Below are 55,352 nucleotides of genomic sequence, written 5' to 3' on the forward strand. Positions count from 1 at the left end.
GGTCCTCGGACCAGTCCACGATGTCGATCTTCTCGCCGTGCAGTTCGGCCATCACGTTGCGGACCCGGCTGCCGAGCGGGCCGATGCAGGCGCCCTTGGCGTTCACCCCGGCCTTGCGCGAGCGCACCGCGATCTTGGTGCGGTGGCCGGCCTCGCGGGCGATCGCCGCGATCTCCACCGTCCCGTCGGCGATCTCCGGGACCTCCAGCGCGAACAGCTTGCGGACGAGGTTCGGATGCGTCCGCGACAGCTGGATCGACGGCCCGCGGTGGCCCTTGCGGACCTGCACCACGTAGGCGCGCAGCCGCTCACCGTGGTCGTAGCGCTCCCCGGGCACCTGCTCCTGCGGCGGCAGGACGGCCTCGATCTTGCCGAGGTCGACGAGCACGTTCCGCGGGTCCTTGCCCTGCTGGATGATGCCGCTGACGATGTCGCCCTCACGTCCGGCGTACTCGCCGAACGTCAGCTCGTCCTCGGCGTCCCGCAGACGCTGCAGGATGACCTGCTTGGCGGTGGTCGCCGCGATGCGCCCGAAACCGGTCGGCGTGTCGTCGTACTCCCTGAGTGCGTTGCCCTCCTCGTCGGTCTCGGTCGCCCAGACCGTGACGTGCCCGCTCTGCCGGTCCAGCTCGACGCGCGCCTTCGGCGCAGCGCCCTCCGTCCGGTGGTAGGCGATCAGCAGGGCGTCCTCGATGGCCTTGACGGCCACCTCCAGCGAGATGTCCTTCTCGCTCTCCAGGCCCCGAAGGGCGGTCATGTCGATGTCCACGAGGTTCCCCCCTCTAGTCCGGCTCAGCCGGAGAACGCGTTCCCTCGGCCGGCGCGGCGGGCTTGAACTCCACCTGCACACGGCCGCGCCCCAGCTCGCCGAGGCCGAACCGGCGCCGCACCGTCTCCGGCCCGGACGCCTTCGACCCGGCGGTCCCTTCTCTCTGGGCAGACGATCCCCCAGACCCCCCGGAGGGGGTTTCGGACCCAGCGGACTTGCCGCCGCCCTTGGCCCCGGCTCCCTTGCTCCGGCGCTTCTGGACGACGTCGATCTCAACGGCCTCGTCGTCGGCCGCGACCACGCGGCCCTCGATCTGGCCTCCCTCCGTCAACGGGGCGACGACCAGCCGGCCGACGGCGCGGCGCCAGTGCCGCGGCTCGGTGAGGGGACGGTCGACGCCGGGTGAGGTCACCTCCAGCACGTACGGCGAGGCCCCCATGACGTCGGACCCGTCGAGCAGCCCGGAGGCCGCCTCGCTCAGCCGGGCGATGTCGTCGAGGCCGACGCCGTCGTCACCGTCCACCACGATCCTGACGAGCCGGCGGCGCCCGGCGGGTCGCACGTCGATCTCCTCCAGGTCGAAGCCCGCCTCGTTCACCGCGGGCGCCAGCAGCCGGTTCAGCTCGGCGATGGCGGCGTCACGCGCCGGGCGCGCCGAGGCGTGGTCGCGCCCGCCCTGGTCGCTCCGGCCCCGGGGACGCCTGCTCTGATCGCGCCTCCCTTGAGCGCGGCCGCCGTGGGACTCGACGCTCATGGGCCCCTCCCTCTGTTGTTTCCGCCTGCGGTCGCGGCGTCGCCGCTCGTCCGTTGACACCTCAAGACTATCGACAGCCGGGGACCGCAGCGGTCTTTCGGACGGCTCACCGGCGCGGCGGATATGGAATGCTTGAGCTGGCCTGATGGACATGTCCGGGGATCGGGACCACAGCGGGCCACCGCCACCACACCATCGGGTGAGGAGACTCCCTTGCCAGAGGCCGTGCCGCGCCTGCCGGAAGCGGTGTCCCGCCGCGCGCTGCTGGGCCGCGGCGCCGTGCTGGCCGGCTCCGCACTCGCCCTGCCGTGGGCGGCGGGCTGCGCCGCCGAGACCGTCCCGCACAAGGACGTGCCGACGCTGGTCGGCGCGATCGCGTCCGAGCAGAACCTGATCGCCGCCTACGAGGCCGCCCGGTCCGCTAACGCCGCGCTGGCGGGACGCCTGGGGCCGGCCCTGGCCCATCATCGCGAGCATCTCGCCGTCCTGAAGCGCCACTACGTCCCCGGTTCGGGTGACCGGGCCGGCGAGGGCGGCACCATCCCGCCCCCCAGCGCCGCCCCGGTTCCGGACGGGAACGCGGCCCTCGCGGCCCTGCGCAAGGCGGAGGACCGGGCGGCGAAGGCGCGCAGGGCCGACGCGGCCAAGGCGGATCCGGGGCTGGCGCAGCTGCTGGCCAGCATCGGCGCCTGCGAGGCCGGTCACGCCATGTGGGCCTCGGGCGAGACTCCGCCCGTCCGGTCGAAGTCCGGCGCCGAGGCGCTTCGGACGGCGCTGTCGGCTGAGCACGCCGCCGTGTACGGGTACGGGGTGCTCGGCTCCCACCTGCGCGGGTCGCTCCGGCAGACCGCGAAGGCCGTGTGGGACGCCCACCGCGCCCAGCGCGACGAGCTGATCTCGATCCTGGCCGGGGAGCCGGTGGCCGCCGCGGCCGCCTACGCGCTGCCGGTCAGGGTCGCCACGGCGCGCAGCGCCGCTCAGCTCGCGGCCGCCCTGGAGGACGACCTGGTCCCGGCCTACGTCGGCCTGGCCGGCGTCTCCTCCCCCGACCTGCGCGCCTTCGCCGCCGACAGCGCGCAGCGGGCCGCGGCCCGCTCGGCGGCCTGGCGTTCCAAGGCGGGCGCCGCGCCGCCGCCGGACGCGTTCCCCGGACTGCCCCCCTCGGCGCTGTCACCCCGTGCCGCACCGGGTGAGTGATCTTCCGCACGCGGGGAACGAAGCGCCCGATTGATCGCGTTAGTCCCTATTACAGGGGATCACTCGGGGGAGGAGTCCATGACCACCGCTTCACAGGGAAGTGCTCTCGACGAGCTGCGGGCCGCCTACCACGAACAGCTGACCCGGCTCGCCGAAGAACGCGACGCGGCGCGCAGGCAGGCGCGCAGGGCTCAGGCCCAGGCCGATGTGGCGCAGGCCGATCTCGCCAGCCTGAAAAGCAGCGTCCGGGAACTGCTGACGGCCGCCGCCCGGCACCTTCCCGACCTGCCGGCACCGGACGCCCCGGCCGCTCCGGAGCTCCCCGCCGCCCAGCGGGCCCTGCCTTCCGCCTCGGCCGCCCCCGACGGCGGAACACGGCCCGCCCAGGCGGCCTGACCCCGCAGAGACGGCCGGAGGCCGCCGGGGCGACGACCGATCCCGGCGGTCTCCGCTGTCCGGGCCGCCACTGTCCGGGCCACCACTGGCTGTGCCGCACGGCGTGTGTCGCGGCTGTCGGCGCCGCGACTGTAGGGTCGCGCAAATGACCGCGTACGGCCTTCTCGTCTCGCCCTCGCACAACCGGGTCTATGCACAGGCCGCCGCCGACCTGGTGAAAGCGGAACTGACGGTGTTCAGCGAACGGGCACTCGGCGGGCGCGTGCACGACATCCGGGAGACGGCGATAGGCGGCGTCCCCTACGTCACGTTCTGCGCCGACGACCTGGCGGAACAAGACGTCCGCCTTCTGTCGAACCTTTCGTCGCTCTACGCGCTGTTCCAGATCGAGGACGACCTGCTCCGGCCGGTCATGCTCCAGCCCCTCGACCTGTTCGGCAGTGACCTGCTCACCATCCAGAAGTACTCCGGCAAGACCAACGAGTACTTCACCAAGCTCCTGCTGAACGTCACCGCGATGGCGACCGACTCCCCGATGGACCTCGTCACCGGCCGCCCCCGCGTCCTCGACCCCATGTGCGGCCGCGGCACCACCCTCAACCAGGCCATGATGTACGGGCTGGACGCGGCCGGAATCGACATCGACGGCAAGGACTTCGACGCCTACGCGGCCTTCATCAAGACGTGGCTGAAGAACAACCGGGTCAAGCACCGGGCCGAGATCACCACCGTCCGCCGCGAGAAGGCCGTCCTCGGACGCCGCCTCCACGTGACGCTGGGCGCCTCCAAGGAGCTCTACAAGGGCGGCGAGACGATGGAGATCACGGTCGTCAACGCCGATTCCCTGGGGGCCGGCCGGTTCTTCCGCCCCGCCGCCTTCGACCTGATCGTCACCGACGCCCCGTACGGCGTCCAGCACGGCAGCCGCCCCAAAGGCGGGCAGCCGGGCCGCAAGGGCAGGCCGCAACTGTCCCGCAGCCCGGTCGAACTGCTGGCGGCGGCCGTTCCCGAGTGGGCACGCCTCCTGCGTCCCGGCGGCGCGATCGGCATCTCCTGGAACACCTTCGGGGGCCGCCGGGAAGACCTGGCGGACATCCTCACGTCCAACGGCCTCCGGGTCCACGACTCCGACGCCCACCGGGGCTTCCGCCACCGTGTGGACCAGGCCATCTCAAGAGACCTGATCACAGCCCAGAAGCCGCCCGGTTAAATCCAGCGTTCCACGTGTGGGAGCAGTTCGCTCAGGTCGCGGATCAGGGCGTCGGGCGGGGTGAGCCCGGGGCGGTCGAAGGCGTGGGTGGTCTGGTGCCAGATCTGGACGGCGCGGAGCCCGGCGGATTTGGCGCCGTGGATGTCGTCGTAGGGACGGTCGCCGACGAAGACGCAGGAGGCGGGGTCGGTGGCGCCGACGGCGTCCATGGCGGCCTGGAACGCGTTGGCGTGCGGCTTGGTCCAGGGGATCTCGCTGGAGTAGACGGCGCCGTCGAGCAGGCCGAGGACGTCGTCGCGGGCGAAGACGCGTTCGTGCCATTCGCGGGTCCAGATGGTGTTGGACAGGACTCCGATCCTGATGCCGCGTTCGCGGAGGGCATGGAACAGGCCGGGGACGGCGGGGTCGGTGTGGGTGTGCGGGGTCCACGTCTCGAAATGGGTGTCGAGGAGCGCCTCGGTGGGCTCGACCCCGGCCATCTCGAACGCCTCGGCCAGCGTGGCGCTGCGGTGCTCCTCGGTGCCGCGGCGCCACAGTTCCAGTTCCGCGGCGGCGAGCGCGGCGGCGGCCCTCTCGACGTCGTCCGGGGGGAGGTGGGCGGAGCAGATCGCGCGCCACATGTCGGCCAGTTCGAGGTCGTGCCACGGGGTCAGGGTGCCGCCCCAGTCGAAGATCACAGCTTGTACGCCCATGCCCGGATCGTAACCATCCGGGCGCGGGGAACGATCACCTCTTTACGCGGTGGATCGTCCCGGACGGCGCGACCGGGCCACCTACGTCCGTCTAGGAGCCCTGCCGTCTAGGAGCCCTGTATGCGCAGACCCCTGCTCGCCGCCCTCTTCTCCGTCGCCCTGTCCGCCGGCATGGCCGGCGCCGCCGTCCCGGCGGCGGCGGACACGATTCCCGACGGCCCCGGCCGGGGCTTCGTCCCGGCCTACATCGGCGGGCCCGCCACACCGAAGCCGCTGGAAGGACGGCCCATTCCGGCCAATCCGCACCAGGGGCCGGTGGGGCTCTCGTCCATGCACGCCGACAGCTATGCCTCTGACACGTACCCGTTCATGGGTCCGCTGGGGCGAAACCCCGAGGTGCTCAACGAGGCGAAGGGCGGCGGCCTGCCCGGGCTGTGCTCGACGGTGACGTTCGCACGCAGCACCGGCCTGATCGTGGCGCAGTGCACGCGCGGGCAGAACTTCGTGCTGCGCCTCATCGACCCGAAGACGCTGAAGGACCTCGCCACGTACGACCTGCCGCCGCGACCGTCCACCGTGGAGGCGGTGTTCTCGCTGAGCCTGGACAAGGTGTTCACCGACACCTCCGGCGGCGCGTACTACTACCTGGACCCGCAGGACCGCGCCGTCCTCGCGGATTCGGCGTTCCACCTGCGGCGGTTCGCGCACGAGAAGGGTCCGGATGGCAAATGGCGCTTCAAGGTGACCGACGACTGGGATCTGAGCAAGTACCTCCCGCACGACTGCGCCACGTGGACGAACCCGTGGCCGAAGGGTGAATGCGACCCCATCACCGCTGTCGGGCCGGACTGGGACGGTCTCATCTGGTGGATCACGCGGAACGGGCGGATCGGCACCGTCGACCCCGGTTCCGGCACGGTCCGGATGACGCGGCTGCCGGGCGAGAGCGTCCAGAACTCGTTCGCGACGGCCGAAGACGGTGTGTCGATCGTGTCCGACCACGCGCTCTACCAGATGCGGGCGGACGAGAACGGCACGCCCGAGGTCATCTGGCGCCAGCCCTACGACCGGGGCAGCGGACGCAAGCCCGGTCAGATCGACCAGGGTTCTGGGACGACTCCCACGTTCTTCGGTGACGGCTACGTGGCCATCACCGACAACGCCGACGACCGCATGCACATCGTCGTCCGCCGCCGGGACGACGGGGGGCTGGTCTGCCAGATCCCCGTGTTCGGCAGCGGCGCGAGCGCGACGGACAACACGCTCGTGGGGTACGGCGACAGCCTGTTCATCGAGAACAACTACGGCTACCGCAACTTCTTCGAGCTGCCGCCGGGAGGGTCGACGGTGGGCGGGGTGAGCCGGGTGGACGTGAAGCCGGGCGGGAGCGGCTGCGAGACCGTCTGGACGAGCGAGGAGCGGTCGCCGTCCACCGTCCCCAAGGTCTCCGTCCCCGCCGGGCTGCTCTACCTCTACACGAAGGAACCGCGCAGCGACTTCATCGACGCCTGGTACTTGACGGCGGTGGACGTCCACACGGGACGCACCGTCTACAAGGTGCTGACGGGCACCGGAAAGTGGTTCGACAACAACTGGGCGCCCATCACCATCGGCCCGGACGGGACCGCGTACGTGGGCGTGATCGGCGGGCTCGTCGCGGTCCGCGACCGGGGGTAACCGCGGTCCGCGACCGGGGGCAGCAGCGGTCCGCGGCGGCCGGTGGCCGCGGTCCGCGACCGGGAGTAGGCCGCCGGTCAGCGGGGATACCGGTCCGATCAGCGAAACCGATCCGGACCGTGGAGGAGGCATGAGGGCACGCAAGCCCGGTGAGACCCGCGACTTCCGCGAGGACATCGACGACATGGGAGACAACGATCAGGACGATGAGATCGGCCTGACCGAGGAGTACGTGAACGACCCGCCCGAGGACCTGACGATCGAGGAGCCGGCCCAGAGCCGGGACGGGCTGGGCATCACCGACTACGAGCGGCAGACCGCCGAGGAGGGCGAGGACGAGCGGCCTCACCCCGACACGGCCGCCGAGTCCGACGCGGTGAACCCCACCCGCAGGCCCTGAAGTCACCGCGGCGCCCGCACCGGATGCCGGAGCGGGTGCCGCGGGGGTTTTGTGACGCGTGTGGCATGGGTCGCTTGGCGGTTCGTTTTCGTGCCGCGGGGAATGTCATAGCCGGGCCATAGGTTGCGCAAAGCGGGCGAGCTTGCGAGGTGACCGGGACATGGACGAACCAGTCACGGCACCGCACCGCCCGCGGGCCGCCGTCCCGCGCCTCCCGTTCGAGGCGGGCGGCGAAGACGCGGGAGGCGACTCGATCCCGGACGCGCCGGCGCGTCCATGGTGGCGGCGGCGGGCGGGCCCGCTCGTCCAGGCGGCGCTGCTCCTGGCGGCCCTCGCGGCGTTTCCGCTCTACCGTGACGAGCTTCCCGACCTCGGGGCCGTCTGGTCGTCGGCCGGGCACGCCGATCCCGGCTGGCTGGCCGCCGTCGTCCTCGCCGTGGCGGCTTCGATGGGCGCGTTCGCCCGCCTCCAGCGACGCCTGCTGCGCGTCGGCGGCCTGCGGATGTCGCAGCGCCGCGCGTTCGCGATCACGTATGCGGGCAACGCGCTGTCCACGACGCTGCCGGCCGGGCCCGCGGTGAGCGTCGTCTACACGTTCCGGCAGTTCCGCCGCGGCGGCGCGTCGCCGCGGCTCGCCACGGCGGTGATCCTGGCGGGCGGCGTGATCACCACGACGGCCTACACGGTGGTGGGCCTTGCCGCGCTGCTGGCCGATCCGCACACACGGGGGCCGGCGTCGATCGCGCTCGCCGTGCCGCTGGTCCTGGCGGCCCTGCTCGTCCCCGCTCTGCGCCGGCCACCGGTGCGGGCCCTGGTCGCGGCGCCGCTGCGCCGCGCGCACCGCGCCGCGCTGGCCCATCCCAAGGTCGCCCCGCATGCCCGGCGGCTCGCCGAGATCCCCGAGACCCTCCGCCCGACCCGCCGCGACTGGGCCGCGCTCATCACGCTCGCGCTGATGAACTGGGTGTTCGACATCCTGGCGCTGCTGTCGGCGGCGCACGCGGTCGGTGTCGACGTCAGCCCGAACAGCGCGGCCATCGCCTACTTCGCCGCGCAGGCGGCGGGCAGCCTGCTGCCGCTGCTGCCCGGCGGCCTCGGCGCGATCGAGAGCAGCATGGCCGCCTCGCTGGTCGCCTTCGGCGCGGCGCTGTCGCCCGCCGCCGCGGCCGTGGGCCTCTACCGGCTCGTGTCCTACTGGGCCGTGGTCGCCGCCGGCTGGATCGCGTGGGCCGCCCTGCACGAAGGACCACGCCTCCCCGCCCACGTCAGGGCTCGCCTCACCGGGGCCGGACGCCTGGTCCTGGACGGCATGACGGCGTTCGCGCTCGCCACTCCGTACACCGCCGTCCCCCTGCCCGGCCCAGCCGAGGCGCGCCGCCCGTAGCCGGCGGCGGCTAGACGGTGGTGTCCTCGGGGGCTCGCAGGCGGGTCAGGACCTGGACCGGGTCGGCGAGGACCTCGGCGAACGCGAACTCGGCGGCGCCGACGAGGGTCGTGTCGTCGCCGAGGGCGGCGGTGCGGAGCTTGACCTTCTCGCGGGGGGCCGCGAGGGCGCCGGTCGCGAGGACGCTGCGGATCTGCGCGGCGGCGCCGAGGTAGATGTCGCGGAGGGTCCCGCCGAAGATGACCAGGCCGGGGTTGAAGACGTTGACGAGGTTGGCGACGCCGAGGCCGAGCCAGGTGCCGACCCGGTGCAGCGCCTCCCGCGCGACGATGTCGCCGGCGTCGGCGGCGGCGACGACGTCGCGGACCGCGTCGCGGCCCGCCTGGTCGGGGATCTCCTCGCGGCCGGCGTGGGCGAGCAGCGTCCGCTCCCCGACCTCGGCCTCCAGGCAGCCCTTCGACCCGCAGGCGCAGCGCCGCCCGCCCGGATTGATGATCATGTGCCCGATCTCTCCGCCGAAGCCCTCGTCGCCGCCGAGCAGCCGGCCGTGCGCGATGATGCCGCCGCCGACGCCGACGTCGCCGTGCAGGTAGATGAGGTTGTCGCAGCCGACCCCGGCGCCGCGTTCGTGCTCGGCCAGGGCTCCGAGGTTGGCGTCGTTGCAGACAGAGACGGGGATGCCGAGGCCGAGGCGGCGCGACAGGGCGTCGCCGAGCCGCAGTTCGCCGATGTCGAGGTTGGGCCCGAACATGATCGTGTCGTCGGAGCGGCGGACGGTGCCGGGGAAGCCGAGCGTGGCGCCGACGCACACGGCGCCGCGTTCGGCCTTGCGGACCAGGGAGCGCGCCCCCGCGACCAGCACGCTGAGCAGTTCCCCGGAGTCGGAGTCGCGGGCCCGGACGCCTTCGCGGCGGTCGAGGATGACGCCGCCGAGCCCGACGCGCGCGACGACGAGCCGGTCGACGCCGACCTCGAACGCCAGCACGTACACCCGGGTGGACTCGGGCCGGACGACGAGGGACGGGCGTCCCGCGCGGCGGCCGGGACCGCGCGGCAGCTCCTCGCGGACGAGGCCGGCGCCGGTGAGGTCGGCGGTCAGCGCCATGATGGTGCTGCGGTTGAGGCCGAGGGACTCGGCGAGCGTGGCACGGGACGCCGGCCCGCGCAGGTGCACGAAGCGCAGGAGTGTCCCGAGGTTGTGGCGCCGGATGTCCTCTTGTGATGGGCCGCCCTTCATCATCGGCGCAGCCCCAGGTCTCCGCTGACGCCGGAGGTGATCAGCTCGACGACCTGCCGGTGGGTGATGTCGGCGGTCCTGACCTGGGCGACCGTCCGGCCGAGGTACAGCGCGGCGATCCGGTCGGAGACCGCGAAGACGTCGTTCATGTTGTGCGAGATCAGGACGACGGCCAGGCCCTTGTCGGCGAGCCGGCGGACGACCTCCAGCACCTGCTGGGTCTGCGCGATGCCGAGCGCGGCGGCGGGCTCGTCCAGGATCACGACCTTGCTGTCCCACAGGACGGCGCGGGCGATCGCGACGGTCTGCCGCTGCCCGCCCGACAGCGTCGCGACCCGCCGCCGGACCGAGCCCATCGTGCGGACGGCGAGGCCGGACAGCGTCGTGCGCGCCAGCTCCTCCATCGCGGACTCGTCGAGGGTGAGGCCGCGGCGCTGCTCCCGGCCGAGGAAGAGGTTCTGGACGATGTCGAGGTTCTCGCAGAGCGCGAGGTCCTGGTGGACGATCTCGATCCCCAGGCGGGTGGCCTCGCGGGGGCTGCCGACCCGCACCGGGCGGCCCTCGAAGCGGTACTCCCCCGCGTCGAACTGGTGGATGCCGCCGATGCATTTGATCAGGGTCGTCTTGCCGGCGCCGTTGTCGCCGACGAGCGCGGTGACCTCGCCGGGGTAGGCGGAGAACGCGACGTCGTGCAGGACCTTCACGGAGCCGAAGCTCTTTTCGATACCGCGCAGATCCAGGGCTGGCGTCACTGACATGCCGAGGGGCTCCCACCGTGCCGCACCGCCGCCGCGCGGCAGGCGGGCCTGGTCAGCGAGAGTATCAGCAGCGTTCTTCGCCCCGAAACCGCCCGACGGCCCGCGCGGGCCGTCGGACAGGGCCGGGGAGCCGATGGCGCGGGCCACCGGCTCCCAGGCGTCCCCGGCCGTGTTCACGGGATCACCGCTCCCACGCGGGTCACCGCCCTGCGCTGGATCGCCGGCGTCTGGCCAGCGCGTCCATGCTGGCGGCGAGCAGCAGCACCACCCCGGTGATGAGGAACTGGAGGTAGGCCTTGGTGCCGAGCAGGCCGAGCCCGTTCTCGATGGTGGCGATCACGAGTCCGCCGAACACCGCGTCGCGGGCCTTGCCCCGTCCGCCGAACAGGCTCGTCCCGCCGATGACGGCGGCGCCGACCGCGTACAGCAGCGTGTTCCCGGCGCCCGCGTCGGTGGCGACCGAGTTGAGCCGGGACGCCGCCACGATGCCGCTGATCGCGGCCAGCCCGGAGCCGATCATGAAGACGGAGATCCGGATGCGGACGACGTTGATGCCGGCCCGGCGGGCGGCCTCGGCGTTGCCGCCGACCGCGTAGATGTGCCGGCCGAAGGAGGTGCGGCCGAGGATGAACGTGCACGCGATCAGCAGGGTGCCGACCAGCGGCACACCCCACGGGATGCCGGCCAGCTTGATCAGCGGGCTGGGCGCGCGGTCCAGGCTGAGCACGTAGGTGGCGCCCAGCAGCACCACCGCGACGATGGCGGACTGCCCGAGCACGAACTCGATCGGCTTGGAGTGCAGGTTGCGGGCGTGCTGGCGGCGCCAGCGCAGCAGCTGCGTGGCGGCGTAGCCGGCCGAGCAGGCCGCGGCGAGCGCCCAGCCGAGCCAGATCGGCATGTTCCTGGTGGCCAGCGCCACGATGACCTCGTCGCGGACGGGCACGGTGCCGCCCTCGCCGATCAGCCACAGCGTGATGCCCTGCAGCCCGAGGAAGAACGCCAGCGAGACGACGAACGAGGGGATCCGCAGAATCGCGACCAGCCAGCCGATCGCGGCGCCGATGATGATGCCGGCCGCCACTGCGCTGATCACCGCGACGTACCAGGGCTGCCCGGCGTCGACGAGGAGCTTGGCCATCACGGCCGCGCTGAGGCCGCTCGCCACACCCGCCGACAGGTCGATCTCGCCCACCAGCAGGACGAACACCAGGCCCATCGCGAGGATGGTGATGGGCAGCGCCTGCGTGGACAGGTTCGCGATGTTGCCCGTGCTGAGGAACGTGTCGGGCTTCAGGATGGTGAACAGCGCGAACAGCGAGGCCAGGCCGAGGATGGCGGGCAGCGCCCCGAGCTCACCGGCCTTGAGCTTGTGCCAGTAGTCCAGCATCGCGGACTTCATGTCGTGCTCGCGCCGGTCGGTCGCGAAGTCCGAGTCCGCCAGCTTCACGGCGGCCTCCTTGCCTTTGGGGATGTCGGTGGACACCTGGTCCCCCTTCAGATGCTCTCGGCGGCGGTCTGCGGCGCGAGGCCGAGATCACCGGAACGGCCGGCGGTGATGAGTTCCACGACCTGGCCGTGGGTGACCTCGGTGCGGGCGACGTCCGCCGCGACCCGGCCGAGGTAGAGCGCGGTGATGCGGTCGGCCACCTCGAACACGTCGTTCATGTTGTGCGAGATGAGCACGACGGCGTGCCCGGTGTCGGCGAGCCGCCGGACGAGGTCGAGCACCTGGCGGGTCTGCGCGACGCCCAGCGCGGCGGTGGGCTCGTCCAGGATCACGACCTTGGACTCCCACAGCGCCGCCTTGGCGATGGCGACGGTCTGCCGCTGCCCGCCCGACAGGCTCGAGACCTGCTGGCGGACGGACTTGACGGTGCGGACCGACAGCCGGGCGAGGGTCTCCCGTGCCGCCTCCTCCATCGACGGCTCGTCCAGGACGATGCCCTTGCGCCGCTCGCGGCCGAGGAACATGTTCTGCACGATGTCGAGGTTGTCGGCGAGGGCGAGGTCCTGGTAGACGACCTCGATGCCGAGTTCGGCGGCGTCCCGCGGCCCGTCGATGGTGACCGGGCGGCCGTCGAACTCGATCTGCCCCGAGTCGATGGGGTGGATGCCGGCGATGCACTTGATCAGGGTGGACTTCCCCGCCCCGTTGTCGCCGACGAGAGCCATCACTTCGCCCAGCCGCACCGTGAAGTCCACGTTGTGCAGCACATGGACGGCACCGAAGCTCTTGTTGAGCCCGGTCAGGCGGAGGACGGGGTCTCCGTTGTCTGCCACGTGTTTCCTTCCAGGGTTCAGGTCATGCCCGTGGCGGGCCCCAGGCGTCCCGGGTTTCCGGGTACCCGGGGCGCCTTCAGCGGTACGGGGCCCGCCACGAGGTCAGCGGGGGGCGACTACTGGATGCCCGCTTCCTTGCACTTGGCGGCGTAGGCCCCCTTGCAGAGGTCCGCGACCTTGACGAACCCGTCGTCCACGACCTGCTTCATGTTCTCTTCGTTGACGCCGATCGGGGTCAGCAGCACCGACGGCACGTCGCGCTTGCCCTCGGGGTCGTTCGTGGTGCCGTTGGTCTCGCCCTTCTCGCCCTTGATCAGGGAGACGGCGAGCTTGGCGGCGGCCTCGGCCTCCTTCTTGACCGGCTTGTAGACCGTCATGCACTGGGTGCCGTCGAGGATGTTCTGCAGGCCCTGCACGGTCGCGTCCTGACCGGTGACCGGGACCTTGCCGGCCTGCTTGTTCTTCTTGAGGATCGAGACGACCGCGTTGCCGAGGTTGTCATTGGCGGCGAGCACGCCGTCGATCTTGCCCTGCTGCTCGGTCCACATCTGCTCGAAGATCGTGGCGCCCTTCTCGGCGCTCCACTCCGGCACCGCCTGCTCGGCGACCTTCGTGTAGTTGGCGTTCTTGTCGAGGATGTTGTGCGAGCCCTGGGAGAACAGGGTCGCGTTGTTGTCGGTCGGCGCGCCGTTCAGGTAGACGATGTTGGCCTTCTCGTCACCGAGGCACTTCTGCAGCCCCTTGCCCATCTCCTCGCCGACCTTCACGTTGTCGAACGACACGTAGTAGTCGGCGACGCCGCCGAGCGTGAGCCGGTCGTAGTCGATGGTCTTGACGCCCTGCGCCTGCGCCTTGCGCTGGACGGCGGCCGCGGAGCTGGAGTCGAGGCCGGTCACGAGCAGGACCGTGACGCCGCTGGTGAGCATCTGGTCGGCGATGGTCTGGAACCGCTGGGCCGAGCCCTCCGCGTTCTGGATGTCGCTCTCGACGCCGGCGGCCTTGAACGCCTGCTGGAGGTAGGGCCGGTCGAAGCTCTCCCAGCGGTCCGACGAGGCGGTGTCGGGCAGGATCACGCCGACCTTGCCCTTGACGTCGCCGGAGGCACCGGATTTCTCGGAACCGTCGTCCCCGCATGCGGTGAGACTGAGCGCCCCGGCCGTCATGACGGCCATCAGGCTGAGGATCCCCTTGCGCATTGCCCGGGTCCTTTCTGGGGTGGGCCGCCGTTGGCGCGGCCGGGGGGTCGCCAAGCCGGTGAGCGAGATCACACGTCCACCGGCGTGAATGTTGTGCCCCGCAACTTATGTCGTGCCCGCCCGTCACGCCAGACCTCTCGGGAGGTGATTTGTTGTGGGGCGTAACAATCACGTAACGCGAGATCAACATGGGGAAGAGCACGATAGGCGGGGCACGGGCGATGAGGCGCGGCGGGCGGCGCCGTCCCGGCCGGGACGGCGCAGTATGTTCGGCGGCTCAACATTCACGCCGGCGCACGCCGGGGCGGCATGAGGTGACCACCCCGGCCTCTTCAGCAGGCGGCGAGGACCATTGCGACCCGGTCGGCCGCGGTGGTGACGTCGTCGGCGGCGGCGATCCGCTCCGCCCACGACCACCAGTACCACCAGCCGTCCGCGCCCTGCTCCGCCAGGATGTTCTCCGTGAGGGCGGACGCGTCCGGATTCAGCACGTGCAGGCTCGGAGACTGGCCGCGGGGCAGGGTGAGACGCACCCGGAAGCCACGCTTGACCAGCTCGTCGCCGAGTTCTTCCAGATATTCGATCCGCGACTTCGAAGGCGCGGCGGTTCCCGTATCGTCAGGCGTCATCCTCAGTTCCTCACGGACTCCGCGCGGCCCGACGAGAACCCAGCCTCCCGCTTCACCCGCCCGGGTGCAAGCACATGCACTTCGAGCCGGTCAACCGGGTTGCGGCGATGCGCGGCCGAGGGGCCGCGCGGTACGGCCGTGGCAGGCGGCCCGCGTTTCGGAGGTCCACGGCACCCTATCCGGGATATCTTGCGCATAGCACACGTGCCGGAGCATGGGGGGCGACGATGACGGTTGGTGCGGGCGGAGACCCGGGACCCACTCCGGTCTTCGGTGTGGAACCGCCCGGCGGACCGGGAATCGGCCAGGGAACCGGCCAGGGCGGCGCGCCGGGGAATGCGCCGGGCACCCGGCCGGCGCCGGGCGTGGCCACCTGGCACCGGATCCACTACGCGGTCGGCGTGTTCCTCATCGCGTACGGCATGACGGGCCTGGTCAGCGCGGTGCTGCTGTGGGGCGACCGGCAGGACGAGATCGAGGGCTACTTCGGGTCCGTCCCCGCCGCGGCCGTCCTGACCGCGGTCAAGGTGATCGAGCTGGCGCTCGTCGCCTCCGCCGTCGTGGGGGTGGCGCTGCGCCGGGACATGCTCTTCGTGCCGCCGATGGCCGGCTGGATGGCGGGATTCGCCATGTTCGCCGTCCTGGACGTCTTCACGGCCAGGTGGGGCGGGCTGATCGAGCACCTGCTCTATCTGGCGGCGTTCGTCGTCCTGCTGTTCCTGTCCTACGGGCTGAGCGCGAAGGCCCAGCTCGCCAACGCGCCGAAGGACGACGGGGACGCCGTGTCCGACAGCGGGAGGCGGCTCACCCGGACGCAGGAGTTCGCCCTCCAGGCGATCAACCGGGCCGCCGCCCTCACCGGGCCGCGGCCCCGCCCCGAACGATCCGACTGATCTTGGCAGATCTTGCCCTTGGTGGGCCCCCCGTCCGGTGTCACGTTGTGGCTCATGAGAGCCCGAAAACTGGCGTGGCCACTGGCGTTGGCCGTGTCCCTCGTGCTACCCGCGTCGCTCGCGGCGCCGGCCGCCGCGCAGTCCCCCGCCGCGCCCGCGGACGGCTGCGATCCAACGCGGACCGAACCGGTCTACCGGGGCAAGGTCCCCTCCCCTGAGCAGGTCCTCGGCTTCGAGCTGGGCGAGCGGCAGGTCACCGCCGCCGAGTCCGACGAGTACCTGGAGACGGTCGCCGCGAAGAGCGAGCGCGTCGTGTCCGGGACGCTCGCCGCCTCCGCGCAGGGGCGCCCGCTGAAGTACGCGATCGCGGGACGTCCGGAGCTGATGTCCAAGGCGGGCCTCGCGAAGGTGCGGTGGCAGGCCGGCCTGCTGCGCGACCCGCGCACGCCCGCCGCGCTGGCCGAGCGGATCACCGAGCGCGGCGTCCCGATCCTGTGGGTCAGCGGCAACGTCCACGGCAACGAGCCGAGCGGCACGGACGCGGCGCTCAAGGTGCTGCGCGGCCTCGGCGACCGCGAGGACTGCGCGGCCGAGGCGATCCTCGACAACGCGCTCGTGATCATCCTGCCGATGCAGAACCCCGACGGCCGCGAGGCCGGGACGCGCCAGAACGCCTACGGCTTCGACATGAACCGCGACTGGTTCGCGCGCACCCAGCCGGAGACCGACGGCAAGCTGGCGATGCTGAACGAGTACCCGCCGGCGCTCTACATCGACGCGCACGAGATGGGCGGGACGTCGTACTTCTTCCCGCCGAACGCCGACCCGATCTACCACGAGACGCCCGAGCAGGCGATCGGCTGGATCAACGGCCTGTACGGCGCGTCGATGGCCGCCGAGTTCACGCGGCGGGGCATCGACTTCTTCAACCGCGACGTCTACGACCTCTTCTACCAGGGGTACGGGGACTCGGTCCCCACGAGCGGGTTCCACGCCGCCGGGATGACGTTCGAGAAGGGCAACGACAGCCCGTCCCCGGAGAAGGTGGAGGAGCAGTACCTCACCCAGTGGGTGACGCTGTCGGCGGCGGCCCGGAACCGGCACCGCGTGCTCACCGAGTGGCGCCAGATGACCGTGGACGCCTACGAGCAGGGCAAGGCGGGCAAGCTGGAGCCCAACCAGATCTACAACCCGCCGAACGAGGTCGTCCGGCAGGTGCCGGACCGCAAGGTGCGGCACTACTTCCTGCGGGCCGGCGACCCGGCCGAGCGCGAGGAGGTCCGCACCGTCGTGCGGAAGCTCCAGCGGATGGGCGTGCGCGTCGAGAAGCTCGTCCGGCCGCTGACCGTCCCGGACTTCAAGCCGTACGGACGTCCCGAGGCCGAGACGACCCTCCCCGCCGGCACGTACTGGATCTCGATGGCTCAAGGCCAGAAGCACTGGATCCAGGCCATGCTGAACGAGGACTCCTACACGCCGTTCCCGTACTTCTACGACGTGACGGCGTGGAGCCTGCCGCTGCTGGCGAACGTGTCCGGCGGATCGTCGGGCGCCGTCCTGCGGCCGCGGGCCGTCCCGGTGCGGACGCTTCCCGCGCCGCGTCCCGGACATGAGGGCGAGGCGCCGAAGATCGGCATCCTCCAGCTCTCGGCGACGTCGTCGTCGGCGCGCGAGTCGGCCGGCTGGCTGCGGCACCGCTTCGACCGCGACTGGAAGCTGCCGTTCACGCTGCTGACCCCGGCGGACGTGGCGGCGGGCGAGCTGGCGGGCATCGAGGTCCTGGTGACGCCGGACGGCCCGGTGTCGTCCGCCTACGACGCGCTCGGCGATGCCGGGCGGACCGCGCTCCAGGAGTGGACGCGCGACGGCGGCCGCTACATCGGCTGGCAGGGCGGCACGCAGCTCGCGGCGCGGCTCGGCCTGACGACCGCGACGCTGTCCGAACCGACGTCCGACATCCCCGGCTCGCTGTTCCGCGTGAAGGTCGACGAGGACAGCCCGCTGTCCGAGGACGTCGGCGGGACGGTCTGGAACTTCACAGCCTACGACCTGGTCATGAAGGCGTCCAGCGGCGTCGCCGTGTCGTACCCGGAGGCGGATTCGCCCGACTGGTTCGTCTCCGGCTTCGAGCGCGGCGCGGCCGAGCTGGGCGGCACCGCGGCGGTCGTGGACCAGGCCGTCGGCGAGGGACGTTCCGTGCTGTTCGCGGCGGAGCCCAACTTCCGCGCGCTGACGGACGGGACGTCCGAGCTGCTCTACAACGCGATCCTCGGCCCGGACCCGGAGAAGGAGGCGGCGCCGCGGGCGAGCGCCACCGCGGAGGCGGCGAAGCGGGCGGCGGCGCTGCCGTCGTACGAGTCGCCCATCCGCGTCTCGGTGAAGGCGGGCGACGCCGCCGGGGCGGCGGCGGTCCTGCGGTCGGCCGGCGCGACGTGGGCCGAGAGCCGCAGCGGCGACGTCGTCCACTACGTGGTCGACAACCCGCGCGGACTGCCCACGGACCACCACCCGTTCGCGAGGCGGCTGCCGTCCCTCATCGAGAAGGCCGGCATCACCCCGGTCGCCGTCACCCTCCCCTGACGATGCAGGCGGCGTGCCGGACAACGGCGTCCGGCACGCCGCGTCCTCGCCGGGGCCGGATGCGGTTACTCGCGGACGATCCAGGCGACGGCCGTCATCGTGCCGGGAGGGATCTCGGTGAACCCGCCGTCGCGGACCGCGACCGCCGCCCGCTTCACGCAGCTGCGCCACGGCAGGTCCCTGACCAGGTGGGCGCGGGCGCCGCCCTCGACCCACGCCGCCACGTCCTTGCGGCGGCCCTGCCGCAGCAGGAGCTGCGCCGCATGCCCGAACTGGGCGGCGGCCTTCCCGGTCGTGATCGTCACGTCGGGGTTGAGGGCGATCGCGGCGTACGGGGGTTGGGGCGGCGGCCCCGGTTCCTCCTCGTCGGCCAGGTCGAGCCCGGCGACCTGAAGCTTGGCCAGCTCAGGCGGGACGTCCGACATCGGGCCCGGCGGGAACGCCCGCACCTGCGCACCCGCGTGCTCGACGGTGACGCCGGGAAGCGCCTCCGCCTCCGGCCAGCGGACGCCCCGCGCCCGCCGCGTCACCTTCCGGATGCGGCGCGCCTCCCATTCGCGGACGGCCTCCCGCCACTCGCCGTCGGGCCCGCTCGCCCGCGGGTCGGTGAGCAGCATGACGACCGCGGTCGCCGCCGCCTCGCAGACCGCGCCGTGTTTGGGCGGATCGGCCTTCTCGGCGCGTACCACCAACTGCATCGCCCATGGCGGATCGTCGAGGGGGTCATGGTCAGGTCGCACGTGTGGAGTATTCCAAACCCGATCCGGCTTTCCGGACACGGATGTGGGTACTGCAACTCTTGTCGTCCCCCGGACGTCATTCCTGTTACGGGCTGGACGGTCCTCGCCGGAGGGGGCGAGGGGGCACGGCGGAGCAGTCGGGTCGGAGGTCACCGGTGACCAGTGGCGCGTGGAGCGATTCCATACCGGGAATCGGAACGTTTTTCGTCGGCATCGACGTAGCCCCGGGCCGTTACCGATGCGACGACGGCAAGGGCGGCTGGTGGGTGCGCTTCACCGGGCCCGGCGGCGGCGATCCCGTGGGCTCGTGGCCGCTGCCCCCCGGTCCCACCGAGATCGAGATCGCGCAGACCGACTTCGCGTTCGAGACGCACGTGTCCACCTCCTGGCGGCGGATCGCGCCGCCCCGCGCCCCCGAGGACGGCTCGCCCGCCGAGCCGCGGCCGGTCGCCGACCCCTCGCTGCGCGCCGAGCTCGACACGATCGTCGCGCGCCGCCGGCCGCTGCTGTGGCTGGCGCCGCTGACGGTCCTCGGCCTCGGCCTGCTCGGCTCCCCGCTGCTCGGCTCGCTGTGGCTGGTCGGCCTCGGCATGCTCGCGGTGCTGGTCGCGCTCGGCACCCCGTCGGTCTCGCTGGACCTGCGGCGCGCCCGCGAGCTGGAACGCCGCCGCGACCGCTACCTCACCCCCCAGGACCTCGACGACGACGGCCGCGCGATGCTGGCGCGCGTCCAGGCGGCGATCGACGCCGTCCGCGACTCCGAGGTCAACCGGGAGGGCCTGCTGGACGCGGTCGACAACGCGGTCACGCTGCCGCGGCAGGAGTGGGAGATCGCGCAGGTCCTGGCGAAGCAGTCGAGGCTGCGCACCGAGCACGCGGAGCTGACGGGCGTCACCACGCTTCCCGAGGTCGAGGCGGCGCTGCGTCCGCTGCGCGACAAGCTCGACATCTCCGTCGAGGCCGTGACGCGCCGCGTGGAGGCGCTCGAACGCTACGCGGAGCGGGCCCGGTCGGCGGACGAGGTGCTGCGCGCCCAGCGCCACCTGGAGGCCATCGCGGAGAAGGCGCACGAGTACGACGAGCTGATCGCCGACAGCGTCCGCGACGATCTGGCGCTGCCCGCGATCGAGCGGCTGACCGAGCAGGGCGACGAGCTGCTGCGGACCCTGCGCGAGCGGCTGGCGCAGGCGGCGGAGGCGGGCGGCGAACTCCCTCCGCCGTCCTAGAGGACGCCGGTGTACATGAGGGCGAACACCAGATACGGGACGAGGAACACCCAGCTCACGACGATGATGCCGTGCAGCACCTCCCCCGGCTCGCGCGCCCGTCCCAGGAACCGGTGGTAGACCCAGATGAGCACCGGCGCGAAGGCCGCCTCCACCCACAGGATCCGGTGCGGGAAGACGTGCCCGAACGCGGCCAGCACCACCGCGATGCCGCAGGAGGCCGTCCAGGCGGCGAGGCCGATCCGGTACGCCCGGCGCGGCCCGAGCCGGACGGCGATGGTCGTGTATCCGCTCGCGAGGTCGGCCCGGTAGTCGGTGACGGTCGTCGGGATGTAGAGGGCCGCCGCGACCAGCACGCCCTCCACCGCCATGATCCAGGGGAAGCCGTCGAGCGGCCGCACGACCGTCCAGCCGGCCAGGAGCGCGAAGCCGCCGACGCCGGCCGCGTTGGTCGCGACGTCGAACCCGGGCCGGTCCTTCAGCCTGGCCGGCGGCACGCTGTAGAGCCACCCGAGCACGAGGAAGCCGAGGGTGACCAGCGCGAACGCGGGCCGCACCGTCCATGCCACGACGAGCGCGGCCACGGCGGTCACATGCGCGGCGACGACCGCGGCACGGGCGCTCAGCCGCCCCTCGACGAGCGGCGCGTCGTCCTTGCGCGGGTTGCGCAGGTCGCCGTCCAGGTCGAACGCGTCGTTGATGGCCAGTACGGCCAGCCACACCAGCGGCCCCCACACGACCAGCCCGGTCAGCACCGGCGTCACCGCCGCCGGGCACGCGCCGCCCGGCGGGACGCACGCGTCCTGCCCCGCGATGAGCCACCGCGTCGCCAGCAGGTGACCGACGTAGAACGGGACGAGCGACACCAGCCAGATCGCCGGCCTCGCGATGAGCCACAGGTCGAGCAGCAGCCGCGGCGCGGCGCGGGCGCCATGACGTTCGGACTGATGAGCACGCAAGGCCGCCACCCCCGGGGGTTCACCTGGATCTATTGGACACCAAATCCAGTTACTTCGACCAGAGTGCCCCTTCCCAAAGAACACACCCCCATGCGAGATCCCTCACATGCCCCCGAGGCAGCCCTGCGGCCGCGTAGGACGACTGGGCAGTACGGCTAGGCGATGAGGGTGCGGACCTGGGTGGGGGTGGTGAAGAGTTCGGCGCGCATTCCCGTTTCGCGGGCGGCGAGGACGTTGTGCTCGTTGTCGTCGAAGAAGATGACGTCGGCGGGCTTGGCGCCGAGGCGCTCGGCGCAGATCTCGTAGGCGCGCGGGTCGGGCTTGGCGACGCCGATGCGGCAGGAGTAGGTGAGCGCGTCGAACCGGGCGAGCCAGGTGCCGTGGCGGGCCTCGAAGCGGGGAACGAGGTCGCTGACGATGTTGGACAGCAGCCCCAGCGTGCGCCCCTCGTCGGCGAGTTCGTGGACGAGGGCGACCATGGTGTCGTCCACCTCCGTCCAGCTGTCCAGGTCGGCGTCGATCAGTGCGGGGACGTCGGGGAACGCCGTGCCGAGGAGGCCGGCGACGTCCGCCCAGTAGGCGAGGCTCTCCTGACCGGCGTCGTAGGCGGGCCGGCAGGACCAGTAGGCGTCCCAGAACGGGGCCCCGGCGACGCCGGCGATCTCCTCGATCCGCCGCACCGCCCCGGCCGTCTGGGTGCGGGCGATCACTCCGTACAGGTCGAAAACGATCACATCGGGCATGTGCCGAGCCTAGGCGAACACGTGAACGCCATCCGTAGCAAGCGCTTGTTGCACGACGTAGTCTGGGGCGGTCGATCGAGCAAGCGGTTGGGCGACACGGCATAATGAGAGGGTGACGACCACGAGCGCCAATTCCGGACGATCCAGAACTCGCGCCGGCGGCGAGGGCGGCGCCCGCCGCCGCGGCAAAGGCTCCGCGGCCCTGGCGTCGCAGCGGCGCGAGCACCTCGTCAAGCTGGCCGCAGAACTGTTCGCCGAGAAGGGCTTCCAGGCCACGACCGTCCGCAACATCGCCGATGAGGCCGGCATTCTTTCGGGCAGCCTTTACCACCACTTCGACTCCAAGGAGTCGATCGTCGACGAGATTCTCGCCAGCTTCTTCAACGAGATCATGTCGGCGTACCAGGCGGTGCTCGACGAGAGCGGGAATCCGCGCGACACCATCGCCGGCCTCGTCCGGGCCGCGTTCGGCTCCCTGGAGCCCCACCGCGCCGCGATCACGGTGATGCAGAACGACTGGAACTACCTCAAGGGGATGGACCGCTTCTCCTACCTGACCAAGTCCGAGGACGAGGTCGAGAAGATGTGGGTGGACACCCTGAGCGCGGGGCAGAAGGACGGGCTGTTCCGCGACGACCTCGACCCGAAGCTCACCTACCGCATGGTCCGCGACACGATCTGGGTCGCCGTGCGCTGGTTCAAGCCGGGCGGCAGGCTGGACGCCCAGGGCCTCGCCGAGCACTACCTCAAGGTGATGTTCGACGGCATCAACCTCCACTAGCCGCCGGCCCGCACGCCGGGCGCGGCTTCCCGCGACGCATGCCGTGACCGCGACGCCGTTGAGGACGGCGTGATTCGGCCCGCCGAATACATCGGTTCGAGCACATCCGGCGCGGTATCCCACTGTGCACGTCCCCTAACCCCCATAGTGTGCTTAGTCACTATTTGCCGAGTAGGGGTGACGTTTTGGCCCGTGGGGACGCTGTTACTGAGGACATCTACGGGGGGAGGGCGACATGACGGCTCAACGGGGCGCCGCCGGTCGCGACGAGCCCACGCCCGCGGCCATGCGCGCCGCCACGGCGCGCGGGCTGCAGGCTCAGTTCCCGGGTGTGCGCGTCTGGTACGGCGAGGCCACCGGGTCGTGGTGGGCCATGGTGCCGCTGCACGGCGGGCCGCGGCTGCTGGAGGCAGCGTCCCCGCAGCAGCTCCGCGACGAGATCATGAGCGTCCGCAGCCGGGGGTGATCAGCCCCTGCCCGTACGCCGGCGCCGTCGGCTGCGCCCGGTTCCGCGTCCCGGGCGTGCCCATGGCCCGGCGTCCGGCGCCGCTCGGGCACCGGTCAAGTTGCCGCCCACCGGGAACGGGGCGCGATCCGTCCCCGGAGGGCGTCTTGGGAAACTAACCCGAAAACCATTCTACGCACAAGCGCTTGCTCGGTTCCGTGTCTCCCCGTCACGTCCCGCCTACGTCTCGTACTGGATGGACGCGCGTTCCGCCATGATCGGCGCGATGTACTCCTCGACCACCGCGCGGTGGGACGGGTGGTCGCGGTAGGCCAGATAGGCGTCGCGCGAGTCGAAGTCCGCGACCACGGCGAAGTCGTGGGCGCCGGGGTTCACGCCCGCGTCCGCGCCGAGGCTGAACTCCCGGATCTCCTCGATGACGCCGGGCAGCTCGCCCAGCTTCTCCGCGACCTCGTCCTGCTGGCCGGTCGTCGTCCCCTCGACCCACCTGAACATCACCACGTGCCGGAAACCACTCATGTCGGCACGCTATCGCCGCGCCGCCGGATCGGACGCTCTCCGATCAGACGCCGGCCGGGTCAGACGCCGCCGAGTTCGGCCGCCATGATCGCGCCGAGCTCCCAGCACGCCTCCAGATCGGCCTTGCCGGGCTCGCCGAGCACGACCACCGCCGGCTGGACGGCCTTCCACTTCAACCCCGTGGTGATGGACTCCATGGCGCGCAGCGCACCCGTCGCGTCGTTGTTGCCGTGCAGGAACGCCCCGTACGGGCGGCGGACCGTCTCCTCCAGGCAGGGGTAGTAGATCTGGTCGAAGAAGTGCTTGACCGCCCCGGAGAGATAACCGAGGTTGACGGGCGAGCCCAGGAGATAACCGTCCGCCTCCAGCACGTCCACGGCGGACGCCGTCAGCGCCGGGCGGGACACCACCTCCACGCCCTCGACCTCGTCGGTGGACGCCCCGGCCCTCACCGCTTCGAACATCGCCTGGACCGACGGCGACGGAGTGTGGTGAACGATCAGCAGCCTCTTCATCACCACGAGCCTAACCGCGGCCGGGGCGGCGCGGCCGGTGTCGCCCCGGCGCTTTGAAACGCCCCCGCCGGGTATGGCCGTTCAAAGGATCTTGGTGCGCGGGCCAGGGGAGGTGTCCTCCGTGCGAGCAGGCGATTCATCCCGGGGGGACCTCCCCCGGGCGGCGGCGACCGGCGGGCCGGACCGGCCGGTGTGGCCGCTCGCGCTCGCCACGATGCTCGTCGCCGTGCTGATCGCGGCACCGGCGCTGACGGAGTCTCCGCGCTGGCTCGGCCCGCCGTCTGGTCTCGTGACGGGCGGGCCGCTCGCCCCCGTCCACGCCGTGGCCCTCGGCGCCGCCCTCGCGCTCGTCGCCCGCGGCGTCCTGCTGCGCCGCCGTGCCGCCTGGTACGGCCTCGTCGTCCTGGTCCTGCTCGGGCTGCTCGCCGTGCTCGCCGATGACGGCCCCCGCGCCGGTGACGCCGTCCTCGCCGGTGCCGGCGTGCCGTGGCGGGCGCCGCTGCTCGCCGTCGTCCTGGTGGGCCTGTGGCCGGCGCGCGACCGGTTCACCGTCCGCCCGCACCCCGAGCGCGTCCGCGCAGCGGTGAGGACTGGCGCACTTCTCGCGGTCGCCGCCGTCTCCGGCTCGCTGCTGTTCGGCGGCGTGTCGGTCCGGTCGGTCGGCCAGGTCGCCGGCGGGCTCGGGGCCACGGGCGCGCCCATCGACGGCGCGTCCTGGCTGCCGGGCGCCCTCGGCCTGGCGGGCGCGGCCGGGCTCATCGTCATGGTGGTCACGCTTCTCGCGCCCGCCCCCGCGCCCCCGCCCGGCGGCGAGGCGGACCGCCGGCGTGTCGCGGGCCTGGTCGCCCACCCCGGCTCCGACACCCTGGCCCCGTTCGCCCTGCGCCGCGACAAGTCCTACGCGTTCAGCCCGGACGGGCGGGCCGCGATCGGCTACCGGGTGCGGTTCGGCATCGCGGTGGCGGGCGGCGACCCGGTCGGCGACCCCGCCTCGCACGCCGGCGCGGTCGGGGCGTTCCTCGGGCGGTGCCGGACGGCCGGCTGGCGGCCCGCCGTCCTCGGCGCGAGCGACGGCCTCCTCCCCGTCTGGGGGCGCCTCCGCTCGATCGGCTACGGCGACGAGGTGATCGTCCGGCCCGGCGAGTTCACCCTGTCCGGGCGCCGGATGCGCAACGTCCGCCAGGCGGTCCAGCGCACCGTCAACGCGGGCGTCACGTCGCGGATCGTCCCGGAACGGGAGCTCGCCCCCGGCCTCCGCGAGCGACTGCTGGACGTCGCGTCCCGCTCGCTGGGCGGCGCGGCCGAGCGCGGCTTCGCGATGAACCTGGACGAGCTGCTCACCGGCTACCACCCAGGGGCGATCGTCGCGGTCGCCTACGACGAGGACAAGGAACCCATCGCGTTCCAGCGGTACGTCACCGCCGGCGAGGGCGTCAGCCTGGACGCGATGCGCCGCGTCCCCGGCGGCCCGAACGGCGTCCACGAGCGGCTCATCGTCGAGATGATCGAGTACGCGGAACGCCGCGGCCACGGCGTCGTCTCCCTGAACTTCGCCGCGTTCCGCCGGCTGCTGGACGCCGACGAGCGCACCCCCTTGGAGAGGGCCGGCCACCGCGCCGTGCACCTGCTCGACCGGTGGATCGCGGCCGAGTCCCTCTATCTCTTCGACCGGAAGTTCAGGCCGTCCTACAAGCCGCGCAACGTCGCCTTCCGCTCCTGGTTCGACGTCGTGTGGCTCGCCGCCGCACTCGTGGCCCTGGAGTTCGGCCGGACGACGCTCGCCGCGGCGCCCTCGGCGCCGCGCTCGGAACGCTCTCCTTCGCGGGGCACAGCGGGGATTCCTAGAACGTGATTCTATGGAGGCCTCCCGTTGAGAGGTTGGCGCATGAGCACTGTGCAGGGTCATTGCGATCCGGCGTTCGCCGGCGTCCGCGAGGTGTTCGAGGAGAACTTCGCCGAGGGCCGCGAACTCGGCGCCGCCGTCGCCGTCTACGCGGGCGACCGCAAGGTCGTGGACCTGTGGGGCGGCGTCGCCGACCGCCGCACCGGCCGGGAGTGGCTGGCGGACACGCCCTGCTTCGGGTTCTCCTGCACCAAGGCGGTGACGGCCGCCGCGGCGCTGCTGCTCGCCGAACGCGGCGCCTACGAACTGGACGGCCCGGTGACGGACTGGTGGCCGGAGTTCGGCGCCGAGGGCAAGGAGGGCGCGACGGCCGCGCACCTGCTGACGCACCAGGCCGGGCTGCCCGCGTTCGCCCGTCCCGTGTCGGCGGAGGAAGCGGCGGACCCGGCGGCCCTCGCGGGCGAACTGGCCGCGCAGAAGCCGGAGTGGACGCCCGGCGAAGGGCACGGCTACCACGCGCTGACCTACGGCTGGCTGGCCGGCGAGATCGTCCGACGCCTCTCGGGCAGGACGGTCGGCGCGTTCGCCGCGGACGAGTTCGCCCGCGGCCTGGATCTGTGGATCGGCGCCCCCGACGACGTGATCGGGCGCGCCGCGAAGATGTCGGCCGCACGGCCGGGGCAGGGCGGCGCTCAGCAGGGCGGGGCCCGGCCGGGCGGGGCCGGCTCCCCCAAGACGGACTCCCCCAAGACGGCGGACAACGACCTCCTGACCCGCCTGGCGGCCGCGTACACCGACCCGCAGAGCACCATGAACCGGTCGCTCAACAACCCGCACCCGGGCAAGGGCGGCTACAACAACCCGGTCGTGCTGCGCGCCGGCTGGCCGTCCGCCGGGATGCTCGCCACCGCGCCCGCGTTCGCCGCGTTCTACCGCGACCTCGTCGCGGGCCGGATCCTGCGTCCGGAGACGCTGCGGGACGCGATCCGCCCGAGGGTCGCCGGCCCGGACCGGACGCTGCTCATCGACAGCGCGTTCGGCCTCGGCTTCATGCGGCCCGCCCAGTCGTTCTTCACCCCGGCGGCCGGACGGGAGTCGGCGTTCGGGCACACCGGCGCGGGCGGCTCGATCGGGCTCGGCGACGCCGAGGCCGGGGTCGCGCTCGCCTACCTGCCGAACCTGATGGGCGACATGGTGTCCGGCGACCTGCGCGCCTACCGGCTGACGGAGGCCGTGTACGCGTCGATGTCCTGAGCGGGCACCCCGATCGCGGACAATACGGTCATGGAAGTGCGCGACCTGCATGCCTGGCCGTCCGGCGCCGAAGAGGCCGAGGCGATCCAGGACCGGCTGCGTCCGATGCTGGAACTGGACGTCCCCGGCCCGGCGCGGCCGCGCACGGTCGCGGGGCTGGACGTCTCGTACGCAGGTGACGGCGGCGGCACGGGGACGCGCCTGGCCGCCGCGGTGGTCGTCCTGGACGGGACGAGCCTGGAGGTGCTCGAAGAGTCCGTCGCCGTCGGCACGGCCGCGTTCCCCTACGTCCCCGGCCTGTTCGCGTTCCGGGAACTGCCCACGCTGGTGAACGCGCTGCGCGAGCTGAAGACCGTCCCGGACCTGCTCGTCTGCGACGGTTTCGGCGTCGCGCACCCGCGCCGGTTCGGGCTGGCCTGCCATCTGGGCGTCCTGACCGGCCTGCCGACGATCGGCGTCGGCAAGACCGCGTTCGTCGGCGCCTACGAACCGCCGGGACGGCGGCGCGGCGACGCGAGCCCGCTGACCGACGGCGGCGAGATCGTGGGAAGGGTGCTGCGGACGCGCGACGGCGTGAAACCGGTGTTCGTGTCCGTCGGCCATCGCACCGACCTCGATACGGCGTGCCGGAACGTCCTCGGCCTCACACCCGAATACCGCCTGCCGGAGACCACGCGCAGGGCCGACCGGCTGTCACGCGACGCCCTCGCCAGGTAGCGTGTCCCTCGCGAAGATGGCAGTCTCGTCAGGAAGCAGACGGAGACTCCCCAGGTCATCCGCGACACCGCTGGACGGTGCCCATGGACACCCGGCCGATGCGGGCCGACGCCCGCCGCAACTACGAGCGACTGATCGCGACGGCCCGCAGCGCCTTCATGGAACACGGCACGGGCGCGTCGCTCGACGACATCGCCAAGCGGGCGGGGGTCGGCTCGGGAACGCTGTACCGCCATTTCCCCACCCGCGACGCCCTGCTGCACGCCGTCCTGCGCGACCGGATCGACGGGCTGCTCGCCCATGCCGACGAGCTGCTGGCAGGGCCGGCGCAGGACCCGGAGACCGAGGCGCTCGACGCGGAGGCGGCGCTGGGCCGCTGGCTGCGCACCTACCTGGCGGGCGCGGCGACGCCGCGCGGCACCTCCACCGTGATCATCCAGGCCATGTCCGCGGACTGGGCCGGCACCGGGCTGGGCGCCGCCGCCGCCTCGATCTGCGACGCCCTCGGGCGGCTGCTGGCCAGGGCGCAGCGGGCGGGCACGATCCGCGCCGAGATCGACCCGCGCGACCTGCTGCGGATCACCAACGCGATCGGCGTGGCGTCGGAGCGCGCCCCCGATCCCGGCGCGTACGCCGACAGGATGCTCTCGCTGCTCTTCGACGGCCTGCGCACGAGGTAGCCCCCGCCTTGTTCCGTCAACCAAGCGTTCGCTAGGTTTGCTGGCGAAGGTCACCGGCGACGAGGAGCGTTGATGGGGCAGCTTGACGGCAAGGTGGCGCTGATCACCGGCGGTGCGCGCGGCATGGGCAAGTCCCACGTCCGCCGGTTCCTGGACGAGGGCGCCAAGGTCGTGTTCGGCGACGTCCTGGAGGACGAGGGCGCGAAACTGGCCGCCGACCTCGGCGACGACGCCCGGTTCATCCGGATGGACGTGTCGCGGGAGGACGACTGGCACAACGCGGTCGAGACCGCGACGTCCACGTTCGGCGCACTGCACATCCTGGTCAACAACGCCGGCATCATCAGGCACAAGACCATCGAGGAGATGTCCGTCGACGAGTTCCGCCAGATCCTCGACGTGAACCTGATCGGGCAGTGGCTCGGCGTCAAGTCCGTGACCGCCGCGATGCGCGAGGCCGGCGGCGGCTCCATCGTCAACGTGTCGTCCACCGAGGGCTTCATCGGCGCGTCCGGGCTGGCCGCCTACAGCGCCAGCAAGTTCGGCATCCGCGGCCTCACCAAGGCCGCCGCCAGGGAACTCGGCAAATACGGCATCCGGGTGAACTCGATCCACCCCGGCGGCGTCCTGACGCCCCTCTCCCTCCAGGACGACGTCGTCTCCGCCACCGCCGACAGCGCCGACGCGTTCCTGAAGGCCCTCCCCCTCGGCCGCATGGGCAAGTCCAAGGAGGTGTCCGGACTGGTCGTCTACCTGGCCTCGGACGACTCGTCCTACTGCACGGGCAGCGAGGTCCTCGTCGACGGCGGCATGCTCACCGGTGCGGGCTACTGATTGACACGGCGGGCCGCCGGTACTGGCTCGGACCCCCGCACCGGCGGCCCGCCGCGCGTTCAGGGACGCCTCTCGACCCACCCCTCGACCGCCTCCAGCTGGGCGGCGAGTGAGATGAGCGTCGCCTCGTCGGAATCGTGCCCGAGCAGCTGCGCCCCGACGGGCAGCCCGGCCTTCGTGAACCCCGCGGGCACGTTCACACCGGGCCACCCCAGCACATTCCACGTCCACGCATAGGGGCACACGGCGGCCACACCTGACTGCGTCTTCTGATAGCCGACCCCGTCGAAGGCCCCCACCTTCAGCGGCGGCTGCGCGGTCGTCGGGGTCAGCACCACATCGGCCGCCTGGAAGATCCGCCCGACCTTCCTCCGCAGATACGGATCCATCCTCTTCGCCAGCGGAAGCAGCCGCTTCCCCGCCACCCGCCCGATCCGCGCCTCGACCTCGGTCCGGTGCTCGGGCCGCGGGTTCGGCATGGCATCGAGCATGTCGGCCACTCCCGCCGTCCCCCGCGGAATGAGCCCGAGCCCCACCAGCCCATAGTCGGGGTCGGCGGGAAAGACCTTGTGCCCCAGATCCGTCAGCCGCCTTGCGAGCCGCTCGACGGCTCCGCGGATCTCCGGATCGAGTTTCCCGCTCACCCCGAACGCCGTCCTGAAAGAAATGGCGATGCGCAGTCTCCGGGGCTCCCGCTTCGCGAACTCCGCGAACGGCGTCACCGGCGGATCGATCTGATACGCGTCCTCCGGGTGGCTCCCGGTCAGCACGTCGAGCAGCAAAGCCGCGTCACAGACACTCCGGGCGAGGGGCCCCCACACGGTGATGCCGTTGAACGGATCGGTGTGCGGATATCCGGAGACCCGCCCCCGCTGCGGCTTGATCCCGACCAGCCCCGTCCACGCCGCCGGAATGCGAATGGACCCGGCCCCATCGGACCCGACCGCCCCGGCGACCATCCCCGCCGCCACGGCCGCCGCCGAACCACCCGACGACCCGCCCGGCGTGTAGTCGGGATTCCACGGATTCCTGGCGACCCCGAACCCGGGCGACTCGCTGAAGGGCCACAGCCCCACCTCACAGGTCGTGGTCTTGCCCACGATCACGGCACCGGCGGCCCGCAGCTTGCGCACGACCTCCCCGTCCCGCGCCGCGGGCCGGTGATCGCCGGTCACGGCGAACGGCGTCGTCTCCCCCGCCAGATCCGTGTCGTCCTTGATCGCGACGGGCACCCCGAGCAGCGGCAGCCGCTCCCCGTCCCCGAGCCGCTTGTCGGCGTCCAGCGCCTCCTGCCTCGCCGCCTCGTCCCGCACCACCCGGAACGCGCCGAGCGATTCCTGCCGCCTGATGCTCTCCAAACTCTCCCCGACCAGCTCGGCCGAGGAGACCTCGCCCCTCGCCAGCGCCTCCGCCTGCCCGGCCAGCCCCAGCACCACGCCGCCTCCCAGGTATCGTTCGTTCGAACGAACGATACAGAACGACCCGATTCTAGGGAAGACTGTCCAGCGATGAGCGCCCGCGACCAGATCCTCCGAGCCACCCTCCGCCTCATCGGCGAGCAGGGCATCGGCGCCGTGACCAACCGGGCCGTCGCCCGCGCCGCCGGCGTCTCCCTCGGCTCCCTCACCTACCATTTCCCGAGCCAGGACGACCTGCTCCGCGAGGCTCTCCACACGTTCGTGGACGACGAGATAGCCCGCATCACCGCCTACGTGAACACACTCGCCGAATCAGGCATCGCCCCCGTGGACGCGGCCGACGAGGTCGAGAAGGCCGTCGTCGGCTTCGCGTACGGCCCCGAGGAGATAGCCAACCTGGAACTCCACCTGCACGCCGCACGCGACCCCGCCCTCCGCGAGGCCTCGGCACGTTCCGTGGAGGCCTATGACCGCCTGGCCACCGCCATCCTCACCGCCCTCGGCATCCCCGACGCCGAACGCCACGCCCCCTCGATCGTCGCCATGCTCTACGGCCTCGCCCTCCGCCGCCTCGCCACCGGCGACACCGCCGCCACCGGCACCGCCGAAGCGTTCCGCCTCCTGCTCCTGGGCGCCCTCCCCCGCACCTGAAAACGGCTTCTGGCCCGCACGGCCCCAGAGCGGGGTTACGGGGCCGTGCGGGCCAGAAACCTGTCTCAATCAGGAACCTCAGTCGGAACCTCAGCCGACGTTCGCTCTGCTCTCCGCCTGTGCACCTCCGCCGTCTCTTCGATCTGACACCCGTAACGCTAAGCCGCCCGACCTCCCAAAAGAACGCCTTTAAGCCTCACTTAGGGAAGGGCTCACCCACTCTTATTCAGAGCCCGTCCGAGGTCGCCGGAGGAAGTCACACAGAGGTCCGCTCACCTGCGGTAACAAGGGAAACCGCCTCGTCTCTCGCCGAGCGGGTCATCCCGCACGGCGAGGACGATCTGTGCGTGAGCGGGTGGCGTGAGGACTGGCCTGATGGCCGGCGCGCTCATCCGAGCCGGTACTGCGCTCACCGTCGTGGCGGTGGCCGCAGGAGGCGTAGTGACCTCGTTCCCGGCTTCTGGCAACGTCACCGCGTCACCAGCGAGGCCGTGACCCATTGACCCCACATGGACAGTCGAGTGGTTGCAGCGGGAGCCGCTTTACCACTCTTTGTAGTTGCCTGATTACACTAAGCCATGAGTAGTGAGGAATCACGGGCACAATGCCCTTACCTCTGGAGGAAACATGAAAATTCCGACTTCGCTGCGCTCGGTGGCACTGACCACCGCAGGCTTGGTCATGGCCTCTGGTGTGGCCGTGTTCGGTTCCGTGCCTGCGGCGAGCGCCGCCGAAACGGCCGTGGTTCAGGAAACGCAATCCCGCTGGTGCCCGCACGGAACCAAGTGGAGTTTCTACCTCTACAAGTGCGTTCGGAACCATGGCCACCACCATGGCCACCACAACCACGGTCACCACCACGGTCACCACAACCATGGTCACCACCACGGTCACCACAACCACGGTCACCACCACGGCCATCACCACCACCACGGTCGGTAGAGAAGCGCATTGCGGGCATCCACCGTCTCGTCAGGGTCGGCGGGACGGCGGATGCCACTGCCGGCTCGGGCGGCGTGAGGCACCGGGAAAGTGGCCTCATGGGGTGAGGATGAGCATTGGGTGATCGCGATGTGCTTCCCGGCATAGGGGCAGCCCAAGCTCCCGATGTGACTATCGATGGCGTGCCTGCCGATCACTCTGAGCAAAGTTCGCTTATATGTCAGATCGGCCCCGAAATTCATGCAGTCGAAATATGCCTTATTGGTGGTCTCCTCTCCGCTCTGCTGTAGGACAGGGCTCCCCGCTGACGAGAAGCCGAGCCTGCGGGATGACCAAGAAGAGTCTTCGTTACATTGTGTCAAACTCATGTGACCCTGGGTAGTCATTCGGATGTACGTCAAACTGACCTGGAGGAACAGAATGCAAGTAGGGGTAAAGCTCGGCGCCGGTCTCGCCGCCGCCGCCCTCGCGGGAGGCATGCTGAGCGGGGGTGCGGTCGCCGCCGCCGAGCAGCCGCCGCCGAACCCGGAGACCGCCCAGCCTCAGCAGGAAGAGGAGGGGCACGGGCCGGGTGCGATCGTGGTGGGACCCGAGGGCGCCGCCAAGGCACTGGAGCGGCTCGGGCAGAACCGGCTGCGCAGCCGCTGGTGTCGCGGGCAGGTTCTCCCCGCGAACGGGCTGAACGTCCGCACGGGGCCCGGGCTGGGGTACAGGAAGGTGGGCGCCCTGGCGCACGGAACCCGGGTCAGCACTGACTGGGACACCATCGAGCGCCGGGACGGATATCTATGGGTGAGGATGAAGCCTTACCGCTGGATCGCCGACTACAAGACCGGCCACGGCAACGGTAAGTGGTACGTGAAGTACTACAACTGCTGACGTCCGCGTGTGGAACCGGTGCCCGCTGCCTTACGGGCACCGGTTCCACTTTCGCGGCGTAGAAGTGTTGCGGAAGCCGATGACGCCCTCCGGGACGAGCCTGCGGGAGGGGTGACCAAGCACCTGGCGGCCCGTCGAGTACGGGTGGTTCTGCGAGATGTTCGGGCGGGAGACGGAGCCGTTGTCGTTCGACGAGGACGATCCCGACGCCGGCCTCAGGGGCGAGCCGGGCGCGGCCGGTGCCGGTTTCACGAACCCCAGACGTTGATGATGTACGAGCTGGGCGCGGTGGGGATGTTGCCGCTCGCGCGGATGGCGAGGACGGCGATGAGAGCGGCGACGACGAGGCCGACGACGCCGATGAGGCCGGCGGCCACGTACTGGGAGCGGCGAGGCTCGTACGGGGAGCGGGGGCTCTTCATGCCCGTCAGGCTATGAGCGCACCGAGACGTCTTCTTCGTTGTTAAGGCGGATTTAAGGTCCGGCTATGTCGATCCGTCGGCGGGCCGTTCGACGGTCGCTTCCATGGGAGGCCGGTACATGTTGCCCGTCAGCGCGGAGAACCGTGAGGCCGCCGGTGTGCGGGCGGGTGACGCAATCGACGTCGAGGTGGAGGCGGACACCGAGCCGCGCGAGGTGACCGTCCCGGACGATCTGGCGGAGGCGCTCGCTCAGGACGCTGAGGCAAAGCGGTTCTTCGACGGGCTCTCCTACAGCAAGAAGCGGTGGTTCGCGGAGTCGGTCACCGGCGCCAAGAAGCCCGAGACGCGGCGGCGGCGGGTCGAGCAGGCCGTGACGAAGTTGCGGGAGGGACGCGACCGCTAGGTGCGGGAGTGGCGGCGGCGGACGAGGCGGCGGGAGCGCCGCGCGGGCGGCAGCCACTTGGTCCGGAACCACATCTGCACCTGGGCTCCGCCGAGGACGCTGCGGTGGATGCGCAGGTAGCCGCCCGTGGACTCGGCGGCGCGGCGGGCGATGTCGAGGCCGAGGCCGGTGGATCCGCCGCCGCTGCTGCCCCGCTTCAGTGCGGCGTCCGGGTCGGCGATGCCGGGGCCTCCGTCGGCGACGAGGATGCCGGTGACGCCCTGGCCCTGGTGGAGCGTGACGGCGAAGCCGGTGCCCTCGGACGTGTGCCGGAAGATGTTGCCCAGCAGCGCGTCGACGGCGGCGGCGAGCTCGGTTCCCGGCAGCGGGAGCGGCGCGGGGCCGTCGGCGCCGATCAGCTCGCAGGAGCGGCCCTCGTCCTCGGCGAGGACGGACCAGAACGAGACCCGGTCGCGCAGCACCTTGGCGGCGTCGCAGCTGCCCCGGCCGGTCGGGCGCCGGACGGTGCGGATGATCTGGTCGACCTCGCGCTCGATGCGGTCGACGGCCTCGCGGGTCTGGTCGGCGACCGCGCCGTCCCCGAGGGCCTCGGCGTTGAGGCGGAGCGCGGCGAGCGGCGTGCGCAGCCGGTGCGACAGGTCGGCGGCCATCTCCCGCTCGGCGGACAGGAGCTGGACGACGTGGTCGGCCATCGCGTTGAACGCCAGCCCGGCCTCGATCAGCTCGGGCGGCCCGTCCGGCTCGATGCGCACTGACAGCTCCCCCTCGCCGAACGCGCCGGCGGCCTCGGCGAGCCGGCGGGTGGAGCGGATCATGCGGTTGCCGAGCCGGTCGGCGACGGCGACGGACCCGGCGACGAGCGCGGCGGCGACGGTCGTCATGACGAGCCACGCCTGCCACACGCCGCGCGACAGGTCCTCGTCGGGCAGGAAGACCTCGACGACGGCGGTGCGGCCCGCGTCCAGCGACACCGGCTGCAGCAGCGCGTACCCGCCGTTCACGCGGGCCGTGTAGGCGCGTCCGCGCCGCCCGGCCTCGGTGAGCTGCTCGGGGCGGGCGCTGAACTCGCCGTGCCCGTTCCTCGGGACGAGCCCGCCGTCGGGCATGTGGACGGTCATCCGGCCCGCGGCGCCCGCCTGGGTGCTGGCGACGGCGCGTTCGAGGGCGGCGGGGTCCTCGGTGACGACGAGGACGGGGCCGAGGGCACTGGCCTGCCGTTCGGCGGTGGTGAGGGCGCGGTCCCGGGCGATCTCCCGGACGGTCAGCGCGAGCGGGATCAGGAACGCCAGCGCGACCATCGAGGTGACCGCGAGGGACACCAGGACGAGCGTCTTCCTCATGACCGCGGATCGGGCTCGGCCAGTCGCACCCCGACTCCGCGCACCGTGTGCAGGTAGCGGGGGGCGGCGGCGGTCTCGCCGAGTTTCCGGCGGAGCCAGGACAGGTGGACGTCGATGGTCTGGTCGTCGCCGTAGGCCTGCCGCCACACCTCGGCGAGCAGTTCGCGCCGCGCGACGACCCGTCCGGGGCGGGCGGCCAGGTAGGCCAGCAGGTCGAACTCGCGGCGGGTCAGTTCGAGGTTCTCGCCGTCCAGCAGCGCCTCCCGCCGGTCGAGGTCGATGTGCAGTCCGCCGACGCTGAGCTCGGCGGTCGGCCCGGACCGCGCGGACCTGCGCAGCACCGCCGCGAGCCGGGCGCTGAGGTGTTCGATGGAGAACGGTTTGATGAGGTAGTCGTCGGCGCCGGCGTTCAGCAGCCGGACGATCTCGGGCTCGTCGTCGCGCGCCGTCGCGATGATGACGGGGACGTCGGAGATGCCGCGGAGCATCTTCAGCACTTCCGCGCCGTCGAGGTCGGGCAGCCCGAGGTCGAGGACGACGACGTCGGGAGGCGCCTGTGTGACCTCGCGCAGGGCGTCCATCGCGGTCCCGACGCTGCGCACCACATGTGACCGCACGCTCAGTTCCCTGATCAAGGCGGTCCGGACATTCGCGTCATCCTCGACCACCAGAACACTCGCCATGGCGGAACCGTATGCCACCATGTGCCCATGCGTCGCGCGATGTCGTATGTTGCCCCGTGGGCCGGGGTGACCGCGCTCGCGGTGGCGCTCTCCTGGCTGGGGGTACGCGGCGTCGTCCGCGGCGCGGTGTCGGAAAGGTCGGCGCCGCCGCCGATCGCGGGTCCGATCATCCATTCCAGCCCCCCGGTCCCGACGGCCATCGGCTCGCCGACCTCGCGGCCCAGCCCGCCCGCGGGCGAGGACACGGCGCCGAAGCCGTCCAAGTCCCCGAAGGCGCCGCCGGGCGGGCACGAGAGCGACAGCCCCGCCCCGAAGCCGCCCGACAACGTCCGCAGCTACGCCACGCGCGGCGGACGCGCCGCCATGTCCGTCGAGAAGGACCGCGTGCGGCTGGTGTCGGCGACGCCCAACCCGGGCTACGAGACGCGGGTGACGCAGGCCGACGGATGGCTCCGCGTCGACTTCCTCAACGACAGGCACACCTCGTCGGTCATCGCCACCTGGCACGACACCGACCCGGCGGTGAAGGTCTACGAGTACTGACGCGTGCCCCCGCCCGTGCCGGCGCAGCGCCGTGACCACCGGTTTCGAATCTCACGCCCGCCGGGTAGGAATCGCTCGCCGGCGTCAGCGATCAGCCGCGGGGCCCTCTGCCCCGGGCACACCGGGTTCGAGGGGAAGGTCAGAAATATGCCCATCATTTCTCGCGGGTTCCACGGGCGGCGGCCCGCCGGCGGCCATGACCTGCCGCCGGGCCAGTACGAGACGCACGACTTCCCGGTGCTCTCCGCCGGTCCCACCCCCCATGTGCCCGTGGAGGACTGGGAGTTCACCATCAGTACGGAGAGCGACACCCGGTACACGTGGAACTGGGACGAGCTGACGGCGTTGCCCGCCGAGACGCCCACGGTCGATCTGCACTGCGTGACCAAATGGTCGAAGTTCGAGACACAGTGGCGGGGCGTCCCGCTGGACACGTTGTTCGAGGACGTGGAGACGGCCGCCGACTACGCCCTCGTCCACTCGTACGGCGGCTACACCACGAACCTTCCGCTGGAGGACCTCCTCGACGGAAAGGCATGGATCGCCTACGGATACGACGGCGAGGAACTGGCTCCCGAACACGGCGGCCCGGCACGCCTGCTCGTACCGCACCTCTACCTGTGGAAGTCGGCGAAATGGGTGCGCGGGATCCGGCTCCTGCTCCAGGACGAGCCCGGTTTCTGGGAGAGCGCCGGATACCACGACTACGGAGACCCATGGCGCGAGCAGCGGTACCAAGGCGACTAGGCGGGCGTCTGCTCTGGCACGCCGCCGAACTGCTGGAGCGGCGTGCCGAGTCGGAGACGGCCGCCACGCTGGTGCTCCGCGTCCCGGACTGGCCCGGTCATCTGGCCGGCCAGCATGTGGACGTCCGGCTCACCGCCGAGGACGGCTACAGCACGCAGCGCAGCTACTCGCTCGCGTCCGCCCCGGACGGCGATCGCGTCGAGCTGACCGTGCAGCGCGTGGACGACGGAGAGGTGTCGCCTTACCTCACCGGCGTCCTCATGCCCGGGGATCTCGTGGAGATCCGCGGGCCCGTGGGCGGATGGTTCGTCTGGCGTCCCGAGCAGACCGAGCCGGTTCTGCTGGTGGCGGGCGGCTCCGGGATCGTGCCGCTCATGTCGATGATCCGGACCCGTCAGGCGGCCGGGAGCCGCGTACCGTTCCGGCTGCTGTACTCCGTCCGAAGCCCGGAGGACCGCCTCTACACCGCCGAGCTCCGCAAGGGGTCGCCAGGGCTGGACTCGGCCTACGTCTTCACACGCGGCACACCGGACGGATGGCCGCGCCCGCCGGGGCGGCTCGTCGCAGACGATCTCGTGCGCGACGGCTGGCCCGCCGATTTCGAACCGGCCTGCTATGTCTGCGGGCCGACCGGCTTCGTCGAGAAGGCGGCCGCCCACCTGGTTCTTCTCGGCCACGCCCCGGAGCGCGTCCGGACGGAACGTTTCGGCCCTAGCGGAGGATGACATGGCGACCTTGGAGCCCGGCCCGTCCGGCGATCCGGACCATGCCGAACAAGACCATGCCGAACAGACCCACATCGACGGCAACGCCATGGCGGGCCCGTTGTCGGAGATCTTCGCCGTCGACGTGACCGCGGCCGTCAGCCGCTGCGCCCACTGCGGCCTCACCGGCCCCGTCGCCGGGCTGCGCGTCTACGGCCGCGCACCCGGACTGGTCGCCCGCTGCCAGGGCTGCGGTCACATCGTCCTGCGTCTCGTGCGCGGCCCCGGCACCGTCTGGCTCGACATGCGGGGCACGGTCGCGCTCTCGATCCCCGTGGAGGAATGAGCTTCCGCACCGGCGGCGCACTCCGCGGCCGGACCCGGGTCAGTACTGCGACGTGATGAAACGCTCCGGCATGATGAACATCGCGGTGGCCTCCACCGTGACGCGGCCGTCCGGCCCGGTGATGCTCCCGGACGCGTGGACCTTCCGCCCCTCCACACGGCTGAACCGCGCCTCGACGACGAGCGGGACCCCGAGCGGGGTGGGGCGCCGGTAGCGCAGCTCCAGCGTCGCGGTCATGCCCGGCGTCCCGGAGACGGCCGCGGCCATGCCGAGGGCCTGGTCGAGCACCATCGCGGAGACGCCGCCATGCACGTACGACGGCGGACCCTCGAACAGGGGGCTGAGCGTGAACTCGGCGCGGACGGCGCCGTCCGGGGTGACCTCCAGGTCGACCGGCGGCGCGAAGGGGTTGAGGGTCCCGTTGACGGGGTTGGCCGTGTGCCGCTCCATGATGCCTTCGCTGGACGCGACGTACGGCGGCGCGCCCCTGCGCTCCACCGCGAGCCGGGCGGTCAGCGCCTCGATCTCGTCGGCCACCGCGGCGGCCTCGGCGGCGCCGGCTCCGGTGAGCACGGCCGCCTCGGCCAGCTCACGGACCCGGGCGGCGAGGCCGGCCCGCGCCGTCACCTCGTCGTCCCCCAGCTCCTGCCGTTCCATCGGCATCGCGCTCATGCGGCCCTCCCGTCTGCCGAACGTGATTCTAGGATGCGGGCGCGCATGCGGCGGACGCCGGGGTGGGCACCGGGATGGGCACCGGCGCCACCACCGGGTCAGCTGGGCCGGAGACTGCCGAGGATCTTCTTGATCTGCGCCTTCGGCGCGGCGTCCGGAATCCCCTGGTCGGAGAGCAGGACGAAGACCGTCGTCTTCCCGGGGCCGACGCCCGGGAGGGCGACCGTGTGCACGACCGCCGTCGGTGAATCGCATCGCCCCGTGCTCCTGACGGCGATGTCGGCGCGTACGTGCACGGCCTTCGCCCGTCCGGCCTTCACCGTCTCCGGAGCGCTCAAGGTGATCGAGGGGGCCGGCTTGCCCTCGACGGTGTAGGCGTTCGTCGCCCACTTGTTCGCGGCGTGCTCGGCGACCTCGGCGAGCCCGCCCTCGACGTACTGGTTGAAGCCGGTGTGCGCGCGGGTGTACTCGTCGTCGCCGTCCTTGCAGGAGTCCTCGCGGAACACCGCGGCGGAGCTCATCATCGACCGCTGGCCGTCCTTGACCGCGTCCCATCCGATGAGGGTCGTCGAGGGCAGGATGCGCCACGAGGACGGGACGTCATAGGTCATCCCGTACTTGGCGCTGCTGACGGCCTTCCAGCCCTTCACCTCCGGCGGGACGGTGCTGACCGGTTCCGGTTCCGGCGAGTCGGCCGGGAGGGCCGACACGCCGGTGCCGTCGTCGGCGTCCTGGCTGAGGCCGTAGAACCGGAATCCCGCCCAGGAGAAGATGACCAGCATCGCGACAACGAACGGGCCGAGGAACACCAGCCAGATCTGCCGCCGCCCGGACCGCACCGAACGGCCGCCGACCGGAAACGCGGGCGGGCCGCCCTTGGACGCCGGGACGCCGGGGACCGGGGGCGGCATCTCCGGAAGGGGCGGCGGGCTCGCGGCGGGCGGGGGCGCCGGGGGCGGAGCGGGCGGCGGGTCGTCGCCGGGTGAACCCCACCCCTGCCCTGGCAGGGGGTAAGGGTTCTGCCGTCCCAGGCCGTCGGCGTCCCCGTTTCCGGGACCTTTGTCACCCTTCATGGCCGGTGACGGTAGCGCACCTGCGGCGACGGCCGGCGCCCATATAGATTCCAGCAATACCTAGCGAAGGAAAGGCCAGTGACGGACCAGCCCCCACCACCGCCGCACGATCAGCCGCCGCCGTACTCCGGCCCCTACGGCCAGGGGCCCTACGGCCAAGACCCTTATGGTCAAGGTCCTTATGGTCAAGGTCCCCATGGTCAGCCGCCTTACGGTCAGCCGCCCTACGGTCCGCCTCCCGGAGGCCCCTACGACCCGCGCTGGGGGTACGGGCCGCCGCAGAACCACCCCGGCGAGGAGACCACCTGGGCCGTCTTCGCCTACGTCGGGAACCTCCTGATCGGATTCCTGCCCGCGCTGATCATCTATTTCGTGAAGAAGAACACCTCGCCGTTCGCCCGGTTCCATGCGGCGCAGTCGATGAACCACACGCTCACCCTGCTGATTCATCTCCTCGTGGTGGTGGCCGTCTGCGTCCCGCCGGCCATCATCTTCGAGGCGCCGGCCTTCCTCATCCTGCTCGTCCTCCCGTACCTGGAGCTTCTGATCGCCGGGTGGGTGTTCCTCATCCTCGGCGCGGTGAAGTCGGGCAAGGGGCAGTACTACCGCTTCCCGACGTTCTTCTGCTTCCGGATGATCCGCTGACTCACAGGTGGGAGCGCGCGTACTCGTCCAGCAGCGGCAGGACGGCGTCGCGGCCTCCGGCGGGCACGCGCAGCACGACCTCCTCGATGCCGAGCGAGGCGTAATAGGCGAGCTTCTCCGGGGTGGGCACCGTCCCGAACGGCACGATGGGCACCATGGGCCGTCCCGCCTCCTCGCAGGCGCGCCGGAGCCCGGGCAGCGCCTCGCGGATGCCCGCGCCGCCGATCGGCAGCCACCCGTCGCCGTACTCGGCGATGTGCGCGAACAGCGTGGGACCGGGCGCGCCGCCGAGCAGCACGGGCACCCGCCCGGACGGCTTGGGCCACGACCAGCTCGCGTCGAAGCCGACGAACTCGCCGTGGAAGGACGCCTCCTCGTCCGTCCACAGGGCCCGCATGGCCAGGACGTGCTCGCGGACCATCGCGCGCCGCCGTTTCCAGGGCACGCCGTGGGCGGCGCCCTCCTCCGCGTTCCACCCGTAGCCGATGCCGAGCGCGAACCGCCCCCGCGAGAGCCGGTCCAGCGTCGCGACGGCCTTGGCGGTGACGATCGGGTCGCGCTGCGCGGGCAGCAGGATGCCGGTCCCGAGCGTGATCCGCTCGGTCACCGCGGCGGCCGCGGCGAGGGAGACCAGCGGGTCGAGAGTGCGTGCGTACTCGTCGGGCAGCGCCGCGTCGCCCGTCGGCGGCGCCGTCTCGCGCGACACCGGTATGTGGGTGTGCTCGGGGACGTAGAGGGACGCGAACCCGCGGTCCTCGGCCTCCCCGGCCAGCTCGTGCGGTTCCATCGTCTGGTCGGTCGCGAACATCGTGATGCCCAGCCGCATGCCCGTCACCGTCCGAAGGCGCCGTCGGCCGCGGCTACGAAATCCTCGTTCCCACGCTCGGCGCTGCCCTGCGCCGTCGCCCACGACACCTTCACCGCGACCCTCCGTTCCGACACGTGATCCCCGCCAGTATGGACGCGCCGCCCTGCCGCTCAGATTCAGGTGCCGCTCTGTTCAGATGAGGACGGCGCGGTCGTCCACGCGGGCGACGGCGCGGGCGGGGGCGCCGTCCGCGCCGGAGAGCGCGATCGGGAAGAGCGACACGTCGATCGCGCAGCCCGCCCGCTGCGCCTCGATGACGCGGTCCAGCCCGGTGAGGTTCTCCGCGATCACCGCACCGGCCCCGCAGAGGACGCGGTGCGCGTCCAGGGAGAACTCCTTCGAGCCCGGAGGTGGAGTGCGGTCGACGCTGAGGGCGTCGATGGCCACCGTCCGGACGCCCGCGGCGACGACCGCCTCCGCGGTCTCGGGAGCGAGGAACGGATGGGCCGGATAGTCGCCGGTCCCCCAGTGCCGGGACCAGCCGGTGCCGACGAGCAGGACGACGCCGGGCCCGAGACCGGCCGGCAGCAGGTCCGGGCCGATGGACGTGCGGGGCGGCAGGCCGCGGGCGTCCATGACGACGGCCGGGCCGGTGAAGCGGGTCAGCGGAAGCTCGTCGAGGCGCGGCAGGGCGTCGTCGATGTGGAACGGCGCGTCCACGTGCGTTCCGGACTGCGAGCCCATGTGCAGGCGCAGGACGTTCACGCCGGCCTCGGCGACCGTCAGCGCGGGGACGGCCTCCACCTCCGGATCGCCCGGGTAGACGGGCATGCCCGTGACGATCGGCACCGACAGGTCGAGCAGCTCAACGCCCATACCGCCGATTATCCCGCGTGGACCCGCACCCGGTAGCGTTGCGACGTGTTGCCACATGTGACAGCCATCCGATACGTGACGCCGCTGCGTGAGGGCGGGTCGCTGCCGGGCATCGTCGAGGCCGACGATCTCGGCACCTATGTCATGAAGTTCCATGGCGCCGGGCAGGGACGCAAAGCCCTGATCGCCGAGGTGATCGCGGGTGAGCTCGGGCGCCGGCTCGGCTTCCGGGTCCCCGAGCAGGTGCTCATCGACCTCGACCCGGCCATCGGACGGCACGAGCCCGACCCCGACGTGCAGGACCTGCTGAAGGCCAGCCCCGGCTGGAATCTCGGCGTCGACTTCCTGCCCGGGTCGCTCGGGTTCGACCCGCTGGGATGGAGCCCCGACCCCGGGTTCGCGTCCCGCGTGCTGTGGTTCGACGCGTTCATCGGCAACGTCGACCGGAGCTGGCGCAACCCGAACATGCTCGTCTGGCACGGCGACCTGTGGCTCATCGACCACGGCGCGAGCCTCATCTTCCACCACGCGTGGTCGAACGCGGCGAGGCTGTTCTCCGGGCCGTACGACGTGGACGACCACGTCCTGACGCCGTACGCGACGATGCTGGAGGACGCCGAGGCGGAGCTCGCCCCGAAGATCACCGAGGATCTGCTGCGCGAGGTGACCGGCCTGGTGCCCGACCGCTGGCTGGAGGGAGAGCCCGGGTTCGACGGCCCGCAGGCCCTGCGGGACGCCTACATCGACATCCTGCTGCCGCGCGCCGGCAAGCCGCGTGAATGGCTGCCCGACACCGCCGTCGGCGGCCGCCGGCCCGACACGGCGTCCAAGCGCGGCGGAAACCGTCCCGACTGGCTCGGCGGCGCCCCGTGACCAACATCAGGACGGCGGCGGAGCCCGCGGTGTTCGAGTACGCGGCGCTGCGCGTCGTCCCGCGCGTCGAGCGGGGCGAGATCATGAACGTGGGTGTGGTGGTGTACTGCCGGGCGCTCGACTACCTCGGGTGCCGCATGCATCTGGACGAGCGGCGCCTCCTCGCCCTCGACCCGTCCCTCGACCTGGAGGGCGTGCGGGCGGCGCTCAACGGCGTGGAAGCCGTGTGCTCCGGCGGCGAGCGCGCCGGGCAGGCGGCGCGGGAGACCCGCGGCACGCGCTTCCGGTGGCTGACGGCGCCGCGCAGCACGATCGTCCAGCCCGGCCCGGTGCACGCCGGCCTCACCGGCGACCCCGCCGCCGAACTCGACCGGCTCCTGGACCTGCTGGTCCGCTAGTCCCACTCCCAGCGGATGCCGTGGTAGCCGGCGGCCATGCCGAACTCGATGAAGTGGACGCTGTGGTAGCTGGACATCCGCAGGTCGGCGGAGTCCTTGAGGGCGGTGTGGCCGTCGGGCCGCCACGTCCGGTAGCAGCGGGCGGGCAGCGTGGCCGGATGGAACCGGACCTCGATGAGGAACTCGTGCTGCGGAGTGCGGAAACCGCGGCCCTCCTCGGTCACCGGCGGACCCGTCTCATCGAAGCCGAAGCCGTACTCCAGCAGATACGTCTCGCCGCGGCCGAGCGCACGGTCGAACAGCAGCTCGGCGGCGATGAGGCCGCTCGCCTCGTCCATCCGGACGCGCCCGAACCGGCAGCCGCGCGCGGTGCGCGAGGACGGCAAGATGCCCTGCGGATGATGGTAGACGGCGATCCAGCGGTCGACGCCGCGCTGCTGCGCCTGGAACACCGCCCGGGACCGGACCTCCCGCAGTTCCCGGCGCCGTCCGATGGTGTGCTGGTCGTGCAGGCTGAGGCCGGTGAGCTGCCGCTCGCCGCGGTCGCCGATCTCGTCGAGCAGGTCGCGGATGCCCGGTTCGGGGCACAGCTCCTCGACCGGCAGCCACGGCCCCGCGGACCGCTCGGCGGTCGGCTTCAGCAGCGTGAGCAGCGAATGGCGCGGCAGTTCGAGGATGACTTCGAGGCCGCGGACGGCGCGCATCGAGTCGGCGCGTTCGGGACGGGTCCGGCCGCGCTGCCAATAGCTCAGCGTGGACAGGCTGACGGCGATGCCCTGCTCCTCCAGGCGGCGCCGCAGCGAGTCGAGGCTGAGGCCGCGGGCCTGGATGGCCGCGTGCAAGGCGACGTTGAAAGGACCGTACTGCAGCACCTGTAGGAGATCGTCTTCTGCGACACTCTGCACCGCTGGCCTCCGGATCTGCTCCGGCCGGCCCCCGCATGACGGCCTTGACTACTGCGCTTGCGACTTCAGCGCTCACTGTAAGGCCACGGGGGCCCGATTCCAACCGGCAATTTCCCACAACCACCGGCACCGGCGTCAAGTACCCCTTCCGCCGGCGCGCCTAGCTTCCGTTTCCGCCGGCGCACCTTCCTTCCGTCCCGTCAATGCCACTCCCACTCGATGCCGACGATGCCGCGCCGCACAGCACCGACCGCGATGTTCGCGCTGCCGGACGTGCCGATCCACAGCTCCCCGAGGCGCTGCCGCGGCGCCCGGGAGCTCTCGGCGGTGTAGCCGTAGCAGCGCGCGGGGAGCCGGTCGCCGGCGAACTGGATGATCGCGACATAGTCGTGGACGGGATGGGAGAAGCGCCGGTCGTAGCTGTCGTACGGGGGTTCCCCGACGGGTCCGAGGTCGTACTCGACGACCGCGGTGTCGCCCGCCGACAGGACGCGGTCGAAGACGAGCTCGAACGCCATCAGCCCGCCCTCGGCGCGGATCCGTCCGGGGCGGCAGTAACGCACCTGCGCGAGATCGGCCTTCCCACCGCCCGCCGGGGGCTCGCCGGCGGTCGCGGAGACGCCGCCGGCCGGCCCGGGGACGCCGTCCGGCGGGAGGGCGCCGCTGCCGCCGGACGGCTCGGCACCGCCCGTCTGGTGGACGCACACGACCCGGTCGATGTCGTCGCCCGCCGCGCGCAGAACGGTGCGGACCGACAGGGTCCAGGAACGGCGCGCCTCGTCCAGCCGGTAGACGTCGTGGATGCTGAGCCGTTCGAGCCGGTGGTCCCCGGACCGGTCGAGCTGCCCGACGAGGCCCGCGTAGCGATCCGGGTCGGGCCACAATTCCCGCACCGGGCGGCCGCGTCCGTCGGCGCCCGCAGGGCCGGGCCCCAGGGCGCCGCGGACTGCGGGCCCCGTGGGCGCGGAGTCGTCCAGGAGTTCGGTGAGGGCTCCGGACGGCACCTGGAGGATCTCCTCCAGCGCGACGACCACGTTCCGCGAGCGCGGGCGGCTGCGTCCGCGCTGCCAGTAGCTGAGGGTCGCCACGCTGACGGTCAGGCCGCGCCGGCCGAGCCGGTGCCGGATCCGTTCCAGGGTCAGCCCGCTGGCCTGGATGGCCTGCCGTAATGCCCCGGCGAACTCCACGGCCGGATGGTACCCGTCCGGGAAGATCGATTCATGTATCCGGAGGTACCAGTCACGCATTGACAAGCCGCGCGAAGCGGATGAACCGCCTCAGAACAGGATCGACATGAACGATCCGCGTTCGGTGAAACCGACACGCCGGTAGGCGGCCCGCGCCCGCGTGTTGTAGTCGTTGACGTATAGCGAGACGGTCGGTGCGATGCCGTGCATCGCCTCCCGCACCACCGCGGACATCCCGGCCACCGAGCGCCCCTGGCCCCGCAGGTCGGGCGGAACCCACACGCCCTGCACCTGGCAGACCCGCGGGGTCACGGCGCCGATCTCGGCCTTGAACATGACGCGGCCGTCCTCGATGCGGGCGAACGCGCGGCCGTCGCGGATCAGCTCGGCGACGCGGGCGCGGTAGAGCACTCCCCCGTCGCCGGTGTTGGGCGAGACGCCGACCTCCTCGGTGAACATCGCCACGCAGGCCGGGTAGACGATGTCGAATTCCTCCATCCGGACCCGCCGCACACCGGGGTCGGCGGGCACGTCCGGGATGGCGGAGGTGGCCATGACCGGCTGGTCCGGGCGGACGGCCCGGGGCGCCCCCCAGTACGGCGCGAGGATCTCCCACAGTTCGCCGACGGCCCCGACCGGCCCGACGATGGACGAGCAGCGCCGTCCCTGCGCCCGGGCCCGTTCGGCGAACGCGCGGACCGCCTCCGGCCCCGCCGCGACCGGGATGAGGTTGGCGCCGGAGTAGCACAGCGAGATGAGCCGGCCGTCGCGCAGGTAGCCCCACATCTGGGCACCGAGACGCCGCGGGTCGAGCCCCGCGGCGTGCACGCGGGAACTGACGAACACGTTGGACACCGGATCGGCGTCCAGGATCGCGAGGGCCTCCGCCCGGTGCCGGTCGTCCAGCACGCGCACCGGCATCGATCCGAGCATGCGCACGGTTACCGGCTCCGGGACGGGAACGGCCCCCGTTCGGCCCTCACCACTGACAGCACCACGTGGACAAGCCTATGTCGTCCAGGGTTCCCGCACCTCCGCGGGCTCGGCGATCGCCGGGTCCGGACGGGTTCAGCGGTGCCCGGCCGCGGGCTCCGCGCCGCCCGGCGTCCTGGCCGCGGCGGGCTGCGGCGCGGGCCCCGCCTCGCATCTCGCGTCCGGGCCGGGACGGCTCGCGGGCAGCTCGCCTCCGCCGAGGTAGGCGGCCACGGCCCCGTCGACGCACCGGTCCCCGCCCAGCGTGACGCCGTGGTCGCCGCCGCCGACCTGCACGAGCAGCCGGGACGTGGGGAACCTGCGGTGGGTCTCCAGCGCGCCCGCGTAGGGGGTGGCGGCGTCCTCGGAGGCCTGGACGAGCAGGATCGGCGGGAGCGAGAACGTGCCGTGCACCTCGGGACGCGGCCCGCCGGGCACCGCCCAGAACGCGCACGGGGCGTTGTACCAGGTGTTGCCCCAGGTCTCGAAACGATAGCCCTGCCGGTAGAGGCGCTCACTGTCGGCGTGCCAGCGGCTCCAGTCGCGGGGCCAGGCCGCGTCCCGGCACTCCACGGCGGTGTAGACGGCGTAGCTGTTCTGTTCGAGCCGCCCCGGCGGCCGCCATGCCCTGCGCAGCGGGCCGGGGTCGTGCCGGACGACGTAGGCGGACAGGGCCTTCGCGTGCGCCGCCCATCTCTGGCCGGCGTAGCCGTCGGCGAGGAAGAGGTCGTCCAGTTCGAACGGGCCGATCTTCCCGTCGATCGGCTCGGCCTCGAGCGCGGCCCGGGCCTCGGCGTAGGAGGCGGCGACCTCCCGTTCCGTCGTCCCGAGCCGGTAGGTCTCGTGGTGGCGGGCGATCCACGCGAAGTACACGCGGATGCGCTTCTCGAACGCGACGTTCTGGTCGAGGTTGTTCTCGTACCAGACGCCGCTCGGGCGGACGACGCTGTCGAGCACCATCCGGTGCACCCGCTCGGGGAACATCGTGGCGTACACCGCGCCGAGGTAGCTGCCGTACGAGTAGCCGAAGTAGCTGATCTTCTCCTGGCCGAGGGCCTTGCGGATCTCGTCCATGTCGCGGGCCCAGTCGGCCGTGCCCATGTGCGGGAGGATCGTCCGGTACTTCTCGGCGCAGTCGTCGGCGTACGCCTTGGCCTTGGCCTTCCAGGCCCGCTCTTCCCTCGCGTTCGCGGGAACGGCGTCCGGGCGTGCGCGGCCCGGGTTCTGGTAGCTCGGGTCGCAGATCAGCGCGGGTTCGCTTGCGCCGACCCCGCGCGGGTCGAACCCGATCCAGTCGTAGGACGCGGCGACCTTCTCGGGCAGGGCGCTCTTGAAGACGCCGGGGAGGTCGCGTCCGTGCGCGCCGGGGCCGCCCCGGTTCAGCAGGACCACGCCCTGGGACTCGGGTGCGGTGTGCCGGGCGCGGGTCAGTGCGAGCGTGACCTGCTCGCCGTCCGGGTGGGCGTAGTCGAGCGGCACCCGGATGGACGCGCACTGGAGGCCCCTGAGGCGGGTGCCCTCCACCGGGTCCTTGTCGGGGCAGGGCGTCCAGGCGAGACCGGCGGGCCTCGGGGCGGGCTCGGATCCGTGACGTCCCGCCGCGGCGGCGGGCGCCGCCAGTGCGGCGGCTCCGGCGGCCGCGAGGATGACCGCGGCGGCGGCCGTCCCCGCGGCCGCCCTCTTTCCAGCGTCGTTCAGCACCCAGGATTTCTATCGGAGGGACGCGGTGAATCCGCGCACCCCGGATCGCGCGATTCCGGTCCGAATGCGGACCCGTCCCGCCTAACGCCGTAATGAGCCGACCGGGCGGAACGACTCGTGGCGTGCCCGCCCGCCCCACGAGGGTGGAGCATGGCGGACACGCCGCGATTCAGCGGACTACGGGCGTCCGACCGGAAGGTCCTTGCCCGCGCCGGTCCCGGGGGCGGCCTTCAGCTGCACTGCCGTCGGGTCCGGGTCGTTGAGCGCCGGGACCGCCTTGCAGTAGGCGTCCGGGCCGCGGCGGCCCTCCGGCAGCGCGCCGGTGTCGAGGTAGGCCGCGACCTTGTCGTCCAGGCACGCGTTGCCGTTGAGCGTGTTGGAGTGGGTCTTGCCGCCGACCTCGAACACCAGGCGCGAGGACCGGAAGATCTTGTGCATCTCCAGGCCGCCCGCGACCGGGGTGGCGGCGTCCTTCGTGGACTGGACGAACAGCATGCCCGGCAGGTGCCCGCTGCCCTCCAGCTTCAGCGCCGGACCGCCGTTGAACGGCCAGAAGGCGATCGGCGCGTTGAACCAGACGTTGCCCCACGTCTCGAACGTGTAGCCCTGCCGGTGGAGCTTCGCGGCGTCGTGGTGCCACTTGGCCCAGCTGCGGGGCCACCGCGCGTCCGCGGCCTGGACGGCCAGGTAGACCGCGAAGCCGTTGTCCTCGCCGCCCGGGTTGAGCCAGCCGAGCAGGCCGGACGGGTCCTCGTCGTTGACCCAGGCGGAGAGCGCCTGCGCGAACGGGATGTAGTAGCCGGTGTTGTACCCGGCGCTCAGGATGATGTCGGTCAGCTCGGCCGGGCCGATCTCGCCGCCGATCGGCGACTTCTCCGAGGCGTCGAGCACCTCGTAGTACTTGGCTCGGACGGCCCTCTCGGACGTGCCGAGGTGGTAGATCGAGTCGTACTTGGCGACCCAGGCGAACCAGGCCCGGATGTTGCGCTCGAACGCCTTGTCCTGTTCGAGCTGGGCCTCGTACCAGACGGTCTTCGGGTTGACGATGCCGTCCAGCACCATGCGCTTCACGCGCTTGGGGAAGAGCGTGGCGTAGGTGGCGCCGAAGTAGGTGCCGTAGGAGAAGCCGTACCAGCTGATCTTCTCCTGGCCGAGGGCGGCACGGACGACGTCGACGTCACGCGCGGCGTCGGTGGTGCGCATGTGCGGCAGCATCCACCCGAACTTGTCCTGGCAGTCCTGCGCGTACTTCTTCGACTTGGCGATCCAGGCCAGCTCGTCCCGCCAGTCGTCCGGCACGTAGGCGGGGCGGACCGGATCGTTGATGTGCGGGTCACAGGTGATCGCGGGCTTGCTGGAGCCGACTCCGCGGGGGTCGAAGCCGATGATGTCGTACTTGGCGGCGACGTCGGCGTGGCCGGTGCCGCCGATCCAGCGGGCGAGGGCGGGCGCGTACGCGAGTCCGGAGCCGCCGGGGCCGCCCGGGTTCACGAACAGGACGCCCTGGTAGTTCTCCTCGTCGGTGTGCCTGAAGCGCGACACCGCGATGGAGATCTTGCGCCCGTTCGGGTCGCTGTAGTCGAGGGGCACCTCCACCTGGGCGCATTGGGCGTTGTTCATCGGGTCGTTGGGGCCGCTGACCTCGCATTCGCCCCAGTCGATGCCCTGGGCCGCGATCGCGGCGGCGCCGGCGCCGGCCGGGCCGGTGTCCGCGCTCGCGGGTACGACGGCGCCGGTGCCGCCGGCCGTCACGACCGCCGCGGCCGTGACGAGAACGATCCTTCTCACTGGACCCCCTCAGATCGGCGGCTCCGGACGCCCCGATATCGGGACCGGAGGGGGGAGCGACGCCGATGCATAGCGGATGAGGAATTGCGTGGAGATTGTTGCTGTTTGGCCGCTTATGACGGCAGATCCCGTCGTGACTGGTTGCGAAATCGTGACAAGATCAACGGAACTTCGTGATGTTGCGCGACGTTCGCGCCGGCACCGGCGCCCACGCCGGTCCCGGCGGCATGCCGGAGGCCCCGGGGATCGCTCCCCGGGGCCCCTCGTGCAGGCGGCGGCTTCCGTCAGCGGATGACGTCGGCCTTCAGCCGTGCGGCCTTCGGCGAGACCGTGCCGGTCAGCGTCCTGGCGGACGTCTGCGACGGCGGCACCGGGTCACCGAGCTGCGGGACGTGCACGGTCCGCTTCTCCGGACGCTCTCCGCGCAGGAAGTAGGCGTCGAAGTAGGCGTCCACCTCGGCGGACCCGCGGTGGACGATGCAGTGCGTGCGGTCACCGTCCTGGACGACCATGCGCGAGCCCCGGAGCCGGCTCTGCATGTCCAGCGCGCCCTTGTACGGGGTGGCCGCGTCGTGGGTCGACTGGAACAGCAGGATGTTGTCCGGCAGGTTCCGGGTGTGACCGATGTTCACCGGCTCGCCGGCCTTGGCGGGCCAGGACAGGCACGGCGCGTTGAACCAGGCGTTGCTCCACGTCATGAACGGGTGCCTGCGGTCGATCCGGGAGTTGTCGCGGTACCACTTGCGCCAGCTCTGCGGCCACTGGACGTCGGTGCACTCGGTGGCGAGGTACATCGCGTAGCCGTTGTCGTCGGAGCCGCCGGTGGTCGGCGCCCCGAACGTCCCCGCGAACGTCGCGGTGTCACCGGCCTTGTAGGCGGCGAGCCCGGCGGCGTACGTGTGCCAGACGGCCTGGCTCCGGCGGTAGCCGGCGTTCAGCAGCGTGTCGGTCAGCTCGTCCGGTCCGACGGCGAGCGTCTGCCCGCTGTCGGGGTCGGTGTAGTAGAGCGGCTTCTTCGCCAGCTTGCGGCGCAGGTCGTAGACGAAGTCGCGCACCCGGCGCTGCCCGTCGCCCAGGCCGTACACGGAGTCGTACTCGGCGATCCAGCCGAAGTAGTACTCGATGTTCTCGTCGAACGCGATGTCCTGCTTGAGGTTGAGGTCGTACCAGACGCCGGACGGGCCGACGTTGCCGTCCAGCGCCATCTTGTCGACGCGGTCCGGGTAGACGGTGGCGTAGGCCGAGCCGAGGTAGGTGCCGTACGAGGCGCCGTAGTAGTCGAGCTTGTCGTTGCCCAGCGCCTTGCGGATCGTCTCGATGTCGTGCACGGAGTCGATGGTCTTGACGTGGTCGAGCAGCCCGATCTCGTCGGCCTTCTCGCAGTCCTCCGCGTAGCCCTCGGCCAGCTTCAGCCAGGTCGAGACGGCCTGCCGTTCGCCGTGGCCGTAGTCGGGACGCGGGGCGTTGGTGTAGTTCCGGTCGCAGCTCATCGCCGGGACGCTCATCCCCACTCCGCGCGGGTCGAACCCGATGACGTTGTACGCCTCGCGCATCTCCGGGGAGTTCTGCGCGAACACGCGCGGCCCGAAGAGCGCGCCGCCGCCGCCCGGTCCGCCCGGGTTGACGACGATGTCGCCCTTCGCCTCGCCGTCGCCCGTGTGGGGCGTCTTGGTGAGCTGGAGGGTGATCTTCTTTCCGTGCGGCCTGGCGTGGTCGAGCGGCACCGACAGTTCGGCGCACTGCACGATCTCGGAGACCGGGTACAGGGCGTCGTAGAAGTCGTGCACCGTCTTGACGAAGTCCGCGGGGCAGGTGTGCCAGTTCAGCGGGGCTGGGTTGAAGCCTCCGGCCGGTCCGGCGGAAGGGCTCGCGGCCTGTGCGCTTGTGGCGCCCACACCGGTGAGACCGAGTACGGCCACCGAGGCCACGACGACAATCTTCTTCACATATCCCCCTAACGTGCCGACTCGGTCGAGTCAGACATACGGGTAAATGAGTGAAGATTGTGACGTTGCTCGGCTGAGCCCCGACAGGGCCCATCACGAGTGGATGCGGAATCGTGACAAGATCAGCGGAACTTCGTGATCACCTGGAACGTTCCGCGTCGCGGAGCGCTCACCCGCCGATGCGGTCGATGCCGGCGGTGCGGTCGAAGAGGCCCGTGCATGCGAAAGGGCCCCGGGTTCGTCACCCAGGACCCTCTTCCGTCCCGCAGGCCGCGCAGCCGCCCCTTCCTTGGGACGAGCCGCACTCGGCCTCGCTTCTCTTGCCGCCTCAGCCCACGACGACGTCCGCGCCGGGGCCGGACACCGAACCGTCCTCGCCGATCTCGATGCCCATGTCGTCGGCGATGCGCATGGCCTCCTCGATCAGCGTCTCCACGATCTGCGCCTCGGGCACGGTCTTGATGACCTGTCCCTTGACGAAGATCTGGCCCTTGCCGTTGCCGGACGCGACGCCGAGGTCGGCCTCACGGGCCTCGCCGGGCCCGTTCACCACGCAGCCCATCACCGCGACGCGCAGCGGGACGGGGAAGTCCTTCAGCCCGGCGGTGACCTGCTCGGCGAGCGTGTACACGTCCACCTGCGCCCGCCCGCACGACGGGCAGGACACGATCTCCAGGCCGCGCTGACGCAGCCCCAGCGACTCCAGGATCGCCGTGCCGACCTTGACCTCCTCGACCGGCGGCGCCGAAAGCGACACCCGGATCGTGTCGCCGATCCCGTCGGCGAGCAGCGCGCCGAACGCGACGGCCGACTTGATCGTCCCCTGGAACGCCGGGCCGGCCTCGGTGACGCCGAGGTGCAGCGGGTACTCGCAGGCGGCGGCGAGCTGCCGGTACGCCTCGATCATCACGACGGGGTCGTTGTGCTTGACCGAGATCTTGATGTCGCGGAAGTCGTACTCCTCGAACAGGGAGCACTCCCACAACGCCGACTCCACCATCGCCTCGGGCGTGGCCTTGCCGTACTTCTCCAGCAGCCGCTTGTCCAGCGAGCCGGCGTTCACCCCGATCCGGATCGGCACGCCCGCGGCCGAGGCCGCCTTGGCGATCTCGCCGATCCGGTCGTCGAACTTCTTGATGTTGCCGGGGTTGACCCGGACGGCCGCGCAGCCCGCGTCGATCGCCGCGAACACGTACTTCGGCTGGAAGTGGATGTCGGCGATGACCGGGATCGGTGACTTTCTCGCGATCGCCGGCAGCGCGTCGGCGTCGTCCTGCGACGGCACCGCCACCCGCACGATCTGGCAGCCCGACGTGGCCAGCTCCGCGATCTGCTGCAGCGTGGAGTTCACGTCGGCGGTGAGCGTCGTGGTCATGGACTGCACCGACACGGGGGCGTCGCCGCCCACCGGCACGCTCCCGACCATGATCTGCCGGGACTTGCGGCGTGCCGCGATGGGACCCCGCGCCTCCTGACCGTCACCGTCGCCGCGGACGCTCGGAATTCCCAGTGAAACGCTCATCCCTCTCCTCTTGCTTGCCGGCCCCGGTACAAAGCCTAAGCGCCCCGTGCCGCTGAGGTGACGGCGCCCGGCAATCAATAGTGTGACCTTCCGACCACGGTCCGTAAACGTTTTGGGTCATTCCGGTAGCTGGAGCGGATTGAACAGGTCGGCGAGGATCAGCAGCACCCCGAATCCCACGAGCAACAGGACGACGAGGTATGTCAAGGGCAGGAGCTTGGTCATATCGACGGTGCCCGGATCCGGACGGCCGCGGATTCGGTTGACGCCCGCGCGGGCCCGCTCGTAGCCGACCACCGCGAGATGCCCGCCGTCCAGCGGCAGCAGGGGCAGGACGTTGAGCGCTCCGAGGAAGATGTTCAGCGACACGACCAGCGAGAGGAACAGGGCGATCTTGTCCCGGGCGGAGGTGTCGGAGGCGAAGATCTGGCCGGACACGTCGGTCGCGCCGACCACGCTGCCGACCTGCCCGCCGGGCGTGCTCTCCCGCTCGGGCGAGAACAGCTTCGGGATCGCCGACGGCACGTCCACCGCGACCTCGCCGACGGCGGCGAGGATCCGTCCGGTGCCGTTGGCGGCGAACACCGCCGCGTTCAGCGGCCCGGTCCGCTCGTACCCGGCGCCGACGACCTTCGCGGACATGCCGACGAACGGTTCCCCGTCCACGTTCGCGAGCTTCACCGGCAGCGTCAGCGGCTCCTCCGCGCCGGGCCGCCGCACCACGAGCCGCACCGCCTGCCCCGGTTCCGCCCGGTCGATCGCCCGGGTGAGGCCGTCCCAGTCGGCGACCGGCGTGCCGTCGAACGCGATGACGCGGTCCCCGGCGCGCAGCCCCGCCTGCGCGGCGGGCGAAGGCGGCCTGCCCTCGCCGCAGCCCACCCGTGCCCCGGCGGGCACGCAGGGGGTGACCTCGTCGACCGTGCTGGTCACGGTGCCGGGTTCGCGGACGCCGATCGTCATGGCCATCACCATGAGGAGCAGGAACGCGAACAGGAAGTTGGCGGCGATGCCCGCCCCGATGACGACCGCGCGGCGCGAGGCCGGCTGACGGTAGAACGCCCGGGAACGGTCCGCCGCGTCGATTTCCTCCAGCGGCGTGTAGCCCACGATCTTGACGAAGCCGCCCAGCGGGATCGCCTTGACGCCGTACTCGGTCTCGCCCCGGCGCGTCGACCACAGGGTCGGACCGAAACCCACGAAGTACTGCGTCGCCTTCATCCCGAACCGCTTGGCAGTCAGCAGGTGCCCGGCCTCGTGCAGCATCACCGACGCCAGCAGCGCGACAACGAACGCCACCGCGCCGAGGAGGAAGGCCATCCCGGTCCCCTTGGGGTTCGTCCCGGGGCGGGCCCCGGGAGGGTCATTCGGTCGCGGTCAGTTCCCTGGTCCTGGTCCGGGCCCAGCCGTCCGCCGCGAGGACGCCGTCCAGCGTCAGTTCCCCGGCCGTGCCCGGACCCCGCTCGTCGTGCTCGTCGTGTTCGTCGTGTTCGCCGTGCTCGTGTTCGTCCATTACCCGCGCGATCGTGTCGACTATCCCGAGGAACGGCAGACGTCCCGCGCGGAACGCGTCCACACATTC

At 71.7% G+C, this 55,352-nt stretch carries 57 protein-coding genes and 1 pseudogene (2 of these 58 cut by a window edge); 27 read left to right on the forward strand and 31 right to left on the reverse strand.

The features are described from left to right. Together nusA and rimP are read right to left on the reverse strand one after the other, a co-directional pair. Window positions 1-757 carry the 5' portion of a transcription termination factor NusA gene (gene nusA, locus AB0C35_RS05185; RefSeq protein WP_358451115.1) on the reverse strand. The gene continues 293 nt to the left of window position 1, outside the view, so 757 of the gene's 1,050 nt are visible here — the first part of the coding sequence; its start codon is at window positions 755-757; the stop codon falls past the left edge of the window. Window positions 758-782: 25 nt separating this feature from the next. Next, window positions 783-1,523: a ribosome maturation factor RimP gene (gene rimP / locus AB0C35_RS05190; RefSeq protein WP_358450820.1), complete on the reverse strand. Its 741-nt coding sequence runs from the start codon at window positions 1,521-1,523 to the stop codon at window positions 783-785. Between the two features lie 213 nt (window positions 1,524-1,736). Between rimP and AB0C35_RS05195 the strand changes: the two genes are divergently transcribed. The 3 genes from AB0C35_RS05195 to AB0C35_RS05205 all read left to right on the forward strand — a co-directional run bounded on the left by AB0C35_RS05195 (window position 1,737) and on the right by AB0C35_RS05205 (window position 4,326). Then, window positions 1,737-2,720: a DUF4439 domain-containing protein gene (locus tag AB0C35_RS05195; RefSeq protein ID WP_358450823.1), complete on the forward strand. Its 984-nt coding sequence runs from the start codon at window positions 1,737-1,739 to the stop codon at window positions 2,718-2,720. A 78-nt stretch (window positions 2,721-2,798) separates the two neighbouring features. After that, window positions 2,799-3,116, forward strand: a complete 318-nt coding sequence (locus AB0C35_RS05200) for a hypothetical protein (protein ID WP_358450826.1) — start codon at window positions 2,799-2,801, stop codon at window positions 3,114-3,116. Between the two features lie 145 nt (window positions 3,117-3,261). Beyond that, entirely contained in the window at window positions 3,262-4,326 is a 1,065-nt protein-coding gene (locus AB0C35_RS05205; protein ID WP_358450829.1) for an SAM-dependent methyltransferase, read from the forward strand. Here AB0C35_RS05205 and AB0C35_RS05210 read toward each other — a convergent pair. Further along, complete coding sequence (locus tag AB0C35_RS05210) at window positions 4,323-5,018, reverse strand: HAD family hydrolase (protein ID WP_358450832.1); 696 nt, start codon at window positions 5,016-5,018, stop codon at window positions 4,323-4,325. The genes AB0C35_RS05205 and AB0C35_RS05210 overlap by 4 nt on opposite strands. 120 nt (window positions 5,019-5,138) lie before the next feature. On the opposite strand from AB0C35_RS05210, the gene AB0C35_RS05215 reads away from it, so the two are divergent. From AB0C35_RS05215 to AB0C35_RS05225, 3 genes are all read left to right on the forward strand, one after another. After that, complete coding sequence (locus AB0C35_RS05215) at window positions 5,139-6,695, forward strand: hypothetical protein (protein ID WP_358450835.1); 1,557 nt, start codon at window positions 5,139-5,141, stop codon at window positions 6,693-6,695. 130 nt (window positions 6,696-6,825) lie between these two features. Then, on the forward strand, window positions 6,826-7,095 hold the full coding sequence (locus AB0C35_RS05220; RefSeq protein WP_358450838.1) for a hypothetical protein: 270 nt from the start codon (window positions 6,826-6,828) through the stop codon (window positions 7,093-7,095). 160 nt (window positions 7,096-7,255) lie between these two features. After that, on the forward strand, window positions 7,256-8,479 hold the full coding sequence (locus AB0C35_RS05225; protein WP_358450841.1) for a lysylphosphatidylglycerol synthase transmembrane domain-containing protein: 1,224 nt from the start codon (window positions 7,256-7,258) through the stop codon (window positions 8,477-8,479). Between the two features lie 10 nt (window positions 8,480-8,489). Here AB0C35_RS05225 and AB0C35_RS05230 read toward each other — a convergent pair whose 3' ends face one another. The 6 genes from AB0C35_RS05230 to AB0C35_RS05255 all read right to left on the reverse strand — a co-directional run bounded on the left by AB0C35_RS05230 (window position 8,490) and on the right by AB0C35_RS05255 (window position 14,579). After that, a complete protein-coding gene (locus AB0C35_RS05230) occupies window positions 8,490-9,716 on the reverse strand; it encodes an ROK family transcriptional regulator (protein ID WP_358451117.1) in 1,227 nt (408 codons plus the stop codon). Then, window positions 9,716-10,474: an ATP-binding cassette domain-containing protein gene (locus tag AB0C35_RS05235; protein ID WP_358451119.1), complete on the reverse strand. Its 759-nt coding sequence runs from the start codon at window positions 10,472-10,474 to the stop codon at window positions 9,716-9,718. Before AB0C35_RS05235 ends, AB0C35_RS05230 begins: the two co-directional genes overlap by 1 nt. Before the next feature lie 199 nt (window positions 10,475-10,673). Further along, window positions 10,674-11,957 (reverse strand): ABC transporter permease, encoded by a 1,284-nt coding sequence (locus tag AB0C35_RS05240; protein ID WP_358450844.1) that lies wholly within the window; start codon window positions 11,955-11,957, stop codon window positions 10,674-10,676. Window positions 11,958-11,968: 11 nt separating this feature from the next. Beyond that, complete coding sequence (locus AB0C35_RS05245) at window positions 11,969-12,754, reverse strand: ATP-binding cassette domain-containing protein (RefSeq protein WP_358450847.1); 786 nt, start codon at window positions 12,752-12,754, stop codon at window positions 11,969-11,971. A 116-nt stretch (window positions 12,755-12,870) separates the two neighbouring features. Continuing rightward, on the reverse strand, window positions 12,871-13,950 hold the full coding sequence (locus AB0C35_RS05250) for a substrate-binding domain-containing protein (protein ID WP_358450850.1): 1,080 nt from the start codon (window positions 13,948-13,950) through the stop codon (window positions 12,871-12,873). Between the two features lie 332 nt (window positions 13,951-14,282). Continuing rightward, window positions 14,283-14,579, reverse strand: a complete 297-nt coding sequence (locus tag AB0C35_RS05255) for a hypothetical protein (protein WP_358450853.1) — start codon at window positions 14,577-14,579, stop codon at window positions 14,283-14,285. 227 nt (window positions 14,580-14,806) lie between these two features. Here AB0C35_RS05255 and AB0C35_RS05260 point away from each other — a divergent pair, with 227 nt between their 5' ends. Both AB0C35_RS05260 and AB0C35_RS05265 read left to right on the forward strand, forming a co-directional pair. After that, a complete protein-coding gene (locus tag AB0C35_RS05260; protein WP_358450855.1) occupies window positions 14,807-15,472 on the forward strand; it encodes a hypothetical protein in 666 nt (221 codons plus the stop codon). A 54-nt stretch (window positions 15,473-15,526) separates the two neighbouring features. Next, a complete protein-coding gene (locus tag AB0C35_RS05265) occupies window positions 15,527-18,052 on the forward strand; it encodes a M14 family zinc carboxypeptidase (protein WP_358450857.1) in 2,526 nt (841 codons plus the stop codon). Between the two features lie 65 nt (window positions 18,053-18,117). On the opposite strand, the gene AB0C35_RS05270 is transcribed toward AB0C35_RS05265, so the two are convergent. Then, window positions 18,118-18,792 (reverse strand): hypothetical protein, encoded by a 675-nt coding sequence (locus AB0C35_RS05270; RefSeq protein ID WP_358450859.1) that lies wholly within the window; start codon window positions 18,790-18,792, stop codon window positions 18,118-18,120. A gap of 155 nt (window positions 18,793-18,947) precedes the next feature. Between AB0C35_RS05270 and AB0C35_RS05275 the strand changes: the two genes are divergently transcribed. Further along, window positions 18,948-20,018 (forward strand): hypothetical protein, encoded by a 1,071-nt coding sequence (locus AB0C35_RS05275; RefSeq protein ID WP_358450861.1) that lies wholly within the window; start codon window positions 18,948-18,950, stop codon window positions 20,016-20,018. Here the strand turns inward: AB0C35_RS05275 and AB0C35_RS05280 are convergent. Then, window positions 20,015-20,977: a UbiA family prenyltransferase gene (locus tag AB0C35_RS05280; protein WP_358450863.1), complete on the reverse strand. Its 963-nt coding sequence runs from the start codon at window positions 20,975-20,977 to the stop codon at window positions 20,015-20,017. The two genes, AB0C35_RS05275 and AB0C35_RS05280, sit on opposite strands and share 4 nt — an antisense overlap. Before the next feature lie 155 nt (window positions 20,978-21,132). Beyond that, entirely contained in the window at window positions 21,133-21,720 is a 588-nt protein-coding gene (locus tag AB0C35_RS05285) for an HAD family phosphatase (protein WP_358450865.1), read from the reverse strand. A gap of 112 nt (window positions 21,721-21,832) precedes the next feature. Between AB0C35_RS05285 and AB0C35_RS05290 the strand changes: the two genes are divergently transcribed. Together AB0C35_RS05290 and AB0C35_RS05295 are read left to right on the forward strand one after the other, a co-directional pair. Continuing rightward, window positions 21,833-22,501 carry a TetR/AcrR family transcriptional regulator gene (locus AB0C35_RS05290; protein WP_358450867.1) on the forward strand — a complete coding sequence of 223 codons (669 nt, stop codon included), beginning with the start codon at window positions 21,833-21,835 and terminating at the stop codon, window positions 22,499-22,501. Between the two features lie 235 nt (window positions 22,502-22,736). Beyond that, window positions 22,737-22,967, forward strand: a complete 231-nt coding sequence (locus AB0C35_RS05295) for a hypothetical protein (RefSeq protein WP_358450869.1) — start codon at window positions 22,737-22,739, stop codon at window positions 22,965-22,967. A 219-nt stretch (window positions 22,968-23,186) separates the two neighbouring features. Here AB0C35_RS05295 and AB0C35_RS05300 read toward each other — a convergent pair whose 3' ends face one another. Then, the gene (locus tag AB0C35_RS05300; RefSeq protein ID WP_358450871.1) at window positions 23,187-23,486 is read right to left on the reverse strand and encodes a Dabb family protein; all 300 of its coding nucleotides are present in this window, start codon (window positions 23,484-23,486) and stop codon (window positions 23,187-23,189) included. A 59-nt stretch (window positions 23,487-23,545) separates the two neighbouring features. Further along, a complete protein-coding gene (locus AB0C35_RS05305; RefSeq protein ID WP_358450873.1) occupies window positions 23,546-24,001 on the reverse strand; it encodes a flavodoxin in 456 nt (151 codons plus the stop codon). Window positions 24,002-24,122: 121 nt separating this feature from the next. Between AB0C35_RS05305 and AB0C35_RS05310 the strand changes: the two genes are divergently transcribed. The 5 genes from AB0C35_RS05310 (at window position 24,123) to AB0C35_RS05330 (ending at window position 29,329) form a co-directional block, all read left to right on the forward strand. Beyond that, on the forward strand, window positions 24,123-25,853 hold the full coding sequence (locus AB0C35_RS05310) for a phosphatidylglycerol lysyltransferase domain-containing protein (RefSeq protein WP_358450875.1): 1,731 nt from the start codon (window positions 24,123-24,125) through the stop codon (window positions 25,851-25,853). Between the two features lie 33 nt (window positions 25,854-25,886). Further along, window positions 25,887-27,098, forward strand: coding sequence for a serine hydrolase domain-containing protein (locus AB0C35_RS05315; protein WP_358450877.1), 1,212 nt, complete (start codon window positions 25,887-25,889; stop codon window positions 27,096-27,098). Between the two features lie 30 nt (window positions 27,099-27,128). Further along, window positions 27,129-27,815 (forward strand): endonuclease V, encoded by a 687-nt coding sequence (locus tag AB0C35_RS05320; protein WP_358450879.1) that lies wholly within the window; start codon window positions 27,129-27,131, stop codon window positions 27,813-27,815. Between the two features lie 83 nt (window positions 27,816-27,898). Beyond that, window positions 27,899-28,495, forward strand: coding sequence for a helix-turn-helix domain-containing protein (locus tag AB0C35_RS05325; RefSeq protein ID WP_358450880.1), 597 nt, complete (start codon window positions 27,899-27,901; stop codon window positions 28,493-28,495). Window positions 28,496-28,567: 72 nt separating this feature from the next. Beyond that, entirely contained in the window at window positions 28,568-29,329 is a 762-nt protein-coding gene (locus tag AB0C35_RS05330; protein WP_358450881.1) for a glucose 1-dehydrogenase, read from the forward strand. A gap of 59 nt (window positions 29,330-29,388) precedes the next feature. Here the strand turns inward: AB0C35_RS05330 and AB0C35_RS05335 are convergent, their stop codons facing one another. After that, window positions 29,389-30,765 (reverse strand): amidase, encoded by a 1,377-nt coding sequence (locus tag AB0C35_RS05335; RefSeq protein WP_358450882.1) that lies wholly within the window; start codon window positions 30,763-30,765, stop codon window positions 29,389-29,391. A gap of 72 nt (window positions 30,766-30,837) precedes the next feature. Here AB0C35_RS05335 and AB0C35_RS05340 point away from each other — a divergent pair, with 72 nt between their 5' ends. Both AB0C35_RS05340 and AB0C35_RS05345 read left to right on the forward strand, forming a co-directional pair. Beyond that, entirely contained in the window at window positions 30,838-31,398 is a 561-nt protein-coding gene (locus tag AB0C35_RS05340) for a TetR family transcriptional regulator (protein ID WP_358450883.1), read from the forward strand. Window positions 31,399-32,760: 1,362 nt separating this feature from the next. Continuing rightward, window positions 32,761-33,219: an SH3 domain-containing protein gene (locus tag AB0C35_RS05345; RefSeq protein WP_358450885.1), complete on the forward strand. Its 459-nt coding sequence runs from the start codon at window positions 32,761-32,763 to the stop codon at window positions 33,217-33,219. 248 nt (window positions 33,220-33,467) lie between these two features. Here AB0C35_RS05345 and AB0C35_RS05350 read toward each other — a convergent pair whose 3' ends face one another. Beyond that, complete coding sequence (locus tag AB0C35_RS05350) at window positions 33,468-33,641, reverse strand: hypothetical protein (protein ID WP_358450887.1); 174 nt, start codon at window positions 33,639-33,641, stop codon at window positions 33,468-33,470. Window positions 33,642-33,720: 79 nt separating this feature from the next. Between AB0C35_RS05350 and AB0C35_RS05355 the strand changes: the two are divergent. Beyond that, window positions 33,721-33,819: pseudogene (locus AB0C35_RS05355) on the forward strand (DUF1905 domain-containing protein); the annotation flags it as partial. Then, window positions 33,799-34,044 carry a YdeI/OmpD-associated family protein gene (locus tag AB0C35_RS05360; protein ID WP_358451121.1) on the forward strand — a complete coding sequence of 82 codons (246 nt, stop codon included), beginning with the start codon at window positions 33,799-33,801 and terminating at the stop codon, window positions 34,042-34,044. The pseudogene AB0C35_RS05355 and the gene AB0C35_RS05360, both read left to right, overlap by 21 nt. Here AB0C35_RS05360 and AB0C35_RS05365 read toward each other — a convergent pair. Both AB0C35_RS05365 and AB0C35_RS05370 read right to left on the reverse strand, forming a co-directional pair. After that, window positions 34,041-35,384, reverse strand: coding sequence for a HAMP domain-containing sensor histidine kinase (locus tag AB0C35_RS05365; RefSeq protein ID WP_358450889.1), 1,344 nt, complete (start codon window positions 35,382-35,384; stop codon window positions 34,041-34,043). The two genes, AB0C35_RS05360 and AB0C35_RS05365, sit on opposite strands and share 4 nt — an antisense overlap. Continuing rightward, complete coding sequence (locus tag AB0C35_RS05370) at window positions 35,381-36,067, reverse strand: response regulator transcription factor (RefSeq protein ID WP_358450891.1); 687 nt, start codon at window positions 36,065-36,067, stop codon at window positions 35,381-35,383. Before AB0C35_RS05370 ends, AB0C35_RS05365 begins: the two co-directional genes overlap by 4 nt. Before the next feature lie 27 nt (window positions 36,068-36,094). On the opposite strand from AB0C35_RS05370, the gene AB0C35_RS05375 reads away from it, so the two are divergent. From AB0C35_RS05375 to AB0C35_RS05390, 4 genes are all read left to right on the forward strand, one after another. Further along, on the forward strand, window positions 36,095-36,610 hold the full coding sequence (locus tag AB0C35_RS05375; RefSeq protein ID WP_358450893.1) for a hypothetical protein: 516 nt from the start codon (window positions 36,095-36,097) through the stop codon (window positions 36,608-36,610). A gap of 147 nt (window positions 36,611-36,757) precedes the next feature. After that, window positions 36,758-37,357 (forward strand): sulfite oxidase-like oxidoreductase, encoded by a 600-nt coding sequence (locus AB0C35_RS05380; RefSeq protein WP_358450895.1) that lies wholly within the window; start codon window positions 36,758-36,760, stop codon window positions 37,355-37,357. Further along, window positions 37,327-38,082: a ferredoxin reductase gene (locus AB0C35_RS05385; protein ID WP_358450897.1), complete on the forward strand. Its 756-nt coding sequence runs from the start codon at window positions 37,327-37,329 to the stop codon at window positions 38,080-38,082. The genes AB0C35_RS05380 and AB0C35_RS05385 overlap by 31 nt, the downstream gene beginning before the upstream one ends. Window position 38,083: 1 nt before the next feature. Continuing rightward, window positions 38,084-38,407: a DUF6510 family protein gene (locus AB0C35_RS05390; RefSeq protein WP_358450899.1), complete on the forward strand. Its 324-nt coding sequence runs from the start codon at window positions 38,084-38,086 to the stop codon at window positions 38,405-38,407. Window positions 38,408-38,446: 39 nt separating this feature from the next. On the opposite strand, the gene AB0C35_RS05395 is transcribed toward AB0C35_RS05390, so the two are convergent. Beyond that, complete coding sequence (locus tag AB0C35_RS05395; protein ID WP_358450901.1) at window positions 38,447-39,079, reverse strand: PaaI family thioesterase; 633 nt, start codon at window positions 39,077-39,079, stop codon at window positions 38,447-38,449. A gap of 98 nt (window positions 39,080-39,177) precedes the next feature. Beyond that, window positions 39,178-40,152: a hypothetical protein gene (locus AB0C35_RS05400; RefSeq protein WP_358450903.1), complete on the reverse strand. Its 975-nt coding sequence runs from the start codon at window positions 40,150-40,152 to the stop codon at window positions 39,178-39,180. A gap of 78 nt (window positions 40,153-40,230) precedes the next feature. On the opposite strand from AB0C35_RS05400, the gene AB0C35_RS05405 reads away from it, so the two are divergent. After that, window positions 40,231-40,797 (forward strand): DUF4870 domain-containing protein, encoded by a 567-nt coding sequence (locus AB0C35_RS05405; RefSeq protein WP_358450904.1) that lies wholly within the window; start codon window positions 40,231-40,233, stop codon window positions 40,795-40,797. A gap of 1 nt (window position 40,798) precedes the next feature. On the opposite strand, the gene AB0C35_RS05410 is transcribed toward AB0C35_RS05405, so the two are convergent. Continuing rightward, entirely contained in the window at window positions 40,799-41,623 is an 825-nt protein-coding gene (locus tag AB0C35_RS05410) for an LLM class F420-dependent oxidoreductase (RefSeq protein ID WP_358450906.1), read from the reverse strand. Between the two features lie 174 nt (window positions 41,624-41,797). Next, entirely contained in the window at window positions 41,798-42,481 is a 684-nt protein-coding gene (locus tag AB0C35_RS05415; protein ID WP_358450908.1) for a cyclase family protein, read from the reverse strand. A gap of 45 nt (window positions 42,482-42,526) precedes the next feature. Between AB0C35_RS05415 and AB0C35_RS05420 the strand changes: the two genes are divergently transcribed. Beyond that, window positions 42,527-43,354, forward strand: coding sequence for a HipA family kinase (locus tag AB0C35_RS05420; RefSeq protein ID WP_358450910.1), 828 nt, complete (start codon window positions 42,527-42,529; stop codon window positions 43,352-43,354). Next, window positions 43,351-43,752, forward strand: coding sequence for a DUF3037 domain-containing protein (locus tag AB0C35_RS05425; protein ID WP_358450912.1), 402 nt, complete (start codon window positions 43,351-43,353; stop codon window positions 43,750-43,752). Before AB0C35_RS05420 ends, AB0C35_RS05425 begins: the two co-directional genes overlap by 4 nt. Here the strand turns inward: AB0C35_RS05425 and AB0C35_RS05430 are convergent. The 9 genes from AB0C35_RS05430 to dxr form a co-directional block, all read right to left on the reverse strand. Continuing rightward, window positions 43,749-44,657: a hypothetical protein gene (locus AB0C35_RS05430; RefSeq protein ID WP_358450914.1), complete on the reverse strand. Its 909-nt coding sequence runs from the start codon at window positions 44,655-44,657 to the stop codon at window positions 43,749-43,751. The genes AB0C35_RS05425 and AB0C35_RS05430 overlap by 4 nt on opposite strands. 200 nt (window positions 44,658-44,857) lie before the next feature. Then, the gene (locus tag AB0C35_RS05435) at window positions 44,858-45,844 is read right to left on the reverse strand and encodes a hypothetical protein (RefSeq protein WP_358450916.1); all 987 of its coding nucleotides are present in this window, start codon (window positions 45,842-45,844) and stop codon (window positions 44,858-44,860) included. Window positions 45,845-45,934: 90 nt separating this feature from the next. Next, window positions 45,935-46,777, reverse strand: coding sequence for a GNAT family N-acetyltransferase (locus tag AB0C35_RS05440; RefSeq protein WP_358451123.1), 843 nt, complete (start codon window positions 46,775-46,777; stop codon window positions 45,935-45,937). A gap of 135 nt (window positions 46,778-46,912) precedes the next feature. After that, window positions 46,913-48,517, reverse strand: coding sequence for an alpha/beta hydrolase (locus tag AB0C35_RS05445; RefSeq protein WP_358450917.1), 1,605 nt, complete (start codon window positions 48,515-48,517; stop codon window positions 46,913-46,915). 177 nt (window positions 48,518-48,694) lie between these two features. Further along, window positions 48,695-50,305 carry an alpha/beta hydrolase gene (locus tag AB0C35_RS05450; protein WP_358450919.1) on the reverse strand — a complete coding sequence of 537 codons (1,611 nt, stop codon included), beginning with the start codon at window positions 50,303-50,305 and terminating at the stop codon, window positions 48,695-48,697. Between the two features lie 284 nt (window positions 50,306-50,589). Next, window positions 50,590-52,251, reverse strand: a complete 1,662-nt coding sequence (locus AB0C35_RS05455; protein ID WP_358450921.1) for an alpha/beta hydrolase — start codon at window positions 52,249-52,251, stop codon at window positions 50,590-50,592. 328 nt (window positions 52,252-52,579) lie between these two features. Continuing rightward, on the reverse strand, window positions 52,580-53,773 hold the full coding sequence (gene ispG / locus AB0C35_RS05460) for a flavodoxin-dependent (E)-4-hydroxy-3-methylbut-2-enyl-diphosphate synthase (RefSeq protein ID WP_358450923.1): 1,194 nt from the start codon (window positions 53,771-53,773) through the stop codon (window positions 52,580-52,582). A 117-nt stretch (window positions 53,774-53,890) separates the two neighbouring features. Beyond that, window positions 53,891-55,090, reverse strand: a complete 1,200-nt coding sequence (locus AB0C35_RS05465; RefSeq protein ID WP_358450925.1) for a site-2 protease family protein — start codon at window positions 55,088-55,090, stop codon at window positions 53,891-53,893. Window positions 55,091-55,133: 43 nt separating this feature from the next. Continuing rightward, window positions 55,134-55,352: the 3' end of a 1-deoxy-D-xylulose-5-phosphate reductoisomerase gene (gene dxr, locus AB0C35_RS05470; protein ID WP_358451125.1), read on the reverse strand. The gene runs 1,041 nt beyond the window's last position; 219 of the gene's 1,260 nt are visible here — the last part of the coding sequence; the start codon falls outside the window, past its right edge — the gene reads right to left on this strand; the stop codon is at window positions 55,134-55,136.

The organism is Spirillospora sp. NPDC048819, assembly GCF_040650055.1.
GTDB lineage: Bacteria > Actinomycetota > Actinomycetes > Streptosporangiales > Streptosporangiaceae > Spirillospora.

What these genes read in the sequence shown, in the direction of transcription:
- rimP (WP_358450820.1), bottom strand. Translation starts at nt 1,523, where the DNA reads ATGAGCGTCGAGTCCCACGGCGGCCGCGCTCAAGGGAGGCGCGATCAG.
- AB0C35_RS05200 (WP_358450826.1), top strand. Translation starts at nt 2,799, where the DNA reads ATGACCACCGCTTCACAGGGAAGTGCTCTCGACGAGCTGCGGGCCGCC.
- AB0C35_RS05205 (WP_358450829.1), top strand. Translation starts at nt 3,262, where the DNA reads ATGACCGCGTACGGCCTTCTCGTCTCGCCCTCGCACAACCGGGTCTAT.
- AB0C35_RS05210 (WP_358450832.1), bottom strand. Translation starts at nt 5,018, where the DNA reads ATGGGCGTACAAGCTGTGATCTTCGACTGGGGCGGCACCCTGACCCCG.
- AB0C35_RS05215 (WP_358450835.1), top strand. Translation starts at nt 5,139, where the DNA reads ATGCGCAGACCCCTGCTCGCCGCCCTCTTCTCCGTCGCCCTGTCCGCC.
- AB0C35_RS05220 (WP_358450838.1), top strand. Translation starts at nt 6,826, where the DNA reads ATGAGGGCACGCAAGCCCGGTGAGACCCGCGACTTCCGCGAGGACATC.
- AB0C35_RS05225 (WP_358450841.1), top strand. Translation starts at nt 7,256, where the DNA reads ATGGACGAACCAGTCACGGCACCGCACCGCCCGCGGGCCGCCGTCCCG.
- AB0C35_RS05230 (WP_358451117.1), bottom strand. Translation starts at nt 9,716, where the DNA reads ATGAAGGGCGGCCCATCACAAGAGGACATCCGGCGCCACAACCTCGGG.
- AB0C35_RS05235 (WP_358451119.1), bottom strand. Translation starts at nt 10,474, where the DNA reads ATGTCAGTGACGCCAGCCCTGGATCTGCGCGGTATCGAAAAGAGCTTC.
- AB0C35_RS05250 (WP_358450850.1), bottom strand. Translation starts at nt 13,950, where the DNA reads ATGCGCAAGGGGATCCTCAGCCTGATGGCCGTCATGACGGCCGGGGCG.
- AB0C35_RS05255 (WP_358450853.1), bottom strand. Translation starts at nt 14,579, where the DNA reads ATGACGCCTGACGATACGGGAACCGCCGCGCCTTCGAAGTCGCGGATC.
- AB0C35_RS05260 (WP_358450855.1), top strand. Translation starts at nt 14,807, where the DNA reads ATGACGGTTGGTGCGGGCGGAGACCCGGGACCCACTCCGGTCTTCGGT.
- AB0C35_RS05265 (WP_358450857.1), top strand. Translation starts at nt 15,527, where the DNA reads ATGAGAGCCCGAAAACTGGCGTGGCCACTGGCGTTGGCCGTGTCCCTC.
- AB0C35_RS05285 (WP_358450865.1), bottom strand. Translation starts at nt 21,720, where the DNA reads ATGCCCGATGTGATCGTTTTCGACCTGTACGGAGTGATCGCCCGCACC.
- AB0C35_RS05295 (WP_358450869.1), top strand. Translation starts at nt 22,737, where the DNA reads ATGACGGCTCAACGGGGCGCCGCCGGTCGCGACGAGCCCACGCCCGCG.
- AB0C35_RS05300 (WP_358450871.1), bottom strand. Translation starts at nt 23,486, where the DNA reads ATGAGTGGTTTCCGGCACGTGGTGATGTTCAGGTGGGTCGAGGGGACG.
- AB0C35_RS05305 (WP_358450873.1), bottom strand. Translation starts at nt 24,001, where the DNA reads ATGAAGAGGCTGCTGATCGTTCACCACACTCCGTCGCCGTCGGTCCAG.
- AB0C35_RS05315 (WP_358450877.1), top strand. Translation starts at nt 25,887, where the DNA reads ATGAGCACTGTGCAGGGTCATTGCGATCCGGCGTTCGCCGGCGTCCGC.
- AB0C35_RS05320 (WP_358450879.1), top strand. Translation starts at nt 27,129, where the DNA reads ATGGAAGTGCGCGACCTGCATGCCTGGCCGTCCGGCGCCGAAGAGGCC.
- AB0C35_RS05325 (WP_358450880.1), top strand. Translation starts at nt 27,899, where the DNA reads ATGGACACCCGGCCGATGCGGGCCGACGCCCGCCGCAACTACGAGCGA.
- AB0C35_RS05330 (WP_358450881.1), top strand. Translation starts at nt 28,568, where the DNA reads ATGGGGCAGCTTGACGGCAAGGTGGCGCTGATCACCGGCGGTGCGCGC.
- AB0C35_RS05340 (WP_358450883.1), top strand. Translation starts at nt 30,838, where the DNA reads ATGAGCGCCCGCGACCAGATCCTCCGAGCCACCCTCCGCCTCATCGGC.
- AB0C35_RS05345 (WP_358450885.1), top strand. Translation starts at nt 32,761, where the DNA reads ATGCAAGTAGGGGTAAAGCTCGGCGCCGGTCTCGCCGCCGCCGCCCTC.
- AB0C35_RS05350 (WP_358450887.1), bottom strand. Translation starts at nt 33,641, where the DNA reads ATGAAGAGCCCCCGCTCCCCGTACGAGCCTCGCCGCTCCCAGTACGTG.
- AB0C35_RS05365 (WP_358450889.1), bottom strand. Translation starts at nt 35,384, where the DNA reads ATGAGGAAGACGCTCGTCCTGGTGTCCCTCGCGGTCACCTCGATGGTC.
- AB0C35_RS05370 (WP_358450891.1), bottom strand. Translation starts at nt 36,067, where the DNA reads ATGGCGAGTGTTCTGGTGGTCGAGGATGACGCGAATGTCCGGACCGCC.
- AB0C35_RS05375 (WP_358450893.1), top strand. Translation starts at nt 36,095, where the DNA reads ATGCGTCGCGCGATGTCGTATGTTGCCCCGTGGGCCGGGGTGACCGCG.
- AB0C35_RS05380 (WP_358450895.1), top strand. Translation starts at nt 36,758, where the DNA reads ATGCCCATCATTTCTCGCGGGTTCCACGGGCGGCGGCCCGCCGGCGGC.
- AB0C35_RS05385 (WP_358450897.1), top strand. Translation starts at nt 37,327, where the DNA reads ATGGCGCGAGCAGCGGTACCAAGGCGACTAGGCGGGCGTCTGCTCTGG.
- AB0C35_RS05390 (WP_358450899.1), top strand. Translation starts at nt 38,084, where the DNA reads ATGGCGACCTTGGAGCCCGGCCCGTCCGGCGATCCGGACCATGCCGAA.
- AB0C35_RS05395 (WP_358450901.1), bottom strand. Translation starts at nt 39,079, where the DNA reads ATGAGCGCGATGCCGATGGAACGGCAGGAGCTGGGGGACGACGAGGTG.
- AB0C35_RS05400 (WP_358450903.1), bottom strand. Translation starts at nt 40,152, where the DNA reads ATGAAGGGTGACAAAGGTCCCGGAAACGGGGACGCCGACGGCCTGGGA.
- AB0C35_RS05410 (WP_358450906.1), bottom strand. Translation starts at nt 41,623, where the DNA reads ATGCGGCTGGGCATCACGATGTTCGCGACCGACCAGACGATGGAACCG.
- AB0C35_RS05415 (WP_358450908.1), bottom strand. Translation starts at nt 42,481, where the DNA reads ATGGGCGTTGAGCTGCTCGACCTGTCGGTGCCGATCGTCACGGGCATG.
- AB0C35_RS05440 (WP_358451123.1), bottom strand. Translation starts at nt 46,777, where the DNA reads ATGCTCGGATCGATGCCGGTGCGCGTGCTGGACGACCGGCACCGGGCG.
- ispG (WP_358450923.1), bottom strand. Translation starts at nt 53,773, where the DNA reads ATGAGCGTTTCACTGGGAATTCCGAGCGTCCGCGGCGACGGTGACGGT.
- AB0C35_RS05465 (WP_358450925.1), bottom strand. Translation starts at nt 55,090, where the DNA reads ATGGCCTTCCTCCTCGGCGCGGTGGCGTTCGTTGTCGCGCTGCTGGCG.